Consider the following 48,742-nt stretch of genomic DNA (forward strand, 5'->3'; position numbering starts at 1 on the left):
TCCGTCGCGAGGCGATGATCCGCTTCCTGCGATAGACCGGAAACGGTGATCGTACCAACGACACCGACTCCTTCGATCCGAATCGGGAACGATCCACCGGCATCGGCATAATCAGCTGGCGAAACGGCATACATCGAGTGGTACGAGCGATGTTTACTTTCATTATACCGACGCATGTAGAGCGAGCTATAGCCATGCCGCAAGACGACGTTCGATTTCCGGCGGATCCACTCTTCCTGATCCGGTGCCGTACCGTCGAGCGCCGCGTAATATAAACGCTGCCCGTTCCGTTTGATTTCAACGGCAATCGATAAGTTCTCCTTCATCGCCCGTCCGATCAATTCATGTCCCATCCCGATCGCTTCCGTATTCGTCAGGGACGTCAAGACGAGTTCGTCCTCTTCCGCTAGCAACACCTTCAATTCTTCCATGCATCCCATTCCTTTCGTAAGAGGCGTCGTCCTTCATCACTGCTGATGCGCACCGCTTCAATCAAGCGCATCGTTTTTTCCGCGTCACGTAAATCGACAGGTACTCGTCCTCCGCGAAGTCCCTCCGCCAACTGTTCATAAAACGTCGCATAACTGCCTGGAAGTGTCGCGAGACGCTCGACTGGCTGATCGGCGATCTGGAGGTAACCGTAGGAATCTACTTCATCTTCACCGAGCTGTTCGTTCACCGGATGACCTTTCGCAAGCCGTCCTTCTTGCGGGTCCATTCCGTATTTAATGTAACTGCCGCGCGTCGCATGAAACTCAAAACGTGGCGTTGGTCCTTGGATGAAGGACGTCGAACGAAGGATGACACGACGTGTACCATAATGTAGCGTGATATGGAAACCGTCATCAACGACAGCACCGTCACGTTGCAGGTAGACGTCGCCCGTCAGTGCATCCGGTTCTCCGAACAAGGCGAGTGCTTGATCGAGTAAGTGTGAGCCGAGATCAAACAGAATACCGGCGCCACTTCCCGCTTGTTCACGCCAGCGTTCCCGAACGACCGGGCGATAGCGATCAAAGCGTGATTCGATGACTTGCCAGTCGCCGATCTCGTTCATTTCCATCAATTGTTCAAGTGTCAGGAAGTCACCGTCAAAACGACGGTTTTGATAAACGGCGACTTGAACGCCGTGTTGTTTCGCTAACGTTTGCAGCGCCAGTGCTTCTTCGATCGTCACGACGGCCGGCTTTTCGAGTAAGACGTGCTTCTTTGCTTCAATCGCTTGTTTTGCCATTTCGAAATGGAGTGCCGTTGGTGTCGTGATGATGACGAGTTCCGTGTTCTCATCCTGTAAGGCTTCAGCAAGTGTCGCGACGACCGTCGCCTTACTGAAATGTTGTGCTACCTGTTCCGGTCGACTGGAGACGACTTGTGTCACTTCAAATGCCGGTAATGCCTGTAAGAACGGAACGTGGAACGTCACCGCTGAAAAGCCGAATCCGACGAGCGTCGTTTGAATCGGGTTCATGTTGTTTCCTCCTCTGTCACGTCGAGATTGACATGATAATGATCTAGTCGTTCTTGCCACGTTGCGTCTGGAACTTGATCGGTAACGAGCACATCGATTTGTTCCCAATCACAGACCTTATGCAAAAAACGCTTATTGAATTTCGTATGGTCTGCGAGGACGATGACACGGGTCGCACTTCGAATCATCGCTTTCTTTACGACCGCTTCTTCGAGTTGTTCCGCAAAAAGTCCTTCTTCCGTCAATCCACATGCTCCAAGAAAAACACAATCGACTTGATAATTCAGTATGTCGTCTGCCGTCTTGATCCCACTCAAGCTTCGCGCATGCCGGTCGAAACGTCCTCCCGTGACGTACAGCTCAATATCCGTGCGAGCTCCGACATAGTCTGCGATGTCGAGGGAGTTCGTGATGACTTGTAGTGGATAAGGCGGAAGTGCTCGTGCCATCTCAGATACCGTCGTTGCAGCGTCGAGCAATAAGCGATCGTTCGCTTGGACGTGACGCGCTGCACGTTGTCCGATCCGTCGTTTTTCCGGTTTCTCTGTCCGTTGCTCATACGCAAGTGTTCCGCCAGCACGGACTAATCCATTCTTAACGCGAATGATCTCCCCTTCTTGTTCGAGGGCGATGACGTCACGACGTGCAGTATCCCGTGAAATCTGATACTCCTGCATCAATTGATCGAGCGAAATTTCAGGACTCGTCTTGATCCATTCCCGCATCTGTTGCAACCGTTCGATTTGCCCCATCGATTCCTGCCTCCTTTTTCTTTATTTTAAGTTTTTCCATTACAATATGCAATTTTAATGCAAATAGTTCAACAGTAATTCGGGTAAATAATAGAAGACAACTACTTTCAGAACGGAGGAATTGATATGCAAACGATGTTGATCACGGGTGCTTCTTCCGGTATCGGTCTTGCGACGGCGCGGCGATTCGCAGACGCCGGATGGTTCGTCTACGCTGGTGTCCGGAGTCCAGACGAAATGACCGTGTCATTACCGACGCTTACCTTCTTGCCGCTCGATGTGACGGATGAAACAAGCGTGAAAGCAGCCGTTCGTCAAATTGAACAAGAAGTCGATCATCTCGACGTCGTGTTCTGTAATGCCGGTCATGGTTTGCTGCGCGCACTCGGTCAAGCGACGAGTTATGAAATCAAGCAACTCTTCGAAACGAACGTCTTCGGTGTCATCCGAACGATCGAAGCTTGTCTCCCCTTACTCAAACAAGCACCGGACGGTAGTCACTTACTTGCGACTTCAAGCGTCAGTGGTCTCGTCGGTCAACCGATGAATGAACTGTATTGTGCCAGTAAGTTTGCGATCGAAGGGCTGTTCGAAAGTCTTGCGATCTACTATAAACCGTACTTCAACATCGACGTCACCCTGATTGAACCAGCCGCCGTCGAGACGAACTTTACCGCAACTGTTCTCGATCAACTTGAACGGACGGGTGGCTTACACGAAGACGACTTCAAACCGATCATCACAGCTTATTTGCAGACGTATCGGACGCGACATGCCGATCGCCAATCGGCAGAAGCTCTGGCTGAGGTGATCTTCGAGGTCGTCCATCGTGACGAACGTCCGTTACGAATCCGGACGACGGAAGCCGATGAACATTTCGTCGCCCATAAGACGCATCATGATCCGTCAGGTCTCGAAGGGATCGCCAAAATACGACGACTAACATTAAATCTCGACTGATTCCCCTTTTTTTGAAATTTCAATCCGCCTCAGCAATCTTCGCCCACTATACTGAGACTATCTACCTAAAAATTATCTAGAAGGGCGGAACGCCATGCCATCCTTGTTTCTTTTTACAATCGTCTATCTGATTCCAACCTTCATCATGTTCTACATGTCGATTGATATATTTTTACGTAATCCATCACGTCCACAACACCGACTGCTTAGCTTATTCACGTTCGCTTACGGGATGTTATTCCTCGGTGAATTTTTCCGGAATGCCTCCCCGATCGAATTTAGTCCGGCATTCGTGACCTACTGGTTCGGAAACGCTGGTCTGATCGTCTTCAGTACATCGCTCCACTTCATCTTTCGCGTCTCGAATTTGTGGAAACGAATGCCACGTTTATTGTACCCATGGATCTTCTATCTTCCGATGGGCGTCGTGCTGACGACATACGTATTCCAGACGAACGTCATCAACAGTCAGCAATTCACACAGGTCGGACAGTTCATCTACCCTGAATTCAACACACAATATCTAGTGACGATGACGGTCGGGAACATCTTCCATCTCCTTGTCATCGGTCTGCTCGTGTACGCACGGACACACTTGAAAGATGCACGTCGTGGCATCATCAGTGTCTTATTGAGTGTCGCGATTCTCGTTCTCGCGTGGGATATCGTCTTCGGCTACTGGTCGTTCTACGGCATCATGCCACCGTATGCCTATATGTATGGCGGTTTGTTCTGGGCAGGAGCACTGGCGATCGCAATGCGCCGATTCGATTATCTCGCGTCCTATCAGAAGCGTTTCGCGACGCTCTACAATTTGAATCCTTCGGCAATCCTGCTGCTCGACCGGGACGGACGAATTGAGAGTGCCAACCCAGCTGCTCATCGTCTGTTCGAGACCGATGACTTAACGGCATGTACGTTTTCGACCTACTTACCGGATAAAAAACAAGCCGATTGGTCGCTGCATTATATGACACACTTTTTATCGCAACGTAAGTTCAACGAATTCGAAACGAAGATTTTGACAGCGCGACAGCAAGAACGCTACGTCGTCATGGATGCCGATTTCGTCTTCATCGAACAGGAACTGCACGGGATGTTATTGATTCGTGATATCCAGTCCTTCAAGGAAGCGGAGCAGACGATTCGTTTCTTCGCCTATCATGATCCGTTGACGAAGATTGCGAATCGCCGGAGCTTTTACGAACGTGCGGCGCAAGAGTTACTCGAACTTGATCACGCCGCGATCATCGTCGTCGATCTCGACGGTTTCAAAGCGATCAACGATACGTACGGGCATCAAATCGGTGACGCCTTCTTGATTCATATCGCTCGTCTACTTGAACACCACGCGGAACAGAATGGATTCGCCGCCCGTGTCGGTGGCGACGAATTCTTCTTACTCTATCGTCATCCGTCTGTCGCTACGCTCCATGCCTATGCTGCGAATCTGTTGACGTACTTGCAAGACAACCCTTACCGGTTCGCTGAAGAAACCATTGAAATCCGAACGAGCATCGGACTTAGTTACTCACCCAATCATGGCGTCGATCTCGACACGCTGATTCAGCATGCTGACCAAGCGATGTACCGCGTCAAACATGCCGGAAAGAACGATTATTTCATTCATGATACGATGGACTCGACGCAACGATCCTAAAGGAGAGATTCCATGATTTCTGTACTGGCGATTTTTTCACGTTTATTCAAGGGATTGCGCCGCGCCTTTCACTTATCTTACTTTCGTGGTCTATTGATTCTCTGCCTGTTGACGCTCGTCTCCGGGACGATTTTCTATAGCACGGAAGAAAATCTATCGCTGGTGGATGCACTTTACTTTTGTATCACGACACTAAGTACGGTTGGGCATCCAACATTTGTTCCGACGACGACGCTCGGTAAGGTCTTTACGATGGCATACATCACGATTGGCTGCGGGTTGTTCTTAACACTGATTGCCACGTTATCGTATGTCCTGATTAAACAACCGGAGGATGAATAAGGGGGAATGATCCATGCGCCAAGCTGCCATCCAAAATAATTTCGATTGGTGTCGCCTCGTCTGTGAGTCAGCCGGTTGCCGGGTGACGGAAACTGATTCGACCTGGCACGCTCAAGGAAGCGTACCGAGCTATTATCCGGAACTGATGGTCCGGCTTCCCCATCAGCGAATTGGTGTCACGGATGTCTATAGCATCAAGGACTGCACGGCAAGCTATGATTTCTCGAGTGCCGGTCTCAGTCATTTATTTACAGCAGAATGGATGACCCGCCCTGCCATACTCGATCGCCGTGCCCTTCCCGTCGATTGGTCCGTCGTGACGGATCTCGATCAGTTCGCTCGCTTCCAGGCTATCCAGGCAACACCGGAGCTGCCCACAACGTTATGGCAACATCCCGCTGTCCGCTTCTTCTATTCAGAGGCGCAACAAGCAAGTTGCATCGCCTACTCGAATCAAGTGACGACCGGACTGACGTACGTCAACTCCGATTACCTCGACGAACGCTTATGGGATGATATCGCACGTTTGAGTTCAGCACATTTTCCTGGTCAATCGCTCGTCGGTTACGAGTATGGTGATCACCTGATCACGGCGCTTGAAGCCGGCTTTGACGATGTTGGTCCACTCGCGATCTGGATTCGCACCACGAATGATCACACATGAAAAAACCGAACCGATTCCCTTCCTCTTGACGAAGATGAATCGGTTCGGTTTTTTTACATCAAGCGGCTAATGAATGCCGTTGCGATCCCGAAGTAGACGAGGAGCGATAAGATATCGTTCAACGTCGTGATCAATGGTCCGGATGCAATCGCCGGGTCAATCTTTAGACGATGTAAGATGAGCGGAATGATTGTTCCAGCAAGTGTCCCAAAGATCAACGTGATGACGAGCGAGCTGCCGACGACAAGTCCTAAGACGGCACTCCCTTGCCAGACGTAGGCGATGACGGCGATCAAAATGCCACAAATGATACCAATGATTAAACCAACCCAGAGTTCTCGCAGGATTAATCGAGTCGCGACCCGCTTATCGACTTCACGCGTGATCAATCCGCGGACGACGACCGCGAGCGATTGGGTACCGGTATTTCCGGTCATACCAGCAATCATTGGCATGAAGAAGGCGAGCGCGACGACTTTTGAGAGCGTCTCTTCGAACTGACTGATGATTGATCCGGAGACGAGCCCGATGAACAGTAGCAAGACGAGCCACGGTAAGCGACGGGTCGCAGCAATCCACGGCTTCGTCTCGAAATCAATCGATTTACCGGATGCCGAGAGTTTCTCGATGTCTTCGTTTGCTTCTTCCCGTAAGACGTCAAGCGCATCATCGACCGTGATCAATCCGACGAGAATGTCGCCCTCGACGACGGGTAACGAGACGAGATCATAGCGTTCGAACAGTTGCGCGACTTCTTCCTGATCGGTCTCTGCCGCGACCCGGATCACCTTCGTCTCCATGACGTCACTGATCCGTTCCGTGTTTTCAGCTAAGATGACATCCCGGTATGAGATGACCCCAACGAGTTCACTGAGTTGATTGACGACGTAGACGTAGTTGATTGTCTCCGAGTATTCGATGTAGTCGCGCATCTTCTCGACCGTCTCACCGACCGTGAAATCCTCGCCGACCCAGATGAACCGGTTCGTCATCAAGCGCCCGGCCGTTTCCGGTGGATACGTCAAGAGATTGCGGACGATCAGTGCCTCGTCCGTCCGCATGCTACCAAGCAAACGGTCGGTCTCTTCCGGTCCCAGTTCCTCAAGTACATCCGCGACATCATCGTTTTCCATTAAATCGAGGACGTGCCCGGCACGCTCGACGTCTAAACGGCGTAAGACGGCGAGACGTTGCTCCCCTTCGAGCTCCTCGAGGACATCCGCCAATCGCTCGTGATCGAGATAGTCGAGGAGTCGTGCCTGATCGTCTTCGCCCAACTCTTCATACACTTGCGCGATATCATACGGATAGACCTCTTCGATGACTTGCTGTGCCTGCTCCCGCTTTTCCTTCGCGAGCGCATCGAGCAAGAGCCACTTCCATTGTTGTTCTGCTGTCTGACGCAATCTCCTCACCCCCTGTATTCTGCCTTTTCATCTTAGCACGAGTTGATTCGCGATCGATATCGAAAAACAGTTGACATCTGTTTCCTATGGCTTTAAAGTTTGCCTTAAGTAAACATTATTTGTAGACCGAATCTTTTTCCAGTGATTGGAGTTAAAATTTTTACTTTATTTTTTGCCCTAAGGAAACTTTCCTTCTATATACCACAAAACCAAAGGAGTGATCATTCATGTACGCCCTTGACGTTGATCGTCTCACCGTCTCTTATTTTGATACCCATGCACTCGACGGAGTATCCGTTCGTCTTCCGGTCGCTTCGTTGATTGGCATCATCGGACCGAACGGTGCTGGTAAATCCACATTCTTAAAAGCCATCCTCGGTCTGATCCCGGCTCGGATCGAGCAGTTACGCGTGCTCGACCAATCACTCGAAGACGTCCGGTCACGCGTCGCATACGTCCCGCAACGAAGTGCAATTGATTGGGACTTTCCGGTTCGTGTGCAGGACGTCGTGTTGATGGGCTGTTATCCGAAGCTCGGCTTATTCAAACGACCATCGAAAGCACAAAAAGCGTTCGCCATGGAATGTCTCGAACGGGTCGGTATGTCTGATCACGCCGAACGCCAAATCGGTGAGCTGTCAGGTGGACAGCAACAACGGGTCTTTCTAGCGCGTGCCCTTGCCCAAGAAGCAAAGCTACTATTGCTGGACGAACCGTTCGTCGGCATCGATGTTGCGAGTGAGCAGATGATCATCGAACTTTTACGGACCCTCCGAGCCGAAGGACGGACGATCGTCGTCGTCCACCATGATTTGCATAAAGCAGAGGACTACTTCGACACATTGATGCTGTTGAACAAACAATTGATCGCTGTCGGTCCACCGTCTGATATCTTGACGCCGGAATGGCTCGAACCAGCGTATGGCTTACCCCTATTCGAACGACGCAAGGAGGGACAAGGATGACGTTCATCGAGGCATTACTTCAATATGAGTTCTTACAAAAAGCGATGATCACCGCCATCATGGTCGGCATCATCTGTGGTGTGATCGGCTGTTTCATCATCCTTCGCGGGATGTCGTTGATGGGGGATGCAATCTCGCACGCCGTTTTACCTGGTGTTGCGATTTCCTACCTACTCGGGATCAACTTCCTGATCGGTGCTGTCGTGACGGGTCTCGTGACAGCGCTCGGAATCAGTTTCGTTAGCCAGAACAGTCGCATCAAGAACGATACGGCGATCGGAATCATGTTCACATCCGCCTTCGCCCTCGGGATCATCCTGATCTCGTTCTTACGTAGCAGTAGCGATCTCTATCACATTCTGTTCGGCAACGTCCTCGCGGTCCGTCCGAGCGACATGTGGATGACCGTCATCATCGGATTGATTGTCCTCGGCGGGATCTTCTTGTTCTACAAAGAGTTGCTGATCAGCTCGTTTGACCCAACGATGGCGCAAGCCTATGGACTATCGACGCGCTGGATTCATTACGGACTGATGACGTTACTGACACTCGTCACGGTCGCTTCACTCCAGACCGTCGGCATCATTCTCGTCGTCGCGATGTTGATCACACCGGCAGCGACCGCGTATTTACTGACGAACCGCCTCTCACGGATGCTGTTCCTAGCAGCAGGCTTCGGTACGTTGTCCGCCATCGTCGGACTGTATTTCAGCTTCACCTATAATCTATCTTCCGGTGCGTCGATCGTCCTCGTCGCGACGACGTTGTTCGCCCTCGTCTTCGTCTTCTCACCACGTCACGGTCTGATGCGTCACCGGAAACGAAAGGAGTCTACTGTATGAAAGTAAAACTTTTTCTGTTCGTCCTCCTCAGCACGGTCTTGCTTGCTGCTTGTTCGACACCAGCAGAAGATAACGGGAAGCTGAAGGTCGTTGCGACATATTCGATTCTCGCTGACCTCGCACGTGAGGTCGGTGGTGAATATGTCGATGTCCACAGCATGGTCAAGATCGGGGCAAACCCGCACGAGTATGATCCACTTCCAGCAGACGTACAAGCGATGGCAGATGCTGACGTCGTCTTCTACAACGGGTTGAACCTGGAAGCCGGCGGTGCGTGGTTCGATAAACTCCGGGCAACGACTGGCAAAGACGCGTCTGACGCACCAGTCTATCGTTTAAGCAAAGGCGTCGAACCGAAATACCTGACGACGAAGGGCAAAGAATCGGAGACTGATCCACATGCGTGGCTCGATATAAGCAATGGGATTCGCTACGTCGAAAACGTCAAGCAGGCATTAATCAAGGAAGATCCGAAGCACAAAGCCGACTACGAAAAAAATGCCGATGCCTATATCAAAAAATTGCAGACGCTTGATCAGGAAGCGAAAAAGCAGTTTGCCGCTATTCCGAAAGCAGAACGTCATCTCGTCACGAGCGAAGGAGCCTTCAAATACTTCGGAACTGCCTATGACGTCAAAGCGGATTATATTTGGGAGATCAACTCAGATAATCAAGGAACTCCGGCTCAAGTCCGCCGGATCGTCGATACGATCAAGGAGCAAGATATCCCTGTCCTGTTCGTCGAAACGAGCGTCGATCGGCGGAGCATCGAAACCGTCTCAAGGGAGACTAGTGTTCCGATCGGTGGTACTCTCTTCACCGACTCACTCGGTGCACCGGGTAAAGATGGCGACACTTACTACAGCATGATGCAAGCAAACATCGAGACGATCACGGAAGCACTCGCCAAGTAAGCGTCAACAAATCGTCACGCCTTCTCGATACGTCTTTCCTTATAATGAAGGCAAGACGATGAAAGAGAGGCACATTATGCAAACACGACTATATCGTTACGCCTTTCCCCTCAGTATCAGCCTGTTGCTCGCTGCATGCGGAACAGCTGATCAAACGGGTGCTCCAAAAACAGAACAGACGAATCACGGAGATCATGCTGATCATGCCAGCCACGGTGCTGGTGATCAACTCGAGAAGACCGCGGGACCAGACACGTTACCCGCTTTTCTGAACGAACAGGATGAGTCGATCCAGACGATTTACCGCTCCGTCGCTAAACATCCTGATCTCTTGAAGAAGATGCCTTGTTATTGCGGTTGCGGTGAGTCTGCTGGTCATACAAGCAACTATGACTGCTTCATCGAAGAGCAGACTGCTAGTTCCACGACCTGGACGACGCACGGCATCACGTGCGGCACGTGTCTCGATATCGCAGCACAGTCGATCGTTGCTTATCAAAAAGGTAGCTCCGTCAAGGAAATCCGGACTGCCATCGATCAAGCTTATAAAAAGACCGGTGTCACACCGACGCCAACGCCAGCACTTTAATAAACAGTCCGCCCTCCTCGCGATGAACGTAAGGAAAGGCGGACTGCTTTTTCATATTCCGTTTTTCTTTCTCATGTGGAGCGCTCTTGACTTCTAGCTCGCAAGACAAGCGGTCGACCCGACAACAGCTCATCCAGTTGATAGTACGTATGCGCCCGAATCGGTCGATCCGTTCGTGGCAGATGACGGAGCTCGTATGCCACTTCGAGTAAGTAAAATTTGTATTCCTCCCCTTCATCAAAACCGAAGCTCGCGCGACGTTCTTCGATATACGCAAGGACACGCTCCTGTTGCGAGAACGAGAGCCGCTGGACTTGTGGGGCGAGTGCCTCGTGCGGAGAGAGCACGATTTCCCGCTCCGTGCGATACAGTCGATGCATGACGCCACCACTTTGACGTAAGGCAATCAAACGCGCGGGTCGATACGGACGGGGGTGCGGGTGGGCATGGACGAGGTAACGTTCAATCGTGACTTGAGTCGGTCCTGCCGGTAGAGAGATGACGTCATACATACAAAATCGCTCCTTCTCGAAATTGATAGCTACTCTCATATGCTACCATATCTATCCAGCATTCTTTCGTTGACGACAGAAGGGGAATCCGTTTTCAAAGTTTCGCAACTGGTTTTAAGACTGAATAGGCGTGGAACAGATGGAGAGAAACGATTCCTATCTGGAAAGGATGATTGTCGATGTCGAATATGTCCGCCGTCGGTTTCCACCGACACTTACCACTGACGGAACACGAAAGTCTGATTGACCTGGAACTACCACGCCCGGAAGCAACGGGACACGATCTCTTAGTTGAGATTAAAGCCGTCTCCGTCAACCCGGTCGATACGAAAGTCCGTGCTCACGGGAAAGATGAAGACGCGCCGAAGGTCATCGGTTACGATGCAGCCGGAGTCGTCGTTGAAGTCGGCGATGATGCCTCCCTCTTCCAAGTCGGTGATGAAGTCTATTACGCCGGTGCGATTCAGCGCCCAGGGTCAAACAGTGACTTCCAACTCGTCGATGAACGGATCGTCGCCAAAAAGCCGGAACGGTTGACCTTTAGCGAAGCCGCTGCTCTCCCGTTGACGACGCTGACAGCTTACGAAGCATTGACCGATCGTCTCGGATTGACGTTTGACGCTAAGTCGAATCTCGAGAAGACGATCCTCATCATCGGAGCTGCTGGTGGTGTCGGTTCAATTGCAACACAACTCGCGAATCACGCTGGACTGACCGTCATCGGAACGGCGTCACGCGACGAGACGATTGAGTGGGCGAAGGAACACGGTGCACATCATACGATCAATCACCACGAGGCATTCCGTCCTCAGCTGGAAGCCATCGGCTCCAAATACGTCGACTATATCTTCTGTCTCAATGCGACGGACCAACATTTTGAGACGATGGTCGATGTAATTGCACCACAAGGGAAAATCTGTAGCATCGTCGAGACGGATCAAAAACTCGATTTAAGTGCGCTCCAACAAAAGAGTGCGACGTTCGTCTGGGAGTTCATGTTCACGCGTCCGCTGTTCGAGACAGAGGACATGATCCGCCAACATGAGATTCTGACGCAAGTCGCAGCATGGATCGAAGAACATACACTTGAGACGACGGTGACACAGACGTTAATCGGCATGAACGCTGACAATCTGAAAGAAGCACACCGTCTCGTCGAGAGCGGAAAAACGATTGGGAAGATTGTCGTCGAACATCATTAATGGGCATCGGAGCAGGTTGGGAGTAAAATCCCGTCCTGCTTTTTTGTCGTTCTAAGTTTTCTTTGTGAACCTGTATCTCTTACTTTGAAGATATTTTAAGCATTATGACTATATTTATTCGTCTAAAAAATGTACGATTACGGTAACAAATATTCCAACGTAATACATCTAATCGACGCTTGACTCACATAGACAAAGGAGCATCCATAATCCATATGCGAAAATGGTTCAATCAAAAGATCAGCCGACAGATCATGTCGTCGTTTTATCTCATTCTTATTACACTATCGATCTCTTCCCTGGCTGCTTATTTTTATACGAACCACCAAGTCACGGATGCGAAACAAGAGCTCGATGCGATCAGCTTGCGCGAAGATCGAGCGACAAAACTCTGGGACGATTGGCAGTCCCTTCAATACGAGATGCGCGGCTATATCGTCTTCGGTGACGATGCCGTGCTCGACGTGATTGATGAAAAGAAGGCATCACTCGAACAACAGACGGCTTGGTTTGAAAAGAATCGCTTATATAAAGCGGATCAAATCTATGCGTCTGATATCCGGTCGCTCTATAATTCTTATACCAATTTCGTCATGCCCAGCTTGATTAAATACGTCCAAGCAAAGCAATCGGGCACGATTGACGAGCGTTTCCTGCAGATGCCGAGTCTAAAAGCGATGATGCCACAAGTACCACGGGACCCGAATCGGAAATTCAAGATGAATGCCTCGAACAGTGAGACGATGCGTAAAAGTGTCAACACGATGGAGAGTACGTTCACGAACTATCGGAGTAGTCTTCGTGCGAAAGAACTCGGTGCAAAAGAACAACTTGTCACTCAGACGAAGTATGCCGAGTGGATCTGGCTCGTCAATCTGCTCGTCCTATTCCTCGTCATCTTGCTCATCGTCCGCCCGTTCATCGAACGGACGACGCGACAAATCCATCTTCTTAGCAAGGAGAGTAAACTTCTTGCAAGCGGTGAGCATACGTTACCACTCATTCCACTCAACCGTGCTGACGAGATTGGTGAATTGAGTAAATCGTTCCATCAGATGGCGACAGCTTTGATTGAAAACAAACATCAATTGATGTCAACGAACGTCAATCTCGAAGATGCCTTAAAACTGACGCAACGGAACGAGTCCCACTTGCGCCTGCGAAACCAATTGACGGAGACACTGGCATCGCGCGATAGCATCAGTGCTTATCCTTCTGTCATCCAAAAGATGGTTGAGATCACGCAGTCTGATCAAGGCGCACTGATCTTTAAAGAAGGAACAAAAGTCATCGATATCGTCTTTTATCCACAGACACCGCTCACAGTCGAGGATTGGATGCCAACGATTGAGCCGTTATTGCGTGAGTCGCGACAAGATAAACGACCGCATACACAGTTCGAGGACGAAGTCGCACGCGCTGTCACACCGGTTCTTGATCCGAGTCAAAATGAGATCATCGCCTATATCTTCTTGTCCCGCGATCAGGATCGGTTTGATCGTTACGAGCAGGAAGAACTAGCCGCCTTCGCGCGCCAGCTGGCATTGTCACTCTTGCGGATGCGGACGTTCGACGAGATTGAACGCGAGCGGGAAAAAACGGCGCGACTATTGAACTCGATCCGTGAATCGATCGTCTATATCGAACCCGAAGGTGATATTCAATTAATCAACCGACCGTTACTCGACCTGTTCGATCACCCGGTTGATGAAAGTCTCGATGAGAACGGACTGATGAACATCACTCCGTCTGTCGTTCAACTCAAGCATCGCGTCGACCAACTACCGGAATTCGAACGTTACTTGAAAAAGACGTTCGTTCAGCGTGAAATCGGTGAAGGAATCACCTTCTCGATCGATCACGAGCGACGCTTCATCAAGACGTATTCCGAGAGCATTCATTATGGTGGACAATTCCGCGGGATTCTACTCGTCTTACGTGACGTGACGAATGAAGTCGAGATTGACCGGATCAAAAACGAACTCGTCTCAACGATCTCGCACGAACTGCGGACACCACTCTCGTCGATCTATGGCTTTACTGAGCTGATGATTCAGCGTGACCTGCCACCGAAGCGACAGAAGAAGTATCTCGAAGCGGTCCATTCGGAAACAGAACGTCTTTCGCTGTTGATCAATGACTTCCTCGACCTGCAACGGATGGAAGCGAACCGCCAGGAATACGAGATGGCACCGTTCGATATCGTCGCGATGATTCGGGATTTGAAACAGTTGCATAGCCTGTCGTCTTCTTCCCACGCGATTGAAATATTCCGAAACGTCGAACCGCTGATCGTCGAAGGGGATGCGAAGAAGATTCGTCAATTGTTCAGTAACCTGATCAACAATGCGATCAAATACTCACCAGCTGGTGGAACGATCGATATCCAACTAACGCGACACGCGTCACGTGTCACCGTCGCGATTCAAGATGAGGGCATCGGGATTCCAGCTTCTGCGATGAGTAACCTGTTCCAAAAATTCTATCGTGTCGATAATTCGGACACTCGTCAAATCGGCGGTACTGGTCTCGGGCTCTCAATCTGTCGCGAAATTGCGCGTGGACATGAGGGAGAAATCCATGTCGAGTCGATCGAAGGACAAGGCTCGACGTTCACAGTCGAACTTCCGTTGACACAAAACACATGATGCATATGAAAAAGCGCCAGAATGCGAATCCGCATTCCGGCGCTTTTTGAATTAGGTAATGTTATGAGTTGAGACGGCTTGCCACTTCAACCGTCCGTTTCGCTTGATGGCGCACGGCTGGTTCGACTGATTCGACCATGTTGCCGTCTTGGTCGACAGTGACCGATGTACCATATGGATTTCCGCCCGCTGCGAACAAGACAGGATCCGAATAACCTGGTGCTGCAACGATTGCACCCCAGTGGAACATCGTCGTATAAACTGCGAGAACAGTCGCTTCCTGACCGCCATGCGGATTCTGTGCCGACGACATCGCACTGACGACTTTATTAACGAGTTTGCCTTGTGCCCACAGTCCGCCTGTCGTGTCGAGGAACTGTTGGAATTGTCCTGGGACATGACCGTAACGTGTCGGGACACTAAAGATAATCGCATCTGCCCAGTCGAGTAGATCCGGTGTCGCTTCTTCGATATCACGTGTGGCATCCGCATGCTTTTGCCACAATGGGTTCGAAGCAATCGCTTCTGCTGGGGCTGTCTCCTTGATTTTCGCAAGGCGGACTTCTGCTCCTGCCGCTTCTCCCGCTTCTTTTGCCCATGAGGCAAGTTGATGGTTCGTTCCGGTTGCGCTGTAATAGATGACCGCTAGTTTCACGTTTGACATGACTTCGCTCCTTTTTTAAAAGACAGTGACGGACGATGGACGTACACGCTTTCTATTCCCGCTTTCTGCGCAAATTAACGTCAATTGTTTGAATTCAAGAGGAAATATAGACCGATTTTTCGACTACATCATGGAACGAGCGAACATGGCTGTCCACATCTGGGCGTTCCACCATCAAACGTTTAGGGTAAAGAACGTGTGAAGACACACGTAAGGAGTACTGACCATGGCGATTCGCTACACCCTTTATCTGTTACTCGGCATGCTGAAGTTCATGCTGTTTAGTTACTTCACAAAGACCGATCTTTCGCTCCATTTAACACTCATGAACCTGGCCGGGATGCTGATCCTGTCGAGCTGGACGTTACTGATTCCGTGGAATAAACGCCGCTGGGTCTGGCTCGGTCTACTGCTCGCGCACAGTTTTCTACTGGCTTCCGACATGTGGTACTACCGTTACTTCGAGGACTTCCTCTCCGTCTCGCTCCTCTCACAGATGACGCAGATGAGTGACGTCAGTAGCGGCTTCACTGCCTTGATCGTGCCGCAAGACTTCCTCTTGTTCGCTGATAGTTTGATTTTCCTACTTCTGCTTTTCGTTTTCCGCAAGCGACCGGAAGTGACGACGAAGCAAACACGACGCCGGACGGCTGCGCTACTCGCAATCAGTGGGATCGTCTTGTCCGCTTCACTACTGACGTACCGGACGCTAACCGAAGATCGTCAACCGACGGCAACGATCTCCGATATGCGTGACTACTACCTGTTTGGTTTCTGGGGTTATCACGGATGGGATGTGTTCAAAGGCGTGACCGGACGACCCGGCGACGGACTGACGGCACAGGAGCAACAGCGCATCAATCAAAAGCAACAGACGAATCCAACAGGTCCGAAGCAGAAACCGAATATCATTTTGGTACAGCTCGAGTCATTTCAGGCTTCAGTCATCGACCAAACCATCAACGGTGAAGAAGTGACGCCGAACCTAAATCAATTGAAGAAGGAATCGCTCTACTTCTCGTCGCTCTATCACCAGACGCATGAAGGACGAACTTCGGACGCCGAGTTCATCACGAACACCTCACTTTATCCATTGAAATCAGGCTCTGTCTATACGCAATATCCGACGAATGAATTCGAGCCGCTCCCTGCATTACTTGAGAAAAACGGGTACGATACAGCAGCGATGCATGCCTACGAAAAAGGCTTCTGGAATCGTGACGATGTCTACAAGAACATCGGTTTTAAGCACTTCTTCAGCCAAAAGGATTATTCAAAAGAGAAGAAAATCGGCATGGCACTGAACGATCAACAGTTCTTCCTCGAATCGATTGATCACATGGAGACGTTACAAGAACCGTTTTTCTCGTTTTTAGTCGCGCTGACGAGTCATACACCGTATGAGATCGACAAGGAAGATCAGACGCTTGATTTGTCCGGATATAAGGATCCGATGTTGAAACGGTATTACCAGACTGTCCATTACGTCGATACCGGTGTCGGAAAGATGATCGACGAGTTGAAACAACGGGATCTCTGGGACCAGTCCCTCGTCATCTTTTATGGTGATCACGATAGTGGACTCGTCAATGAAGGAAGCGAGATGCGCAAAAAAGCGGATGTCTCGTCTCCGGTTGTTGCCTTTGAACTCGAACGCCGCATCCCGCTCTTCATCAAAAAACCCGACCAACAAACCGGTCGGGTCATGAAAGAAAATGGCGGACAGATCGATATCGCACCAACGATCATTGACTTATTGAATCTCAAAACGTCCTATATGATGGGACAATCCCTCGTCGATGATCAACCGAATCTGACGGGCTTCCGCGATGGTTCGTTCCGCTACAAGGACTATTATTATGAAGCGGATTTGACGAAAGCATCCGGTGAAGGCACCTGTTATGACGTCTCAACGGAAAAGAAAGTTGAGTTGAAGTTCTGTCGAAATCAAGTGAAGGATGTGAGTAAGCAGTTAAAGCTGTCGGATAAGATTATTGAGGAGAATGAACTGGAGTAATCAAAGGACATCTGATTTTCTTAAAATAAACGAGCCTGACTTTCTTCACTTCTGGTGGGGAGTCAGGCTTGTTTGTTTGTGTATCATTAAATTCTATATGCTTACGAATCATCTGGTAAAAGTGATGATAATGAAGTAAAAAATAAAAAAACAATCGATTTTTTTAGTTTGCATTTATCATATATGTTTTAATAATATTTTCTAATACTTTAGTACACCTTAAATTTTAGACTTTATAACAATCGGAGCAAACAAATTATACATTTTTCGTAATTTAATTTTTTAAATTCTTTAAAATTATCAATTAGCAATATTTTAGATTAAAAATACTGAAGTAGCAGTTATTGAGTTTGTTTACTAAAAACTTCAGAACTTAGTTTGATGAAATTAAAAATTTTTAGAGTGTCAAATTGAATAAAGATTTGTTTACTAAGAATTTCTTTTTCTTCTTCCGAAGCATATTTTAATAGTTTTTCTTTCCACTCCTTTTGCTTATTCATCATTCTTCTGTGATGCTTTATTAATCCTTTTTGATCACTCTCATAAGCATAAATTAATACACTTTTTTTAGAATCCTTTTTTAATCGTTCTATGATTAATTCCCACCAAAATTTATCAGATTCTCCTAGTGACATACCATAAATAATAATTAACTCACTATTTTTAATTACGCTAATTGTTCTTTCTAATCTTGTACTAAGTGCATATTGATTTGATATCGTCTTAATCATCATCATTTGTAAACTTTCGTTTGATGAAAGTTTACTATGTATTTGGGATTCATCATTCACACCTAAAAGTATTTGTTCTTGACAATAGCCATGAATATGAATCGGTGAATTTGAAGTTATCCCTGTTTGGGAATAATGTTTTTTCCAATTTTGATGAAGTAAATCAAAAATCTCAGTGTAATTGAAAATAACGTAATTAAAATTTTTAGTTATATTTCTATAATTTGAATATCTTACAGTTAATTCATGCTGATCTCTTTCATAAGTATTAATAGGATTCTTAATTGAATTTTCGAAACTATTGAGGTTTTCTTCCATCCAAAATTCTAACAAATTATTATCTATTCCCTCTTCGATATAGCTAGTAAAATAGTCAATAAATTCTTCATAATCTTTAATAAATTCTTCAATTTCCTTTTTAGTTTCGATTTTTTTCGTATAAGATCCTACTGCGATTTCAAAATCAGACCAGTCAATCTGTTCAATACTATCTTTTTTATCTTTACTACTATCTTTTAAAATTTCTTTATTAAAATAATCATTTAGTATATTCTCAATGAGTTTATTTTTTTGATTTTCATGGTTCCTATTTTTCAAGTGCTCATAAAAACTACTATAGCTAGTATTTAAACCAATATTTATATCAAAACCATTACCAATTAGAAATGTAATATTCATTCTATCCCTCCGATTAAGTTAGATTCTGTTGCATATAAAAATCATTTATAAAATATAAAAAGTAACTTTCAAATTCTAAACTAATGTTTATATAAATTAAATGCATTAACAACTAAAAAAAATTAAAGTATATATTTAAAATATTAATACCTTTTTCGTAACATTACTTCAATCTTTATATAATCCATAATAATTGGAAATTTTATCCTTTATCCATGAGTGTTCAAAAATATTATACTTTATTAAACTTTCAAATTGCTGTTCTTCAATCGAATTATTTAATAATAAGCTATAGAAACCTACATTATTAAACTTTTGAGATTCTGGAAAGCTTATATTATCAAGAATAGCTTCTCCTATTTTTACATAGTTTGGATCACATAAAACTTTTCCATTATATTCGAATTTCTCTATTCTATAAAACGCTCTTTCAACACATTCTGATTTACATATATATGGTTCACCTTCACTCATATTTTGTAAATCTTGCATGCTACCATGCTTCCATTGATTAACTATATACATAATATTGGTATTAGGTTGATAAACTTCTGTTGGATCAAATCCATCACTTAGTTTTTCCGGATCAAATAATATAGACTTTATCGAAGGCTCATAATTATTAATATCCTCAATGCGAATTTTTACTTTAGAATTGCAATCAAATAAAGTTGGTACCCCTTCTTCCATTTCATATTTATAATGATAGTCTATATTTTTATCATTTGTAGAAGAATAAAATGAACCTTTAATTTCTTCTCCAATCATTTTAAATGAAGAAAACTCTACGGTGGAGATTGCAAAAACAGGAGAAATCCCTAATTTTTCAAAAGATGATGCTCCACACCGTTTGAAAATTCCTTTCAAATCTTGCCTTACAGCTTTACCAATTTCATATAAATCACCTTTTAAAGTAGATTCATATTTGGAAGCATTATTCAAGACATTCATTTCTATATTAGGAATTTGACTTCCTGATCCGATGGCTAAACAAGTATCATTTAAAATCCTATCTATGTTGCATCCATATCCAATTTTTCCTTTTATCTGAAACGTTACATTTTTATTTGTGTCCGGATCAACAAAAACACCTATAGCACCAATAATTGGATTATTGTCGCTTTTGATTGATTCTATAGATGACTGTAGAATAGATTTTAATGGTCCGTCTTGTTCAAAGATGTTATCGATAGTTATTTTTTCTTTCACACTGTCTAAGCGTGATAACACAGTTTTCCAGTATCCTACATCACCAGCTAAAAAAAAAAGCCATATTTTCATTTATTTTTTTAAATTTATTCATAGCATCAACTTGGTGCGTAGTATCAGTGTTTGAATATGTTACTCGAAAGTCATTAATTATCACCGCTTTGTCATTAAATTTATAAATAAGTGCAATTGTCATATTTACCTCCTATTTAATCTAATCTTATTTCACATAATTCTAATTTTATATTCAGCATTAATCGATAAATATTCTATAGTTTTTCATATCAGGGTAAAGAAAAAGAACTCCTATAACTTTATAAATAGATAGGAGTTCTCTTTTTTTTACACCAAATAAACTTTAGTTATTTATCAAATTATTTAGAATGTAAATATTACTTTACATCATGCCGCCCATTCCACCCATGCCACCCATATCAGGCATTGCAGAAGCAGATCCGGCTGGTTCTGGTTTATCTGCGATGACAGCTTCTGTCGTCAAGAACATCGCTGAAACCGATGCCGCGTTTTGAAGTGCTGAACGCGTTACTTTCGCTGGATCGACGATTCCTGTCTCGATCATATCGACATACTCGTCTGTTGCCGCATTGTAGCCCATTCCTGGCGCTTCATGCTTGAGACGCTCGACGATGACTGAGCCTTCTTGACCCGCGTTTTCCGCGATTTGGCGAAGTGGTGCTTCGAGTGCACGAAGAACGATGTTGACACCTGTTGCTTCGTCGCCTGTTGAGACCGACAGAATCGATTCGACGGCTTTCGTGACGTGAATGAGAGCTGTTCCCCCACCTGCTACGATGCCTTCTTCCACTGCTGCGCGTGTCGCGTTAAGTGCATCTTCGATCCGGAGCTTGCGTTCTTTGAGTTCTGTCTCAGTTGCTGCCCCGACTTTGACGACCGCTACGCCGCCTGCGAGTTTCGCAAGACGCTCTTGTAATTTCTCACGATCGAAGTCACTTGTCGTTTCTTCGATTTGCGCACGGATCGTCCCGACACGTGCTTCGATCGAATCCCCGTGTCCGTGACCTTCGACGATTGTCGTGTTGTCTTTTGAGACGACGACTTTCGACGCGCGACCGAGTTGCGTGATTTGTGTTTCTTTCAGATCAAGACCGAGGTCTTCTGTGATCAATTCTGCACCTGTAACGATCGAGATATCCTCAAGCATCGCTTTACGGCGGTCACCGAAGCCTGGTGCTTTGACTGCTACCGCGTTGAACGTACCACGGAGTTTGTTGACGACGAGTGTCGCGAGTGCTTCGCCTTCGACGTCTTCTGCGATGATGAGAAGTGGTTTGTTTTGTTGGACGACTTGCTCGAGGACTGGAAGAATCTCTTGGATGTTTGAGATCTTTTTGTCCGTGACGAGGATGTATGGGTTCTCAAGGACCGCTTCCATCTTATCTGAATCCGTGATCATGTATGGTGACGCGTAACCACGATCGAACTGCATCCCTTCAACGACATCGAGTTCTGTCGTGAAGCCGCGTGATTCTTCGATCGTGATGACACCATCTTGACCGACACGTTCCATCGCTTCTGCGATCAACTGACCGACTTCTTCGTCCGCTGCTGAGATCGCTGCGACTTGGGCGATTGCTTCTTTACCTTCGATTGGTTTTGCGATCGTGTGCAACTCTTCGACAGCGCGACGGACCGCTTTTTCGATTCCTTTACGGATGACCATCGGGTTTGCGCCCGCTGTGACGTTTTTAAGACCTTCCCGAATCATCGCTTGTGCGAGGACTGTCGCTGTTGTCGTACCATCCCCTGCGATCTCATTCGTTTTTGAGGCAACTTCTGCGACGAGTTTTGCACCCATGTTCTCGAAGTGATCTTCGAGTTCGATTTCTTTCGCGATCGTCACACCATCATTCGTGATGAGTGGTGAACCGAACTTCCGCTCGAGGACGACGTTGCGTCCTTTTGGTCCGATCGTGACTTTGACTGCATCCGCTAATGCGTCGACCCCGCGGAGCATTGCCCGACGTGCTTCTTCACTGAATAAAATGTCTTTTGCCATGACTGAAATCCCCCTTTAGATGATTAACTGAATTACTCGGCTACTGCCAAAATATCGCTTTCGCGTAAAATTAAGTATTCATTGCCGTCGACTTTGACTTCTGAACCGGCATATTGTGCATAGATGACGTGATCTCCGACACTCACTTCAAGTGGTACACGTACGCCTTGCTCTGTCACACGGCCTGTACCGACAGCGACGACTTTACCCTCTTGTGGTTTTTCTTTCGCTGACCCAGGAAGAACGATTCCTCCGAGTGTTGTTTCTTCTTTTTTAACGACTTCGATCACGATGCGATCACCAAGTGGTTTTAACATGCGAAACATCCTCCTTGAAAATGACTGTTTTTTAGCACTCACTTTCGTTGAGTGCTAACATATTTTTATCTTATACGCTTTCTCTTCTGAATTCAAGCCTGAACCTTTATCCGTTTTCCCGAAATCGACACCTTTGAATCATCGTCAATCGTGCGCCAAGACCGTTTGTTTGTTACAATCGGGACAGTACCTTCATTACAAAGGAGTTGTGTCCTGTACGATGAAAAATCCAATCAGTCTGCCTTTCGTGATGGCGGAGAAGTGGCAAAAGCGTCACGTCATCCCGATCATCATCTATCTGATCGTCCAATTGGTTCCGGGTTCGTTCCAGTATTTCCTTCCGAAAAACGTCATTGCTGACGTCGCCGGTTGGTGGCTTGCGATTGGCTTCACGGTCGCCGTCATCGTCTCCTACTACTGCCTGCGTCCCGATTGGCAGAAGTGGAAGGCAGAGGGACGTCAAACCGATCCGATGGATACGTTGAAATGGATCGGAATCGGGATCGTGCTCTTGTATGCGCTCTTGATCGGTGTCAACTTGATCGATGCCTGGATGGCAGGTGGGATCGAGAATGTCGCGAAATCGCAAAATACGGATCAGATCATCCAAGCGATCCAAGTCATCCCACTCCTGCAAGTCATGGTCGTCCTGCTCGGACCGATCATGGAAGAGTTCTTGTTCCGGCATATCATGTTCGGCAATCTCTCCTCGAAGCTCGGTTTCTTCTTCAGCTTCATCTTGACGGGTGCCTTGTTCGGACTGATTCACCAAGACAACAAATTTTTAATCTATGTCGCGATGAGTTTTGTCTTCTCGCTCGTCTTCGTCAAGACGCGCCGGATCATTGCTCCGATCGCCATCCATGTCTTTAACAACGGAATCGTCGTACTCGCCATCTACGCGATGTCTTAATTTACGAAAGGTCGTGTTTTCATGCGTCAAAGCTCGAACTTCATGGCAGTGTTCTATGCCATATTCGGTATTCTCTTCATGTTCCTCGCCTACAACAACTCGGTCGAAGCAGGAACGGTCTTTAACTTCTGGACGATCCTGCTGACGTTGTTCGCTGCGATCGACTTCTACCGTCTCTACTTGATCTTCCGCTTCCGCGCAGCAGCAAAGAAGATGATCAAGAAGGAACAGGACAAAAAGAACGACAAGCAATAAAAAAAACGAGATTTCCGTCAGGCGGAAATCTCGTTTTTTGGTTTATTCTTTCGCTTGACCCTTGCGGTAGGAATCGATGATCGTCTTCGCCACATCGAGACTCAACCGTTCATCTAAGACCAAGTTCTTGATCATATTGACGAATTCGACATCTTCCTGCTGCACCGAATCAATCCGCTCGATCAACTGGTTCAACTTCGCCCGGACGGTCGGATAGGATACTTGATAGGCCGTTGCCATATCCTTTAATGAACCAGAGCTCAAGACGAACTTGCGGATGAACTCGAGATGCTCCTGTTCGAGTGCCAGTACCCAAGCGGGCACGTCTTGTCGTTCCATCGTGTTCCCTCACTTCTCTTACAAATCTTGAATCTCCATTCGTTCTTTTTCACGCTTTAGTTGCTTGCGGCGCGAGTCGACACCCATCTCAGCCATTGAGATCATCAAACATATACCGGCAAATGTTCCCATCCGAATCACCGATTTTCGATCCGCTGAGTGTGGTCCTGTTCCGAAATACCAGTAAATTCCGATCCCAATTATGATGGCTGGAATGATGAGGCTCCAGACTCTTCCTCGCCGTGCTAAGTAAAATTGTACGATACAGACTGTGACAATACCAATGACGATTCCTACCGTTTCCATCCTATCGCCTCTCCCCTATGATTATATCAATAATATTAACTTTATAATTAATAATATTCAACATAATTTTAACTATAATCAAAAATAAAGGATTTTATTTAAAAACAATCGACTTTAATCTATTTTCAAGGACGAAAAAAAGAAGGACTGACGATTCAGTCCTTCCTTATATTTACGATAGTCACGCACTGCGGACGTCGTCTTTTTTACCTTCTGTCGACATGAAGGTCTCGAGTTGGTCTTCGTCAAGGACACCTTCCCACTTCGCGATGACGAGTGAAGCGAGCGTGTTTCCTGTGACGTTGACGACCGAGCGCATCATATCCATGATTCGGTCAATCCCCGCGATGAAGGCAAGTCCTTCTGCCGGGATACCAACCGTACCGAGTGTCGCGAGCAAAACAACGAAGGAGACGCCAGGAACGGCAGCCATCCCTTTTGATGTCAGCATTAAGACGAAGACAAGCGTCAGCTGTGTTCCGATCGAGAGATCAATCCCGTACATCTGTGCGATGAACAAGGCTGCGAGCGCTTGATAAAGCGCAGATCCATCAAGGTTAAACGAATAACCCGTCGGTACGACGAAGCTAACGATTGATTTCGGAACACCCATCTTCTCGAGTTTTTCCATGATCCGTGGTAGTACCGTCTCAGACGACGCCGTCGAATACGTCAGCAATAACTCGTCCTTGAAGATGCGCGTGAAATCAGAAACGCGAATCCCAACCCATTTCATGATGGCACCGAAGACGATCACCATGAAGAGAAGCGCTGTGACGTATAACGTCGCAATCAGTTTAAACAATGAACCGAGCGATTCAATCCCGAACGTCGAGACCGTGACACCGATCAAGGCGAAGACACCGATCGGCGCGAATTTCATGACGATATTGACGAGATTGAACATCGCTGCTGCGACGCCTTCAAAGAAACGAACGACCGGTTGGCCCTTCTCTCCTGCAAAACCGACACCGAGTCCGAATAAGACCGAGAAGAAAATGATTGCAAGCATGTCACCGCGGACCATCGCGTCCAAGATATTCGTCGGGACGATGTTGACGATCTTGTCGACGAGTCCTGCGTCTTGTGTCGTCTCTTCCGTTTCGACATACGTCGAGATATCCGTTTTATCGAGTGTCGACATGTTGATACCAGCACCCGGTTCAACGAGATTGGCTGCGAACAGCCCCGTGAAGATCGCGATCATCGTCACGATCGTGAAGTAACCGAGCGTCTTGACGCCGAGACGTCCGAGACTTTTCGGACTACCGACTGATGAGACACCGAGAACGATCGTCGTGAAGACAATCGGAACGACGATCATTTTCATCATCCGAATAAAGATGTCACCGATTGGCTTAAGCCACTCCGCGACATGAGGATTCCCATAAAATACACCACCGACTGTGATCCCGAGAATCAAGCCGATTAAAATTTGCCAGGCAAGGCCAATTGGCTTACGTTTCGTAGTTGTCATACCCTTCCTCCTTATACATCCGTCTTACTTGTATCCTACATGTAGTGGAACATAAGTAGAATTTTGTCCTAAATACAGTACGTTGTCAAATCGTTCTGTTATAGTACAAAAATGAAATTCATACAAAAAAACGTCCAAAATCCGCTTGTTTCCAAGCATTTTGGACGTTTAAACATTATTCAAGATTGTTGATTGACGCGTTCCTCAATCAACGCCCGATTGCGTTTTTTGAAGACTTCGTTGTGTGACGAGACCATCGCCACTTTTGACGCTTCCGGTTCGATGAAGCGTTTCGCCCGGTTGACAGCGTTCGCTGCATCTTGGAAGGCACCTGAGATCAAGCGAACCTTCCCGTCGTGTGAAAGAATATCTCCGGCAGCATATAGACCCGGTACACTCGACTCGCTCGCCGCGTTCCCTGCGATATAGAAGTCATCGACCCGTGCGATATCGAGATCACACGCGTCAAGCAGTGCTGCATCCTGTTCATACCCATGATTGATGATGACTTCATCAATTGGAATCTCGACGATTTCGTCTGTTTGACAGTCGATCAATTCGACTGATGCAATTCGTTGATGATCAGGACTTGCGATCAGCTTGTGAATCGTCGTGTTGAGGAGACAGACAGCAGAACTTTTGACGAGCTGGTCGACTTGCGCCTCGTGCCCCGAGAAACAATCCCGGCGATACGTGACGTAGACTTTTTTTGCGACCGGTTCGAGCTCGTTCGCCCAGTCGATCGCAGAGTTCCCACCACCTGAGACGATGACGGTCTTTCCTTTAAAGCGTTCAATCGATTTGACCGTATAGTTCAAGTTCGACACTTCAAAGCGTTCCGCACCTTCGACTTTTAATTTTTGTGGATTGAGGATGCCGCCGCCTACCGCGACGATGACCGTCTTCGAATAATGGATCCGACCCGATTCTGCTTCTAAGACGAAGTTGCCGAAGACGTCTTTTGCGATCGAGATGATCTTTTCATTCAATTGAACAGTCGGTTGGAACGTCAGTCCTTGTTCGACGAGTTGAGCCATGAGTTTTTCACCAGTGATCGGTGGCTGTCCGCCGACGTCCCAGATCATCTTTTCCGGATAAACGTGCAATTTTCCTCCGAGTTCTGCTTGATACTCGATCAATTTCGTCTTCATGCCCCGAAGACCACTATAGAACGTCGAATATAACCCTGCAGGTCCTCCGCCGATGATCGTTACGTCGAACAACTCCTGTTCCCTCATCTCACTCACTCCTCGTCTTTGATTACGATTGATTATCATTCTCACTCCCTCATGATAACGTGAACATCTCTTGAACACAAGAAAAAATGTTGACAGCGTTTTTACAGGACTGGTATGGTTAATGAGACGATAGTGATAATCATTATCATTGAAAACGGAGAGAACAACGAAGGAGTCGTCGCGTATGGTACGTCTAGCAACAGAAGAAATCAATATCGGCTACGGTGATCGTCCCATCGTCAAAGACTTGTCCGTCCAAATTCCCGATCGACAAATCACGACAATCATTGGGGCGAACGGATGTGGCAAATCGACTTTATTGAAAGCGATGACACGGATCATTCCTCATCAATCAGGACGTGCATTGCTCGATGGTCTCGATATCGCCAAGGAAAGCACGAAGCTACTTGCCCGGAAAATGGCTATTCTGCCACAAACTCCAGAGAGCGCAAGTGGTCTGACGGTCGCAGAGCTCGTCTCATACGGTCGTTTCCCGTACCAAAAAGGATTCGGACGCTTGACGAAGCACGATTACGAGATCATCGATTGGGCACTCGAAGCAACGGATACGATGGCATTCAAACACCGTCCGGTCGATGCGCTGTCGGGTGGTCAACGTCAACGGGTCTGGATTGCAATGGCACTCGCCCAAGAGACAGATATCATCTTCCTCGATGAACCGACGACTTATCTTGATCTCGCCCACCAACTCGAGGTGCTCGAACTGCTCGAGCATCTCAACCGGACCGAAGGACGGACGATCGTCATGGTCCTGCATGATTTGAATCAAGCGGCAAGGTTCGCCGACTATATCATCGCCATGAAAAACGGCGAAGTCGTCAAAGCCGGAACGTGTGAGGAAGTCATCGCAAAAGACGTCTTACAAGAAGTATTCCATATCGATGCTGAAATCGGACGTGATCCGCGGACGAACAAGCCGATGTGTATCACCTACAACTTAATCAAGGGAGATTGAATCATGAAGAAACTACTTTTACCGGTTCTACTCATTCTCACGCTCGTCATCGCAGCGTGTGGCAATACGGAGAAAAAAGACGACGCAGCGTCTGGGTCGAAAAACGAGACGATTACGTACAAATCGGAGAACGGTGACATCAAAGTTCCGGCTAATCCAAAACGTGTCGTCGTCCTCGCTGGTTTTGCCGGCAACGTCATGGCACTCGACGTTCCTGTCGTTGGTGTCGACTCGTGGTCAAAAGCGAATCCGAAGTTCGACAAGCTCAAAGATGTCACGGAAGTATCGGAAGAGAACGTTGAAAAAATCATCGAACTCGAACCCGATTTGATCATCGGCTACTCAACAACGAAAAACCTCGATAAAATTAAAAAAATTGCTCCGACAGTCACGTACACATACGGAAAAGTCGACTACTTGACGCAACACATCGAAATCGGTAAATTGCTCAACAAAGAGCAAGAAGCACGCGACTGGGTCAAAGACTTCAAAACACGCGCTGCTGCTGCCGGTAAAGACATCAAAGCAAAAATCGGTGAAAATGCTACTGTTTCTGTCATCGAAAGCTTCGATAAACAACTCTACGTCTTCGGCGATAACTGGGGTCGTGGAACAGAGATTCTCTATCAGGAAATGAAATTGAAAATGCCGGATAAAGTCACGAAGATGGCATTAAAAGACGGATACTACGCGTTGTCACCAGAAGTCCTTCCTGAATACGCAGGCGACTACCTCGTCTTCAGTAAGAGTGCGGAAGCGGACAACTCATTCACGAAAACGGATACGTTCAAGAACATTCCAGCCGTCAAAAACGATCGTGTCTTCGAAGTCGATTCGAAGGAGTTCTACTTCAACGATCCGCTCACACTCGAACGTCAACTCGAGTTCTTCAAGAAAAGTTTCCTTGGCGCATAATGAAAAAGGGAGGGAACCTGCGGGATCCCTCCCTTTTTTTGTGGCTCACTCACTGAATCAGAAATGGAGGCGACATTCATGTCAGCTGGTCGAATTCCGTTCGGCATTAAAATCACACTCGGTCTCGTCCTCTTTTTCGGGATGTTCTGGATCGCAATGACGTTCGGTGCCGCCGATACGACGACGCGCGAAGTCTGGAACGCTTTGACGTTCGGACCGTTGAATGAAAAAGCAAAAATCGTCCAGGAAATCCGCTTGCCGCGGGAACTGGCAGCAATACTTGTTGGAGCGGCACTCGGTGTCTCAGGTGCCATCATGCAGGCCATGACACGCAATCCCCTCGCCGATCCTGGTCTACTCGGTCTGACAGCGGGTGCAAATGCGGCACTCGCACTCGTCATCGTCCTGTTCCCGAAAATTGACTACTTCGGGATCATGATCGCGTGTTTCGTCGGAGCAGCACTCGGGGCAGCACTTGTCTTTGGAATCGGCGCTTCGAAAAAAGGCGGCTTCTCTCCGCTCCGGATCGTCCTTGCCGGTTCCGCGATCTCAGCGTTTCTGTACGCGATTGCGGAAGGCATCGGGATCTACTTCAAGATTGCCCAAGATGTCTCACAATGGACGTCCGGGGGACTCGTCGGGTCGACCTGGGGACAACTGCAAGTCATCGCGCCGGTCATCGCAATTGGAATTGTGATTGCGTTCATTTTCTCGCGGCAATTGACGATTCTCAGTCTATCGGAAGAAGTCGCGCTCGGACTCGGACAGAACATCCAGCGGATCAAAGCGGTCCTCTACGTCGTCGTCATCCTGCTTGCTGGCGCTGCCGTAGCACTCGTCGGTAACATGGCATTCATCGGACTGATGATTCCGCATATCGTCCGCGCGATCGTCGGGACGGACTATCGGTTCATCCTGCCGATGACCGCGATTTTTGGTGCGACGTTCATGTTGCTTGCCGATACGATCGGGCGGACGCTGTACGCACCCTATGAAACGCCAGTCATCGCAATCGTCTCGATGCTCGGGCTACCATTCTTCCTCTTAATCGTTCGGAAAGGAGGGCGTGCTTTCTCATGATGGAATCTCGTTTACGCCGTCGCCAGCAACTGACGTTTTGGACGTTACTGGCACTATTGATCGCAACACTCGTCGTCAGCATCGGTCTTGGACCTGCTTCTCTCTCGTACGATCGTTTACTGCCGACGTTACTTGGAAACGGATCGTTCAAAGAGGAGTTCGTCCTCTATTCGCTCCGCTTACCCCGACTGCTCATCACCGTCATGGCAGGAATGGCGCTCGCCTTATCCGGTGCAATCTTACAAGGCATCACCCGCAATGAACTCGCTGATCCTGGTATCATCGGCATCAATACGGGAGCTGGCGTCGCCGTCGCCTTGTTCTTCCTGTACTTCCCAACCGATGTCGGGTCATTCATCTATCTGTTACCGATCGCTGCCTTCTTCGGTGCACTCGTCACCGCGACAGCAATCTACCTGTTCTCGTACGACCGTGTACAAGGACTCCAACCGATCCGCTTGATCTTAACGGGTGTCGGCTTCTCGATGGCACTGTCCGGAATCATGGTCATCCTGATTTCATCGACGCGTCGTGAAAAGGTCGACTTCATCGCCAAATGGCTTGCCGGTAACATCTGGGGAACAGACTGGATCTTCGTCTACTCACTCTTACCGTGGTTACTCGTCTTGATTCCGCTCACGTTCTATAAAGCGAATAAGCTCAATCTGCTTGCCTTGAATGAACCGGTCGCAATCGGTGTTGGCGTCGCGATTGAAAAAGAACGGATCCAACTCTTGTTGACAGCCGTCGCGCTTGCCGCTGCTGCCGTCTCTGTCACCGGTGGGATTTCCTTCATCGGTCTGATGGCGCCACATATCGCCCGCGCGCTCGTTGGACCACGGCATCAGTTCTTTCTGCCGATTGCCCTCTTACTCGGCGGCTGGTTGCTTGCGTTCGCTGATACGATCGGGCGCAACATCGCGGGACCAGACGGGGTACCGGCTGGGATCGTCGTCGCCTTGATTGGAGCACCGTACTTCATTTATCTACTGTTGAAGAAATAATCAAAAGATCCGCATCAATCAGCTTCTTTTTCGCTGATTGATGCGGATCTTTTGATTTTATCGTTTCCACCACGCACGTTCGATTTCCCCCATCGAGACGTACGCGGGATCGATTTGTTTAGCCAACCGGTTTAGTCGAGTGACGCTAAGACCAACTCCACCGCTCCAGACAAGTAAGAGAACGAATAAATAACCGGGAGCATTTGGAAGCGACAGCATGACGAAGGCGATCAACCATGCTACGACATAACCGATGATCGTCAGGCGAGCGACCCTTTGAACAGTCTGTCGATAGATAGTTGGTGTTAAATACGACTTCATGAGTCGTAGCCGGACGATTTCCCGAACGACTCCAATCGCGCAAAGACAAAAGAATATGACCTGACTAAAGACGGATGCAATCGCCGGCACAAACCAAGCGGGTATCGCAAAAATCAGTCCAGGAATTAAAAAGACATAGGTGACGATACGCACCGGTCGTTTCATTACATTCAGACGTGCTTGTCGCTCGAATAAGTGTTCCATTTTGATGTTCCTTTCTGTCTGACGAAGCGGGCTACTTCTCCGTCACTGATATAGTCCGGATCACGCGCTCCGTCGCGTCGGATGATCCATTCGCTGATGAAATAGAGCGGTGTTAAAATCGCAAAAATTGCCACAAGCATCTGCCAGAACGGTCCCTCGATCGTCTGGGTGATGACGATCGTCAAGATCGCGTACAGTAGAACGTGACTACCAATGCGTAGTAAAAATTGGCGACGGACCTGCGCTTTTGAGATGTATCCGTCTAAAATTTTTCGTTTTTTTAGTTGGTAGCGAAAATCGGAGCCGAGAAAAAGGGCTGGAATCGTCAAAATCAACAAGGGGATATCGGTCCACTCGATCAGGATACCAACTGTTATGAATAAGAGCACATTCCAGTACCAACGTGTGCCGAGCCACTCGACATCCCGGTACGCGAGCGCAAGTTTTTGTAGACGTTCTTCACGAGCTGTTTGCATAGCCTCTTCTCCTTTAGCGCGCTTTGTGAATTTCTTTTTCCGTGATATACGTTGGATCAATCTTTCGTGAGACGAACTCTAACGTTTTTCGACAGATCCAGTAGAACGGAATGACGACGATGACGAGACCGATCAAGAAAGATGTATTCGGGCGATCGACTGCCCAAACGATCAGACCAGCGAGTGCTCCGTATTGTAAGATACCGATCAAGACATGCACCTGATAAAGCCGTCTTGCAGAAGTCTCTGATGTATATTCCGCAACAAGCGCGAACCGCTTGCGTTGTACGAACATGTCGTAGCCAAAATACAATAACGGGACGATCATCGCGTAGATTGGTTTCTCGAGTGTGTTACTGAGCGCTAAGAATGCCGCAAGCATGACCCACATGCCGGTCTGTGTCTTTTGGTGCATCTCTTCGTACAGCTCCGCCAAGGCATCCGTTTGTGTATGTACATGTTCCATGATCATCCACCTCTCTATACTGTCATATACTTACATTTTACTAGATCGGTTTCATCTGTAGTACGATTTTCGAAAAAAAAAAGACGTCCTACCGCTTAGGGTAAGACATCTTCCATGAAGACTACGCACTGACCTGAATGATCAGATAGATGACGCTATAGGCAACGATCGCGAGCGGTATCATCGCGACACCGATCAGCCAGCCGTTTTTGTCGCGGATACCGAGATATAAGACGAGACACCCTACAATGAAGGCGATTAAGGTCGTGAACGGATTCATGGTTGTTCCCCCTCTGACTTGTTTCTGTTCTTAAAATTCCCCCTCTTCTCATCTCATAAACCCTTCAAGGCGCTTCGGCACGCAAGAAAAGCCAGACGGATTTCCGCCTGGCTTCATCTTTTGTTCCTTATTTTTTCGTGATGACGACTGTTTTCGTAACAACGTGTCCACCGAGGTCCTTCAGTTTCAAGTTGTACGTGTTTTTCCCCTTCTTGAGCGTCACTTTTTTCGTGATTGTCTTTTTGAAGGCTTTCATCTCGTACGGCTCTTTGAACGTCCGGCGGTATTCCGCGCTACCGTTGAAGTCAAAGCGTAATTCGCTGTAGTTATCGCGAAGAACGATCTTCATCTCAGCTGTTTTTGTTTTGCTTGAAACGGTTTTTGGTGCTGTGACGCGAATCGTCGGTAATTCTGTGTCGATGATGACTTGACGACTGAACGCCACACGGTTTCCTTTACCATCGTACGCTTCGACCTTGAATGACTTGACGCCATCCGTCGTGTACGTCACGTCGTGGCTGAACGCATAGTTTTGTTGAGCCGCATCGAAGCGAAGTTTGACAGATTTACCATTGATTTTGAACGATTTGATGCCTGATTCATCAGAGACGTGACCTGCGATGTTGATGACTTTTGATGTCGCAAGACCAAGTGCGACTGGTGTATCGATTTGAACGTTCGGTACCGCTTTATCGACACCTGTCGTGTTGACGTCTTTTTTCACACTGTTTCCTGCATAATCCTTCACGACGAAGGCAATCTTCGCGCGCTCTGGAAGATCCGTCAACGTGTACGCTTTTTCTGTTGCAGCAAGCGGTTGTTTCAAGACACTCTTACCATTGACGAGAATATCGTATGACGCGACACCTGTTCCTTGGTCACCTGCTGTCCAAGAGAGCGTTGATTTTGACGCATCCCATTTCACGGTTGCGGCTGGTTTTTTCGTATCGACATAGACTGGGAAGAGGTTCGACTGCCATTTTGCATTCGGATAATCGATCACGGATTTGACTTTGTAGTAGTAAAGACCATCCTTGACCGGTTTCCCGTTGATCGTTCCGTCCCAAGCAGCGCTTGTGACTGGTGTGTATCCGTCCTCTGAACCGCTATCATAGTAGTTCTTGACGACGTCCGTTTGCGTATCGAGCTTCTGAAGCGTTGCTTTGTTCCGGTCAAGAATCGAGTACTCGACTTTTTTCGCATTACGGAGGAACGAGATGATCGGGAATGCTTCATCTGCGCTACCATCGTTGTTTGGTGAGAACGAGACTTTGTTCGCGACGACATCGCCCGCAGCATTCGCACCGAGGAATTCGAAGTTATCCTTCACTTCTGTCGCTAGACCTGTCAAACCGTAGAACGTGTTGTCTTCATCGTATAATGGTGCGTCTAGAATCGGAGCTTGATCCCATTTTCCTTTGAAGCCAACGTAAGGAACCGTCAATTCTGGATTCTTACTCTTCGTATCGATCAGACGGACGAATCCTTCGACGAAGTAGCCGTTCTCAAAGACTTGTTCGAGCGGAAGTTCGTTTGCCCAGTCCGTTGTATCCTTCAGATCGACCGATACACTGACTTTCGTTGAGCTCTTCGGATTAATCGAGACCGAACTTGCTTTCTTCGAGCCAACTGCGAATGAGATCGGATATGTGCCTTTGTTTGCATCCACCGTACCGATCGTTCCCTTTTTAAAGATGCCGTTTGCTTCGAGGAAGTTTGATCCTTCTGCACCGAGATCTGATTGAACCGTTCCGGCTAACTTATATGTCACTTTTTCACTGCTGTAGTTTTTCAAATCAAGTGTGAACGTGAACTTCTCGCCGACTTCCTTCAAGGATGCCTTACCTTCACCTGACTTCGTCTCTGTGACGACGACTGGTGTCTTCATGGCAGCACGAAGATCCATCAATCCAGCTCCCTCACGACGTGGGGAGTAGAAGTTGCCTGTTTTTAGCTGCGCATTGTATTTTCCTTGATCGAGTTGTGGACGCGACGTGTTCATCAAGATGTTCTTCGCGAGTTTGACGCGTGTCGCACCGTCGACTTTGAAGTCCTTCGCGATCCGTTGCATGACGAGTGCCGTTCCACCAGCGACGTGTGGTGCCGCCATCGATGTCCCACTCATGACGCCATACTCGTTATCGTTGAGCGTCGAGTAGATTTTTCCACCTGGTGCCGTGATTTCTGGTTTGAAGTCAAGGCTTGGTGTGACACCCCATGACGTGAAGTCAGACATTTGTCCTGCGACCGGGTTATCGGCTGAGACTGCTTTTCCGTCGAACGTGACAGCGATTGCCTTGCCCTCTTTTGCTTTTGCTTCAAGATCGTTTCCGTCTGCGATGCTGAGTGTGACGAGTGGAATCGTCGGATTGTTGAGCGCCATGCTGACGTAATCCCCATGATCGACTCGACCGCGGACGATGACACCTGCTGCCCCTTGCTTCTCAGCTTCTGCTTGGATCATACCGTAGTTGAAACCACCGTTACGCACGACGAAGACGACTTTCCCTTTGACGTCTTTGCCTTCGTAGTTCGAAGCTTGACCGTCACCGACATAGACGACATCCTTCTTCTCTTTATCGAAGACAGCAATCGGATTCGGTGAATCTTGTTTTTGGTATGCCAAATAACCAGCATCCTGACCGTCGATTGTCAGCGCCATGCCTTCGAGTGTCAATTTCGTATTTTCGAGTGATGCGACTTGGAGTGCTTGGCTCGTTAAACCTGGTGCACCGACGACACCGATATCCGGGTTCGCTGTGTACGGATTACCTGCACCATGACCTGCGAATGCCGAGTTACCAGCAGAAATCGCACACAAGATACCGTTGTTCATCGCGTTGACGATTGCGCGTTGTTCTGGATCATCTGCATTGACGAACGATGCCGTCGATCCGAGACTCATGTTGATGACATCGGCTCCGAGTGCAATCGCATCATCGATCGCTTTAATGTAGATATCGCTGAATGTCGATGGCATTCCTGGATCGTTTCCGAAGACTTTCATCGCGAGGAGTTGTGTTTCCGGAGCGACCCCTTTGATACCACCGTTTGCTTCATCGCCGTTTGCTCCGACCGTACCCGCGACGTGCATCCCGTGCATCGATGCGCCCGCACCTAAATCACGGATTTCGCTATCGTGATCGGCATAGTTATAGCCGTACGGTACTTTTTCCGTGAAGTACTTTCCTTTTAAGCCTTTTGTTTCTTTCGCACTATCGACTTTCGAAGAAGTCAAATCAATCTTCGTCTCTGGGCTCAAGACCATGTCCTTATGCGATGGATCGATTCCCGTATCGATGACGGCAACGATTGTTCCTTCCCCTTTAAAACCATAGTCCTGCCATGTTTCCTTCGCATTGACCATGTCCTTGCTGTACAGCATGTCTGGCTTGGCACCTTTAGCAACTTCTGGACGCGCGTATTCATGGGCGATATGTACGCTCTTGACTCCGCTCAGTTGTTTAATGTCTTCGATGTCGCCGAACTTGACTTCACCACTGAATCCGTTGATGACGGTTGTGAAGCTTTCCTTATATGTAACGGGAATCGCCTTTTTAGCGATGGCTGACTTGACTGATTTTTGGACGTTGACGAGACGATCTTTGATCGACTCTTTTTCGGCATTGCTCAATGTGCTATACCGTTTGTTTTGAGCCTGGGCGATTTGAATCGCCGGTTTCTCCTCCATCTCGATGACGACACGGACTTTATCCGATTGTTTGTAGTTCTTCTCTTGCCCCGATTTCTTCAAAGAGAGCGCTTGCGGTTTTTGACCCGTTGCTTTGTCTTGCGACGACAGTGCACCTTGCGCACTGACTAGATTGGAAGACGTCATTAAGACGGCTGCCATAAGTGCAATCTTCTTCTTCATGCGTTCGTTTTCCCCTTTTCTGTAAAACCATAGTAGTACTACTGATAAAACAGTTAAACGAAAATTCTGTATATTTAGTTTAATGAATTTAATGGAAATAAACAATTTATATTTGCCTATTTTTTTAATTTATTTGTTTTACATGACATTTTATATTTTTAAGGAATTAAACTGGGAGTAAAATAAAAACTCCTCGAAGCCTCGAGGAGTTAGATGTTTGGTATTGGTGGAGACTATCGGGATCGAACCGACGACCTTTTGGCTGCCAGCCAAACGCTCTCCCAGCTGAGCTAAGCCCCCATGAATTATCTTTAGTATACGTATCACTAACTGCTTTATCAATATAAAAATAACGCTTTCATAAAAAAGAATTCCTTCCAAAAATCGTCGGAAGGAATTCACGATTCATTTATTCAATTCACGCATCAAATCCGCCTGTCGTTCAAGCTCTGCCTGTTGCTCGAGGATCAAGACTTTTTTGTACGTTCGCGCAGAAATCAAGATGCTGATCTCATAGAGAACGAACAATGGCACCGAGATCATCAAGTGTGACGTCACGTCCGGCGGTGCGATCAATGCCGCAACGACGAACAGCGCAAAGTACGCATATTTCCGATTCTTTCGCATGAAATATGGCGTCACGAGACCCAGACGTGTCAGGAACATCGTCACGACCGGCAATTGGAAAAGAAGACCGAACGGCATCGTCAACCGGATTAAGAAACTGAAGTAGTTCTCCACTCCGATGACTTGTTCGATTCCGAGCTCTTTCCCGAGATCCGTTGAGACTTCAAGCAAGAAGGGAAGCAACCAGAAATACGAGAAGGCTACGCCAGCCAAAAACAGAAAGAAGATGACCGGAATATACGTCAATGTCGCTTTTTGCTCCTTGTCATAAAGTCCTGGTCGGACGAATGCCCAGAGTTGATACATCCAGAACGGTGACGCTAAAATCAGCGCAATAATGAACGCAAGATTCAAATACAACATTAAAGGATCGGCGACGTTGAAGGCATTCAAACCGATACCGAGCTCTTTTAAGTCTGCTTGCAAGAAGCGGACGAGCGGTCGGACGAGCGGAAATGCGACAGCGAACAGGACGACGACGATGATAAGCGACCAGACGATCCGCTTTCGGAGTTCGTCAAGGTGCGACGTCATGCTTTGCTCTTGATCAACCGTCATGATTCAATCACTTCTCTTTCGGTTCGTCCTTTTTATCGTCGTCCATGATGCCGTTCGTGGCATTCTTGAACTCTTTCAATGTCTGACCAGCAGCACGTCCGAATTCTGGTAACTTCTTCGGTCCAAAGATGATCAACGCGACGACCGCGATTAATCCGATGCTCGCAGGTCCGATACCTAGTGTGAGCGGAATAAGGTTTTCCATTATGATTTCACTCCTTCAGCTGATTGCGAATAATGCTTCATGAAATAAACTAACGACTGCAACTCGATCGATAAATCAATGTGATGGACCCGGACGCTCGCTGGCACGTTCAACCGCGCTGGCGTAAAGTTCAGGATGCCTGTCACACCATACTCGACTAACTCATCCGCTACTGACTGCGCGAACTGGGATGGAACCGTCAAGATGGCAACATCGACCTGATTCGCTTCGATTTGTTCTTTCATGTCCGAAACATGATAGATTGGAACGTCATGCGTCGTTGTTCCGACCTTCTCTTCGTCCGCATCAAACGCAACGACTATCCGAGTACTATTATTCTTTAAAAAGTTATAATTTGCAAACGCTGTTCCGAGATGACCGACCCCGATTAAGGCAACATTCGTCACCTCATCTTGATTCAAGGTTTTGCGGAAAAACGTTAAGAGATGTTGAACGTTATATCCATACCCCTTCTTCCCTAATGCCCCAAAGTAGGAAAAATCGCGACGAATCGTTGCTGAATCAACCTTCACCGCCTCGCTTAACTCAGCAGAAGAGACGCGGAGCTTGCCTGAATTGTATAAACTTTGGATGAAGCGATAATATAGCGGCAACCGTTTTGCTGTCGCTTGTGGAATTTTTGTGTCTGGTCCATTCATCCTGCAGTTCCCCCTTCGGCCACATCCATCGTGGCACCCAAATCTTTGCAAAAAGCTTTCTACTCTCCTTGATTGTAAACCACTTCACATAGAGTCACAAATAATATATTCCGCAGGACCTCGCGCTTTTGTTCGTGATAGACTAAAAGGTGGAAGGATGGATGGAAATGATACTCTTACAAGTCAACCAACTCTCGAAATCATTCGGCGTCGAGCCGATTTTAGAAAATATCAAATTGGAAGTACAAGAGCGCGATCGGATTGCGCTCGTCGGACGAAACGGTGCCGGTAAATCGACCTTGCTCAAAATCATTGCTGGCGAACTCAGTCATGACTCGGGCGACATCATGAAAGGCAAGGATGTCAAAATCGGTTATCTCGCGCAAGACAGTGGTCTCGAATCGAACGAGACGATCTGGAACGAGATGCTGACCGTCTTTGAACATCTCCAAGAACAAGAACGGACATTGCGCCGGATGGAAATCGAAATGGGCATGGAGCATATCTTGAACGACCCGGTCGCTTACGATCGTCTCTTGAAGACATACGATCAAGCGCAACACGACTTCTCAGAAGCGGGTGGTTATCAGTTCGAAGCAAATATCCGCTCCGTTTTGCACGGCATGCGCTTTTATCCGGATGATTACTCGCGCCGGATTCAGACATTATCCGGTGGTCAACGGACACGGCTTGCCTTAGCAAAGATGCTCCTGCAAGCACCAGAGCTCCTCATTCTCGATGAGCCGACCAACCACCTCGATATCGATACGCTCGCGTGGCTCGAAAGTTACCTCGGTGGTTATCGTGGTGCCGTCCTGATCGTCTCGCACGACCGGTACTTCCTCGACCAAGTCGTCAATGTCGTCTACGAACTGTCGCGCAATGTCTGTCGTAAGTTCACGGGGAACTATACGAAGTACTTGGAGCAAAAAGCGGCCTTGTACGATCAGGAAATGAAGCAGTTTGAACAGCAGCAAGAAGAAATCGCGAAGATGCAGGACTTCATTCAACGGAACATCGCCCGGGCGACGACGACAAAACGTGCCCAAAGTGTCCGGAAACGGCTCGAAAAGGTCGACCGACTCGATCGTCCAGATGGAGATGAGCGTAGCACGGTCCTGTCCTTCCCGATTGAAAAACAGAGCGGGAATGACGTTCTTCAAGTCAATCAACTGGCGATCGGTTACGAAGAAGCTGTCTCAAAAGACATCACCTTCCGCTTGCAACGCGGTGAATCGCTGGCACTCGTCGGACCAAATGGAATCGGAAAGTCGACGCTTCTAAAAGTCCTCGTCGGTCGCTTACGCCCCCTCTTCGGTGATTTCCGTTTCGGAACCGGCGTCTCGATCGGCTATTACGATCAAGAGCAGGCGGAACTCAATGATCGGAACCGTGTCATCGATGAGATTTGGAACGAATGGCCACTGATGCGTGAACAAGAAGTCCGGTCTGTCCTCGGGCAATTCTTGTTTAGCGGTGACGATGTCTTCAAGATCGTCCATGAGTTATCCGGTGGTGAACGCGGACGTCTCGCGCTCGCGAAACTGAAACTCCGGAAGACGAACGTCCTCGTCCTCGATGAGCCGACGAACCACTTGGATCTGGATTCGAAGATGGTCCTTGAAAACGCGCTCGTCGACTACGAAGGTACGCTGCTATTCGTCTCCCACGACCGTTACTTCATTGACCGGATCGCGACCCGCGTCATCGAGATGAGTGAAGCCGGCGTGACGGAATACCTCGGTGATTATTCGTACTACACGGAGAAGAAGGCGGAGCAAGAAGAGATTGCGCGTCTTGAAGCCGAGGAAGCAAAAGCCGCAAAGGTCACGGCGTCGAAGACGATCGACAAGGAAGCACAGAAAGAAGAACGCAAGCGCCGTCAGCAGATCGAGCAACTCGAACAAGACATCGAGCGGCTCGAACAGCGTTCGGCAGAAATTGAACAATTACTCTGTGAACCGGAAGTCTTCAATGATATTCCAAAAGCGACAGCTCTTTCAGCAGAACGTGACCAAATTGATGTCGATCTACTCGAATTGATGGAACGATGGGAGAACCAACACTGATGCGGACGAAAAGCTTTTTCATTAACTTGATTCAAGGACTGCTATCCGGCATCCTTTATTTCGTACCGATGTATGCGGACTACGTGTCGACCTTCATCCGGCCGGATGCTTTTAATGCCGCGCTTCCTTTGTTCCTCCTGATTTCTTGTATGATCGGTCTCGTCATCCAGACATGGAGCGGTCTTTTCGTCAGTTTACTCTCGGGATTATGCTGTACGCTCCTGACGACACAGCTATTCGTCGAACTCAATGACCCGTTGATCCTATCGTATTACGGTAGTGTCTCACCGCTCACCGCTTTCTTGATCAGCTGTGTCGGCATTTGGGCACTCGCAATCGTCTTTTATTTGCTCGATGGCTATCAGTACAGTAAACGTCATGGTCTTGAAGCCTCTTCAAACGAAATCGATCCGCAACCTTGAAGTCCGATCGATGAATCAGATGAACGACATGAGAAAAAGGAGTGGAGATTCCGGTAGCTAGACCGGTCTCTCCACTCCTTTTCGTTTGAATCAAAACGAATCGTACGATGAATCAAGCATTCACGCTTCTATCATTTTGTCGGTCGGGCAATCGTAAACGTCTTCCCGATCGTCGCATAATCATTCCCTGCTAAACGAGCGACAGCCTTCAAGCCTGCTGCGTCAATCCGGAACGAATCGACGAGTTCATCCGCGACGTGATAACGCAGTACTTCCCCAATCAGAAGATCGGCACCTTCTAGCTCGACGTGTTGCGTCAAGCGCATCTCGAAGCGGATTTTCGCTTCCGCGATTCCGGGTACTTCGATCGCGTCACTATCGACGAGCGTCAAATCCGTCCGCTCAAGCTCACTTTCACCGTAAGCAAGTGGCGCTGCTGTCTCATTGACTGCGTCGACGATCTCTTCGCTGACGATATGGATGACATAACTTTGTTTCGCCAAGATGTTACGTGCCGTATCCTTCTGCCCCTGATCCGTCCGTTGTACGGCGATCACCAGTTGCGGCGGACTGCTTGAAGCGACCGTAAAGAAGGAAAACGGTGCGGCGTTGACCGTCCCGTCTTCTCCTTGCGTTGTCACGAAAGCAATCGGACGCGGAATGATGCTTCCGATCAGTAATTTATAATTGTCTTTTGCGCTAAGCGTTGATGCCTCGAACTTCATGAATGACCCACCTTTTTCTTCACCCGATGAGTGCAGCGAGTGAATAGTCTCCAGCACCGATCATCGCTACACCAAGCGCGATGACGATCAATGCCATGTTGTATTCGTACCCGTTCTGCGTCACCCAGTAACCATTCGCACCGTGTACTTTAACGATCGCGACAAGCATCGATCCGATGATGAGGAGTGCTGCGATCCAGAGGAATACGCCTCCTGCAAACAACAAGCCGCCGATCAATTCAGCAAGACCTGCTGTAATCGCGAGTGCCTTCCCTGGCTTCATGCCGATTGATTCGAACCAACCGCCTGTTCCAGCGATTCCGTGTCCGCCGAACCAACCAAATAATTTTTGTGTCCCGTGTGCAGCGAACGTTAAGCCGATGATTAAACGAATAATTAAAAGTCCTGTATCCATCATTTCTCTCTTCTCCTTTTACCTAATGTATTTTAGTTACTTTAAGTAACTCAATAAACAGACTATATCTTATCACTTACTAAAAGTAAATAGATTTGTTTTAGTTCTTTTTGTTACATTAAGTAAAATGATTCGATTTTTTTAGCAGAAGCGGGTATACTACAACTATAGAAAGGATGAGTGCTGATGGAAGAAGTCGCAATCCAACCGGCTCTTTGTCCCAAAGTCGAACATGCCTTTGAAATCTTAGGTAAGAAATGGACGGGTCTGATCTTACGTCACTTGTTGACGAAGACATGTCGTTTCAATGAGATTCAAGATGCCATTCCCGAATTATCAGGTCGTATGCTCACGGAACGTATGAAGGAGCTCGAAGCGGAAGGCATCGTCATCCGGACTGTCATTCCCGATCGTCCGATTAAGATTCAATACAGTTTGACCGACAAAGGGCGCCAACTCGAACCGGTCATTCGTTCCATTGAGGAATGGGCCGAACTACAAGACTAATGTATAGAAAAGCATCTTCTTCGGAAGGTGCTTTTTTATATGTCCTTTAACATTGATAATCATTATCAATTAAAGTAGAGAAGTACAGTGAAAGGAGGAAGATACATGCATATCGCGATTGGATTCGTCAGCATGTCCGGTAATACGGAAGATATCGTCTCGCTCATTCAACATGAACTCGAGCAACACGATGTCACCGTGACAATCACGGAACTAGATCAATTCGTCGGGGAGGATCTATCACGTTTTGATGGTCTATTACTCGGCTCATATACATGGGGAGACGGTGATTTACCGTATGAAGCAGAAGATTTTGTCGAGGAGCTCCGGGAACAATCCTTACAAGGGATACCGGCGGCGGCTTTTGGTTCGGGGGATCTTGATTATCCGAAGTACTGCGCAGCCGTTGATTTGATCGAAGACGCATTAAAAGAAGCTGGGGCGACCATCGTCACGGATGGCATGAAGATCGAATTTGATCCGAACACCCCGGAGAAACAGGCCGCTTGCCGCGCATTCGTGCAAACGTTTCATCGCTTTTTACAACAGGTTCATTCTTGAGTGTCGTTTGAATCCGTACTGTAAGGGAATCGTTAAAACAGACTCTATGAAAGTGAGATGAATGTTTTATGACGATTCAAGCACTCGTCTTTGACGTCTACGGTACATTATTCGATGTCCATTCCGTCAAAGAACAAGCCGAAGAACTTTACCCGGGTCACGGAGAGGCAATCAGTAAACGCTGGCGGGAGAAACAACTGGAGTACTCTTTCCTCCGACAATTGAACGGACAGTATGCGCCGTTCAGCCAAGTGACACAAGATGCCCTCCGCTATACGTTACTCGAACTGAAGCTCCATGTGACCGAGGAACAAATCACGACCTTAATGGAGACGTACTTGACGCTTGATGTATATCCTGAAGTCAGCTCCGTTCTCGAGACGATGGCGGACAAGCGTCTGGTCGTCTTCTCGAATGGTTCCCATGATATGCTCGATCCGCTCATTGAGCAGTCAGGCTTAGCCGATCGGTTCGAACATCTCGTCAGTGTCGATGATATCAAGCAGTATAAGCCAGCACCTGCATCCTATATGCATGCCTTAAACACGCTCGGTCTAAAACGCGAGGAGATCCTCTTCATGTCCTCGAACGGTTGGGATATCACCGGGGCGAAGAGTTTCGGCTTCAAAACGGCATGGATCAATCGAAATGGACTTCCGGTTGAGGAATTGAATCTCGATCCCGATCGCATCTATGATGACTTGACGGGTATCACTGAATGGCAATGAACGAACAACAGCGGACTCCTATTTAGGAATCCGCTGTTTTCATGGATTTAGTAATTAGACAAACGTGAGTAACCCTTCTTGAATAGATCGAGTTTCAGACCGCCTTCTTTTTCGATGAAGAAGAGGTATTCGTTTTGATCCGTATCCTTATAGAAGACCTTAAATAACGTCAACGTCCGTTTTTTATTGTTCTCGACAGCCGTCACCTCATGCTTTGAGATGACCTCGGCTTGGACTTGTTCTGCATCCATCTTTTGAATCATTGGTTCGAATGACTTCTTTTCTTGATCCGTCACTGGTGTTCCGGAAGCAATCATGAAATAATCATCACTCGCCTTGTTCGTTAAACCATACTTCCGATCGACGATGACGACGTTACTGAGCTTACCATTGACTGTCTGATCAAAAGCATATAACTTTTGAATCCGGGTCTTTTCCCCTTCTGCTCGTCCGATTTCGTAAAGTGGACGTTGTTTCGTATTCGTCTCGACCGCTTTTTTATCGGGTACGAGTTCTTCCTTATAGGCGACTTGGTATGCGTTGACGATTTCTCGGATCTGAAGTCCGATCGCGACGATGACCAGTACCGCTAACAATGCGATGATGACTTTTTTCATTCCATTTCCCCCAAGTTGTTCGGATTCCTTACTTTAAATCTAGCCCAGGTTCTGCGTTCATGGCAAGTGTCGAATAGCGTAACGCGCGATACGGATGAATCGCAGCCGCTCCGATCATCGCTGCATTGTCTCCACACAGGTGCATCGGCGGAATGACGAGATCGATTCCTTCCTTCGCACACGCTGCTTCGAGACCTTGGCGTAATCCTTTGTTGGCAGCGACGCCACCAGCAAGCAGTAATTGACGTCCCCCTTTATCCTTCACGGCACGGACCGCCTTCGTCACGAGTACCTCGACGACGCTCGCTTGGAAACTCGCAGCTAAATCTTCCGGGATGATCGTTTCTCCCCGTTGTTCGGCGTTATGAACGGCATTGATGACTGCTGACTTCAAACCGCTGAAGCTAAAGTCATACGAATCCTTTTCGAGCCAGACACGTGGAAAATGGAACGTATCCTGACCCGTCTGTGCCAACTGGTCGATTCGTGGACCACCCGGGTACGGCAATTTCAACGTCCGAGCAACTTTATCATAGGCTTCTCCCGCTGCATCATCCCGCGTTTCACCGATGACTTCATATACACCGTCTTCCGGCATGTAGATCAGTTCCGTATGCCCCCCTGATGCGATCAAACAGACGAGCGGGAACTCAAGCTCTTGCACGAGTCGATTCGCATAGATATGACCTGCGATGTGATGGACACCAATCAATGGTTTATCGTGCGCAAAGGCGAGTGCCTTCGCTGCGCTGACACCAACGAGTAATGCTCCGACAAGTCCAGGTCCTTCCGTGACGGCGATCGCATCGATATCGTCCATCGTGACGTTCGCTTCCGTCAAGGCGTCATCAATGACGTATGTGATCCGTTCGACGTGATGCCGTGAAGCCACTTCAGGCACGACGCCACCGAATCGTTTATGACTTTCGATTTGAGACGAGACGACGTTCGATAAGACGTCGGTTCCTCCACGGACGACGGCAGCCGCCGTTTCGTCGCAACTCGATTCGATTGCTAGAATCAATGGTTGTGTCATAGGTCTTCTCCCTCCAGCTCCAGCCAGTAGATGGCAGCATCTTCATTGTTATCTTGATAATATCGTTTTCGGACACCAACATACTGAAATCCGAGTTTTTCATATAAAGTCCGCGCTGGTGTGTTCGAGACACGTACTTCGAGCGTCATCGCCCGCAAATCAAGCGCACGACCGACGGCGATCAATGCCGTTAGCAGATCTTCTCCGAGTCCTTGTCCGCGATGCGACTGCTTGACGGCAATATTCGTAATATGTCCTTCATCCGCAATATGCCACAGACCAGCAAACCCGACGATACCATCTTGATCGGCAACGACATAATAGGCATTCGGATTTTGTGTCATTTCCGCTTCGAAGGCATCTAGCGTCCACGGTGTCGCAAACGATTCGAGTTCAACCGCATGAACACCTGCAGCGTCCTGTACGGTCATCCGACGAATGCCCTTACTCATGACGCTGTGCCTCGATCCATTTCGCCTCTGCTTCAGCTAGACGCAGGTATCGTGGTTCGAACGCGTGCGCTTCGACCGTCTGGCGTGTTGCACCGAGTAAAGCGAGTACGCCGGCACGTGGCGTCCGGAAAGCAGGAGCCGCCTTTTCAAATGGCTGAAGGATCTCTTCGAACGCATCGACGTCTCCTGTGACGAGCGTATCTGGCGGTAACGTCTTCACAAAAGAAGATATCTCGACATGCTGTTCTTCACCAATTCGTTTCCCGGCGTCGTACACTCCGACAAACCCTGCTCCACGCCGCGCATCTTGAATTGCTGCGACACGTCCCGTATGACCTGTCGAAGCCGCCATCAGTTCAAGTGTCGAGATGGCAACAAGCTCGATGCCCAGTGTATAAGCGAGTGTCTTCGCTGTCGTCGCTCCAATCCGTAATCCGGTATAAGAACCAGGACCGTCAGCAACGACGACACGTGTCAGTTGAGCCGGTGTCCATTTTGCTTCCACCATCAAGCGCTCAAGCAACGGCATGAGTTTCGTCGCATGATTCAAAGACGTGACGTAAGAAGCTTCTGCTACAATCTGTTTCCCGTCTGAAAGAGCGACCGATAATTGTTTCGTCGATGTATCAATAGCTACGATTTTCATGATTTCAATCCCTCACATAATATAATGTATCGTTCTCCGATCGGCGTCAGCTCAAAACGACGGCTATCATCACCCGTTCGTGTGATCGTGATTGCCAATCGTTCAGGTGGAAGACTCTCCGCAATCAATTCAGACCACTCGACGACGGCGACGCCTTCACCGTTCAAATATTCTTCAAGTCCGATATCATCACCGGAACCTTCCAAGCGATAGACATCCATGTGATAAAGAGGAAGACGTCCCGTATAGACTTTCATGATCGTAAAGGTAGGGCTGTTGACATGACGCGTCACACCTAACCCTTTCGCAAAGCTTTGCGTAAAGGTCGTTTTCCCAGCACCTAAATCCCCATCGAGCGTAATGACCATTCCCGCTTCAGCACGTCGTCCGAGTTCAAGGGCCAAGGCAGTCGTTTCTTCCAAGCTGTTCATTTCCAGTTCTATCATACGATGTCTCCTCCTTTAATACGTACTGTTCGTCCTTCTCTATTGTACCGAACGAAAAAGGCAAAAAAAAATACGAAACGCTGAACGTTTCGTAGTAAAGTTGAAGTTAAGTTTAAAATTGGTTGCGGGGGCCGGATTTGAACCGACGACCTTTGGGTTATGAGCCCAACGAGCTACCAGACTGCTCCACCCCGCGACGATAAACGTTTCGGATTTGATTATTTAAAAATTGGTTGCGGGGGCCGGATTTGAACCGACGACCTTTGGGTTATGAGCCCAACGAGCTACCAGACTGCTCCACCCCGCGATGATATAACGTTTCGACAGATATTAATATAACATGCGTCTTTTAAATTGGCAAGTCTTTTTGCCTTATTTCTTTTTACTAACTGTCATAATGAATATTCTTCTATACTGATACGAAAGGAGTGAGCAGATGGGATACTTATTAAATTTACGAAAGATCGTAGGCAACCGACCGTTGATCAGCGTGGGGGCCGACCGTACTCGTCATGAATTCACAACATGAACTGCTATTTCAATATCGTTCGGATACACACAGTTGGGGACTCCCCGGTGGTTCGATGGAACCAGGTGAGACACTTGAAGAAGTTGCGATGCGCGAGTTGCAGGAAGAAACCGGACTTCAAGCACGCAGCGTTCAGCTGCTAGACGTCTTCTCGGGTCCTGATTACTTCTTCCGTTATCCAAATGGCGATCAAACCTACAGTGTGATCCATCTCTTTCAAGCAAAAGACGTATCGGGTACCTTACAAATGACGGACGGAGAGAGTCTCGACTTACAGTATTTCTCCCTGAATCAATTACCAACACCTCTTGAAGCACGTGCTGCAGCGCTCTTACGCCAAGTCACGCCTCGTCTTCTTAGCACAATCCCTTCTTTTTAATCTAGATGCTTCGCTTAAACTGACGTGATGGCGGATTGACGCCCATTCGTCAGTTTTTTTATTTCTTTCTTATCTAAAAGGATTACACAAAAAGACCGACCTGCAATCTGCAGATCGGTCAAGTGCCTGGCAACGTCCTATCCTCACAGGGGGAAGCCCCCAACTACTTTCGGCGTTCAAGTGCTTAACTTCCGTGTTCGGCATGGGAACGGGTGTGACCACTTGGCTATCGTCACCAGACGACGGGCTCGCGCCCTCAAAACTGAAGTCATCAACAAGCATCTGCTAGAACAAGGCCTCGACCGATTAGTATCACTCAGCTCCACATGTCGCCATGCTTCCACCCGTGACCTATCTACCTCATCGTCTCTGAGGGGTCTTTCTTGATTACTCAAAGGGAAATCTCATCTTGGAGGGGGCTTCATGCTTAGATGCTTTCAGCATTTATCCCGTCCGCAC

At 47.9% G+C, this 48,742-nt stretch carries 52 protein-coding genes, 3 tRNA genes, 2 rRNA genes and 1 pseudogene (1 of these 58 cut by a window edge); 23 read left to right on the plus strand and 35 right to left on the minus strand.

Annotation, left to right across the window (positions count from 1 at the left end; all coding sequences use genetic code 11):
• The 3 genes in view from KNQ09_RS11340 to KNQ09_RS11350 are tightly spaced (each overlapping or abutting the next) and all read right to left on the minus strand, a layout consistent with a single transcriptional unit that may run on beyond the window.
• Positions 1 to 431, minus strand: partial view of a heme-degrading domain-containing protein gene (locus KNQ09_RS11340; RefSeq protein WP_023469567.1) — the 5' portion only. 40 nt of this gene lie to the left of the window's left edge; the window shows 431 of its 471 coding nt (coding positions 1–431); its start codon is at positions 429 to 431; its stop codon lies beyond the left edge, outside the window.
• Complete coding sequence (locus tag KNQ09_RS11345) at positions 419 to 1,468, minus strand: Gfo/Idh/MocA family oxidoreductase (RefSeq protein WP_214858480.1); 1,050 nt, start codon at positions 1,466 to 1,468, stop codon at positions 419 to 421. Before KNQ09_RS11345 ends, KNQ09_RS11340 begins: the two co-directional genes overlap by 13 nt.
• Positions 1,465 to 2,220, minus strand: a complete 756-nt coding sequence (locus KNQ09_RS11350; RefSeq protein WP_214858482.1) for a DeoR/GlpR family DNA-binding transcription regulator — start codon at positions 2,218 to 2,220, stop codon at positions 1,465 to 1,467. Before KNQ09_RS11350 ends, KNQ09_RS11345 begins: the two co-directional genes overlap by 4 nt.
• 126 nt (positions 2,221 to 2,346) lie before the next feature.
• On the opposite strand from KNQ09_RS11350, the gene KNQ09_RS11355 reads away from it, so the two are divergent.
• The 4 genes from KNQ09_RS11355 (at position 2,347) to KNQ09_RS11370 (ending at position 5,846) form a co-directional block, all read left to right on the plus strand.
• Positions 2,347 to 3,180, plus strand: a complete 834-nt coding sequence (locus KNQ09_RS11355) for an SDR family oxidoreductase (protein WP_214858484.1) — start codon at positions 2,347 to 2,349, stop codon at positions 3,178 to 3,180.
• 94 nt (positions 3,181 to 3,274) lie between these two features.
• Positions 3,275 to 4,840, plus strand: coding sequence for a sensor domain-containing diguanylate cyclase (locus KNQ09_RS11360; RefSeq protein ID WP_214858486.1), 1,566 nt, complete (start codon positions 3,275 to 3,277; stop codon positions 4,838 to 4,840).
• 12 nt (positions 4,841 to 4,852) lie between these two features.
• Positions 4,853 to 5,182 (plus strand): potassium channel family protein, encoded by a 330-nt coding sequence (locus KNQ09_RS11365; protein WP_214858487.1) that lies wholly within the window; start codon positions 4,853 to 4,855, stop codon positions 5,180 to 5,182.
• Between the two features lie 13 nt (positions 5,183 to 5,195).
• Complete coding sequence (locus KNQ09_RS11370; protein WP_214771777.1) at positions 5,196 to 5,846, plus strand: hypothetical protein; 651 nt, start codon at positions 5,196 to 5,198, stop codon at positions 5,844 to 5,846.
• A gap of 53 nt (positions 5,847 to 5,899) precedes the next feature.
• On the opposite strand, the gene mgtE is transcribed toward KNQ09_RS11370, so the two are convergent.
• A complete protein-coding gene (gene mgtE / locus KNQ09_RS11375; protein ID WP_058264504.1) occupies positions 5,900 to 7,252 on the minus strand; it encodes a magnesium transporter in 1,353 nt (450 codons plus the stop codon).
• A gap of 227 nt (positions 7,253 to 7,479) precedes the next feature.
• Here mgtE and KNQ09_RS11380 point away from each other — a divergent pair, with 227 nt between their 5' ends.
• From KNQ09_RS11380 to KNQ09_RS11395, 4 genes are all read left to right on the plus strand, one after another.
• Entirely contained in the window at positions 7,480 to 8,217 is a 738-nt protein-coding gene (locus tag KNQ09_RS11380; RefSeq protein ID WP_214858489.1) for a metal ABC transporter ATP-binding protein, read from the plus strand.
• A complete protein-coding gene (locus tag KNQ09_RS11385; RefSeq protein ID WP_214858492.1) occupies positions 8,214 to 9,059 on the plus strand; it encodes a metal ABC transporter permease in 846 nt (281 codons plus the stop codon). Before KNQ09_RS11380 ends, KNQ09_RS11385 begins: the two co-directional genes overlap by 4 nt.
• Entirely contained in the window at positions 9,056 to 9,973 is a 918-nt protein-coding gene (locus KNQ09_RS11390) for a metal ABC transporter substrate-binding protein (RefSeq protein ID WP_214858493.1), read from the plus strand. The genes KNQ09_RS11385 and KNQ09_RS11390 overlap by 4 nt, the downstream gene beginning before the upstream one ends.
• Before the next feature lie 76 nt (positions 9,974 to 10,049).
• Positions 10,050 to 10,562, plus strand: a complete 513-nt coding sequence (locus tag KNQ09_RS11395; protein WP_035395745.1) for a PCYCGC motif-containing (lipo)protein — start codon at positions 10,050 to 10,052, stop codon at positions 10,560 to 10,562.
• Between the two features lie 71 nt (positions 10,563 to 10,633).
• Here the strand turns inward: KNQ09_RS11395 and KNQ09_RS11400 are convergent, their stop codons facing one another.
• On the minus strand, positions 10,634 to 11,074 hold the full coding sequence (locus KNQ09_RS11400) for a hypothetical protein (RefSeq protein ID WP_023469579.1): 441 nt from the start codon (positions 11,072 to 11,074) through the stop codon (positions 10,634 to 10,636).
• 188 nt (positions 11,075 to 11,262) lie between these two features.
• Here KNQ09_RS11400 and KNQ09_RS11405 point away from each other — a divergent pair, with 188 nt between their 5' ends.
• Positions 11,263 to 12,276, plus strand: coding sequence for a zinc-binding alcohol dehydrogenase family protein (locus KNQ09_RS11405; RefSeq protein WP_285801440.1), 1,014 nt, complete (start codon positions 11,263 to 11,265; stop codon positions 12,274 to 12,276).
• Positions 12,277 to 12,491: 215 nt separating this feature from the next.
• Entirely contained in the window at positions 12,492 to 14,924 is a 2,433-nt protein-coding gene (locus KNQ09_RS11410) for a HAMP domain-containing sensor histidine kinase (RefSeq protein ID WP_214858499.1), read from the plus strand.
• 61 nt (positions 14,925 to 14,985) lie between these two features.
• Here KNQ09_RS11410 and wrbA read toward each other — a convergent pair whose 3' ends face one another.
• Positions 14,986 to 15,588 (minus strand): NAD(P)H:quinone oxidoreductase, encoded by a 603-nt coding sequence (gene wrbA, locus KNQ09_RS11415; protein ID WP_023469582.1) that lies wholly within the window; start codon positions 15,586 to 15,588, stop codon positions 14,986 to 14,988.
• A gap of 226 nt (positions 15,589 to 15,814) precedes the next feature.
• Here wrbA and KNQ09_RS11420 point away from each other — a divergent pair, with 226 nt between their 5' ends.
• A complete protein-coding gene (locus KNQ09_RS11420) occupies positions 15,815 to 17,605 on the plus strand; it encodes an LTA synthase family protein (RefSeq protein ID WP_214858501.1) in 1,791 nt (596 codons plus the stop codon).
• A gap of 341 nt (positions 17,606 to 17,946) precedes the next feature.
• On the opposite strand, the gene KNQ09_RS11425 is transcribed toward KNQ09_RS11420, so the two are convergent.
• From KNQ09_RS11425 to groES, 5 genes are all read right to left on the minus strand, one after another.
• Positions 17,947 to 19,014 (minus strand): AbiH family protein, encoded by a 1,068-nt coding sequence (locus KNQ09_RS11425; RefSeq protein ID WP_214858503.1) that lies wholly within the window; start codon positions 19,012 to 19,014, stop codon positions 17,947 to 17,949.
• A 168-nt stretch (positions 19,015 to 19,182) separates the two neighbouring features.
• On the minus strand, positions 19,183 to 20,295 hold the full coding sequence (locus tag KNQ09_RS11430) for a hypothetical protein (protein ID WP_214858505.1): 1,113 nt from the start codon (positions 20,293 to 20,295) through the stop codon (positions 19,183 to 19,185).
• Positions 20,264 to 20,419, minus strand: a complete 156-nt coding sequence (locus KNQ09_RS11435; protein WP_214858506.1) for a hypothetical protein — start codon at positions 20,417 to 20,419, stop codon at positions 20,264 to 20,266. Before KNQ09_RS11435 ends, KNQ09_RS11430 begins: the two co-directional genes overlap by 32 nt.
• Before the next feature lie 201 nt (positions 20,420 to 20,620).
• Positions 20,621 to 22,261 (minus strand): chaperonin GroEL, encoded by a 1,641-nt coding sequence (gene groL, locus KNQ09_RS11440; RefSeq protein ID WP_214858508.1) that lies wholly within the window; start codon positions 22,259 to 22,261, stop codon positions 20,621 to 20,623.
• A 32-nt stretch (positions 22,262 to 22,293) separates the two neighbouring features.
• A complete protein-coding gene (gene groES / locus KNQ09_RS11445; RefSeq protein ID WP_023469587.1) occupies positions 22,294 to 22,578 on the minus strand; it encodes a co-chaperone GroES in 285 nt (94 codons plus the stop codon).
• 220 nt (positions 22,579 to 22,798) lie between these two features.
• Between groES and KNQ09_RS11450 the strand changes: the two genes are divergently transcribed.
• Positions 22,799 to 23,491, plus strand: coding sequence for a CPBP family intramembrane glutamic endopeptidase (locus KNQ09_RS11450; protein ID WP_064299199.1), 693 nt, complete (start codon positions 22,799 to 22,801; stop codon positions 23,489 to 23,491).
• 42 nt (positions 23,492 to 23,533) lie between these two features.
• Positions 23,534 to 23,746, plus strand: a complete 213-nt coding sequence (locus KNQ09_RS11455; RefSeq protein ID WP_230088481.1) for a DUF4305 domain-containing protein — start codon at positions 23,534 to 23,536, stop codon at positions 23,744 to 23,746.
• A gap of 42 nt (positions 23,747 to 23,788) precedes the next feature.
• Here KNQ09_RS11455 and KNQ09_RS11460 read toward each other — a convergent pair whose 3' ends face one another.
• From KNQ09_RS11460 to KNQ09_RS11475, 4 genes are all read right to left on the minus strand, one after another.
• Positions 23,789 to 24,085 carry a DUF2089 family protein gene (locus tag KNQ09_RS11460; RefSeq protein WP_023469590.1) on the minus strand — a complete coding sequence of 99 codons (297 nt, stop codon included), beginning with the start codon at positions 24,083 to 24,085 and terminating at the stop codon, positions 23,789 to 23,791.
• An 18-nt stretch (positions 24,086 to 24,103) separates the two neighbouring features.
• Positions 24,104 to 24,391: a hypothetical protein gene (locus KNQ09_RS11465; RefSeq protein ID WP_214858509.1), complete on the minus strand. Its 288-nt coding sequence runs from the start codon at positions 24,389 to 24,391 to the stop codon at positions 24,104 to 24,106.
• A gap of 181 nt (positions 24,392 to 24,572) precedes the next feature.
• Positions 24,573 to 25,868: a cation:dicarboxylate symporter family transporter gene (locus KNQ09_RS11470; protein WP_047394356.1), complete on the minus strand. Its 1,296-nt coding sequence runs from the start codon at positions 25,866 to 25,868 to the stop codon at positions 24,573 to 24,575.
• 179 nt (positions 25,869 to 26,047) lie between these two features.
• Positions 26,048 to 27,106 carry an NAD(P)/FAD-dependent oxidoreductase gene (locus tag KNQ09_RS11475; RefSeq protein WP_214858510.1) on the minus strand — a complete coding sequence of 353 codons (1,059 nt, stop codon included), beginning with the start codon at positions 27,104 to 27,106 and terminating at the stop codon, positions 26,048 to 26,050.
• A 184-nt stretch (positions 27,107 to 27,290) separates the two neighbouring features.
• On the opposite strand from KNQ09_RS11475, the gene KNQ09_RS11480 reads away from it, so the two are divergent.
• The 4 genes from KNQ09_RS11480 (at position 27,291) to KNQ09_RS11495 (ending at position 31,081) form a co-directional block, all read left to right on the plus strand.
• Entirely contained in the window at positions 27,291 to 28,082 is a 792-nt protein-coding gene (locus tag KNQ09_RS11480) for an ABC transporter ATP-binding protein (protein ID WP_023469594.1), read from the plus strand.
• A 3-nt stretch (positions 28,083 to 28,085) separates the two neighbouring features.
• Positions 28,086 to 28,997 carry an iron-hydroxamate ABC transporter substrate-binding protein gene (locus KNQ09_RS11485; RefSeq protein WP_214858512.1) on the plus strand — a complete coding sequence of 304 codons (912 nt, stop codon included), beginning with the start codon at positions 28,086 to 28,088 and terminating at the stop codon, positions 28,995 to 28,997.
• A gap of 78 nt (positions 28,998 to 29,075) precedes the next feature.
• The gene (locus tag KNQ09_RS11490; protein WP_055969403.1) at positions 29,076 to 30,077 is read left to right on the plus strand and encodes a FecCD family ABC transporter permease; all 1,002 of its coding nucleotides are present in this window, start codon (positions 29,076 to 29,078) and stop codon (positions 30,075 to 30,077) included.
• Positions 30,074 to 31,081, plus strand: coding sequence for a FecCD family ABC transporter permease (locus KNQ09_RS11495; protein ID WP_023469597.1), 1,008 nt, complete (start codon positions 30,074 to 30,076; stop codon positions 31,079 to 31,081). The genes KNQ09_RS11490 and KNQ09_RS11495 overlap by 4 nt, the downstream gene beginning before the upstream one ends.
• 57 nt (positions 31,082 to 31,138) lie before the next feature.
• Here KNQ09_RS11495 and KNQ09_RS11500 read toward each other — a convergent pair whose 3' ends face one another.
• The 9 genes from KNQ09_RS11500 to KNQ09_RS11540 all read right to left on the minus strand — a co-directional run bounded on the left by KNQ09_RS11500 (position 31,139) and on the right by KNQ09_RS11540 (position 38,751).
• Positions 31,139 to 31,606 (minus strand): hypothetical protein, encoded by a 468-nt coding sequence (locus KNQ09_RS11500; RefSeq protein WP_214858513.1) that lies wholly within the window; start codon positions 31,604 to 31,606, stop codon positions 31,139 to 31,141.
• Complete coding sequence (locus KNQ09_RS11505) at positions 31,573 to 32,082, minus strand: hypothetical protein (RefSeq protein WP_214858515.1); 510 nt, start codon at positions 32,080 to 32,082, stop codon at positions 31,573 to 31,575. Before KNQ09_RS11505 ends, KNQ09_RS11500 begins: the two co-directional genes overlap by 34 nt.
• Before the next feature lie 13 nt (positions 32,083 to 32,095).
• Positions 32,096 to 32,548 carry a hypothetical protein gene (locus KNQ09_RS11510; RefSeq protein ID WP_214858516.1) on the minus strand — a complete coding sequence of 151 codons (453 nt, stop codon included), beginning with the start codon at positions 32,546 to 32,548 and terminating at the stop codon, positions 32,096 to 32,098.
• 121 nt (positions 32,549 to 32,669) lie between these two features.
• Positions 32,670 to 32,828 carry a hypothetical protein gene (locus KNQ09_RS11515; protein ID WP_014971497.1) on the minus strand — a complete coding sequence of 53 codons (159 nt, stop codon included), beginning with the start codon at positions 32,826 to 32,828 and terminating at the stop codon, positions 32,670 to 32,672.
• A 127-nt stretch (positions 32,829 to 32,955) separates the two neighbouring features.
• A complete protein-coding gene (locus KNQ09_RS11520) occupies positions 32,956 to 36,702 on the minus strand; it encodes a S8 family serine peptidase (RefSeq protein WP_214858517.1) in 3,747 nt (1,248 codons plus the stop codon).
• A gap of 224 nt (positions 36,703 to 36,926) precedes the next feature.
• Positions 36,927 to 37,002: transfer RNA gene (locus KNQ09_RS11525), tRNA-Ala, on the minus strand.
• A gap of 105 nt (positions 37,003 to 37,107) precedes the next feature.
• Positions 37,108 to 37,887, minus strand: a complete 780-nt coding sequence (gene tatC / locus KNQ09_RS11530; protein ID WP_029342824.1) for a twin-arginine translocase subunit TatC — start codon at positions 37,885 to 37,887, stop codon at positions 37,108 to 37,110.
• A 7-nt stretch (positions 37,888 to 37,894) separates the two neighbouring features.
• Positions 37,895 to 38,092, minus strand: coding sequence for a twin-arginine translocase TatA/TatE family subunit (locus KNQ09_RS11535; RefSeq protein WP_029342825.1), 198 nt, complete (start codon positions 38,090 to 38,092; stop codon positions 37,895 to 37,897).
• Positions 38,092 to 38,751: a redox-sensing transcriptional repressor Rex gene (locus KNQ09_RS11540; protein WP_023469604.1), complete on the minus strand. Its 660-nt coding sequence runs from the start codon at positions 38,749 to 38,751 to the stop codon at positions 38,092 to 38,094. Before KNQ09_RS11540 ends, KNQ09_RS11535 begins: the two co-directional genes overlap by 1 nt.
• 167 nt (positions 38,752 to 38,918) lie before the next feature.
• On the opposite strand from KNQ09_RS11540, the gene KNQ09_RS11545 reads away from it, so the two are divergent.
• Together KNQ09_RS11545 and KNQ09_RS11550 are read left to right on the plus strand one after the other, a co-directional pair.
• Positions 38,919 to 40,820 carry an ATP-binding cassette domain-containing protein gene (locus KNQ09_RS11545; protein ID WP_029342826.1) on the plus strand — a complete coding sequence of 634 codons (1,902 nt, stop codon included), beginning with the start codon at positions 38,919 to 38,921 and terminating at the stop codon, positions 40,818 to 40,820.
• Entirely contained in the window at positions 40,802 to 41,242 is a 441-nt protein-coding gene (locus KNQ09_RS11550; protein WP_167507594.1) for a hypothetical protein, read from the plus strand. Before KNQ09_RS11545 ends, KNQ09_RS11550 begins: the two co-directional genes overlap by 19 nt.
• A 131-nt stretch (positions 41,243 to 41,373) precedes the next feature.
• Here the strand turns inward: KNQ09_RS11550 and KNQ09_RS11555 are convergent, their stop codons facing one another.
• Together KNQ09_RS11555 and KNQ09_RS11560 are read right to left on the minus strand one after the other, a co-directional pair.
• Positions 41,374 to 41,967, minus strand: coding sequence for a flavin reductase family protein (locus tag KNQ09_RS11555; RefSeq protein WP_064299192.1), 594 nt, complete (start codon positions 41,965 to 41,967; stop codon positions 41,374 to 41,376).
• A gap of 19 nt (positions 41,968 to 41,986) precedes the next feature.
• Positions 41,987 to 42,385, minus strand: coding sequence for a DoxX family protein (locus KNQ09_RS11560; protein ID WP_023469608.1), 399 nt, complete (start codon positions 42,383 to 42,385; stop codon positions 41,987 to 41,989).
• Positions 42,386 to 42,568: 183 nt separating this feature from the next.
• Between KNQ09_RS11560 and KNQ09_RS11565 the strand changes: the two genes are divergently transcribed.
• From KNQ09_RS11565 to KNQ09_RS11575, 3 genes are all read left to right on the plus strand, one after another.
• A complete protein-coding gene (locus KNQ09_RS11565; protein ID WP_023469609.1) occupies positions 42,569 to 42,889 on the plus strand; it encodes a winged helix-turn-helix transcriptional regulator in 321 nt (106 codons plus the stop codon).
• 105 nt (positions 42,890 to 42,994) lie between these two features.
• Positions 42,995 to 43,450, plus strand: a complete 456-nt coding sequence (locus KNQ09_RS11570; RefSeq protein WP_214858518.1) for a flavodoxin — start codon at positions 42,995 to 42,997, stop codon at positions 43,448 to 43,450.
• A 68-nt stretch (positions 43,451 to 43,518) separates the two neighbouring features.
• Positions 43,519 to 44,178 carry a haloacid dehalogenase type II gene (locus KNQ09_RS11575; protein ID WP_214858520.1) on the plus strand — a complete coding sequence of 220 codons (660 nt, stop codon included), beginning with the start codon at positions 43,519 to 43,521 and terminating at the stop codon, positions 44,176 to 44,178.
• Positions 44,179 to 44,225: 47 nt separating this feature from the next.
• Here the strand turns inward: KNQ09_RS11575 and KNQ09_RS11580 are convergent, their stop codons facing one another.
• From KNQ09_RS11580 to KNQ09_RS11610, 7 genes are all read right to left on the minus strand, one after another.
• Positions 44,226 to 44,795: a hypothetical protein gene (locus KNQ09_RS11580; protein ID WP_058704191.1), complete on the minus strand. Its 570-nt coding sequence runs from the start codon at positions 44,793 to 44,795 to the stop codon at positions 44,226 to 44,228.
• Positions 44,796 to 44,823: 28 nt separating this feature from the next.
• On the minus strand, positions 44,824 to 45,831 hold the full coding sequence (gene tsaD, locus KNQ09_RS11585; RefSeq protein ID WP_214858521.1) for a tRNA (adenosine(37)-N6)-threonylcarbamoyltransferase complex transferase subunit TsaD: 1,008 nt from the start codon (positions 45,829 to 45,831) through the stop codon (positions 44,824 to 44,826).
• Positions 45,828 to 46,283, minus strand: a complete 456-nt coding sequence (gene rimI, locus KNQ09_RS11590; RefSeq protein WP_023469614.1) for a ribosomal protein S18-alanine N-acetyltransferase — start codon at positions 46,281 to 46,283, stop codon at positions 45,828 to 45,830. Before rimI ends, tsaD begins: the two co-directional genes overlap by 4 nt.
• Positions 46,276 to 46,929, minus strand: coding sequence for a tRNA (adenosine(37)-N6)-threonylcarbamoyltransferase complex dimerization subunit type 1 TsaB (gene tsaB / locus KNQ09_RS11595; protein WP_214858522.1), 654 nt, complete (start codon positions 46,927 to 46,929; stop codon positions 46,276 to 46,278). Before tsaB ends, rimI begins: the two co-directional genes overlap by 8 nt.
• Positions 46,926 to 47,375 (minus strand): tRNA (adenosine(37)-N6)-threonylcarbamoyltransferase complex ATPase subunit type 1 TsaE, encoded by a 450-nt coding sequence (tsaE, locus tag KNQ09_RS11600; protein WP_214858524.1) that lies wholly within the window; start codon positions 47,373 to 47,375, stop codon positions 46,926 to 46,928. The genes tsaB and tsaE overlap by 4 nt, the downstream gene beginning before the upstream one ends.
• A 119-nt stretch (positions 47,376 to 47,494) precedes the next feature.
• A tRNA-Met gene (locus KNQ09_RS11605) sits at positions 47,495 to 47,571 on the minus strand.
• A gap of 34 nt (positions 47,572 to 47,605) precedes the next feature.
• Positions 47,606 to 47,682: transfer RNA gene (locus KNQ09_RS11610), tRNA-Met, on the minus strand.
• Between the two features lie 129 nt (positions 47,683 to 47,811).
• Between KNQ09_RS11610 and KNQ09_RS11615 the strand changes: the two are divergent.
• Positions 47,812 to 48,283 (plus strand): annotated as a pseudogene (locus KNQ09_RS11615) (NUDIX hydrolase).
• A 124-nt stretch (positions 48,284 to 48,407) separates the two neighbouring features.
• On the opposite strand, the gene rrf reads toward KNQ09_RS11615, so the two are convergent.
• A 5S ribosomal RNA gene (gene rrf, locus KNQ09_RS11620) occupies positions 48,408 to 48,523 on the minus strand.
• Between the two features lie 46 nt (positions 48,524 to 48,569).
• Positions 48,570 to 48,742: ribosomal RNA gene (locus KNQ09_RS11625) — 23S ribosomal RNA — on the minus strand; the annotation flags it as partial.

The sequence above is a fragment of the Exiguobacterium sp. s191 genome (genome assembly GCF_018618955.1).
Taxonomy (GTDB): domain Bacteria; phylum Bacillota; class Bacilli; order Exiguobacteriales; family Exiguobacteriaceae; genus Exiguobacterium_A; species Exiguobacterium_A abrahamii.

Bases quoted from the DNA above. Each gene is read 5' to 3' on its own strand.
- KNQ09_RS11500 (WP_214858513.1), bottom strand. From the start codon at position 31,606: ATGGAACACTTATTCGAGCGACAAGCACGTCTGAATGTAATGAAACGA.
- KNQ09_RS11350 (WP_214858482.1), bottom strand. From the start codon at position 2,220: ATGGGGCAAATCGAACGGTTGCAACAGATGCGGGAATGGATCAAGACG.
- KNQ09_RS11505 (WP_214858515.1), bottom strand. From the start codon at position 32,082: ATGCAAACAGCTCGTGAAGAACGTCTACAAAAACTTGCGCTCGCGTAC.
- KNQ09_RS11580 (WP_058704191.1), bottom strand. From the start codon at position 44,795: ATGAAAAAAGTCATCATCGCATTGTTAGCGGTACTGGTCATCGTCGCG.
- KNQ09_RS11540 (WP_023469604.1), bottom strand. From the start codon at position 38,751: ATGAATGGACCAGACACAAAAATTCCACAAGCGACAGCAAAACGGTTG.
- KNQ09_RS11360 (WP_214858486.1), top strand. From the start codon at position 3,275: ATGCCATCCTTGTTTCTTTTTACAATCGTCTATCTGATTCCAACCTTC.
- KNQ09_RS11365 (WP_214858487.1), top strand. From the start codon at position 4,853: ATGATTTCTGTACTGGCGATTTTTTCACGTTTATTCAAGGGATTGCGC.
- KNQ09_RS11495 (WP_023469597.1), top strand. From the start codon at position 30,074: ATGATGGAATCTCGTTTACGCCGTCGCCAGCAACTGACGTTTTGGACG.
- KNQ09_RS11450 (WP_064299199.1), top strand. From the start codon at position 22,799: ATGAAAAATCCAATCAGTCTGCCTTTCGTGATGGCGGAGAAGTGGCAA.
- KNQ09_RS11395 (WP_035395745.1), top strand. From the start codon at position 10,050: ATGCAAACACGACTATATCGTTACGCCTTTCCCCTCAGTATCAGCCTG.
- rimI (WP_023469614.1), bottom strand. From the start codon at position 46,283: ATGAGTAAGGGCATTCGTCGGATGACCGTACAGGACGCTGCAGGTGTT.
- KNQ09_RS11410 (WP_214858499.1), top strand. From the start codon at position 12,492: ATGCGAAAATGGTTCAATCAAAAGATCAGCCGACAGATCATGTCGTCG.
- KNQ09_RS11390 (WP_214858493.1), top strand. From the start codon at position 9,056: ATGAAAGTAAAACTTTTTCTGTTCGTCCTCCTCAGCACGGTCTTGCTT.
- KNQ09_RS11560 (WP_023469608.1), bottom strand. From the start codon at position 42,385: ATGATGGATACAGGACTTTTAATTATTCGTTTAATCATCGGCTTAACG.
- KNQ09_RS11400 (WP_023469579.1), bottom strand. From the start codon at position 11,074: ATGTATGACGTCATCTCTCTACCGGCAGGACCGACTCAAGTCACGATT.
- tsaE (WP_214858524.1), bottom strand. From the start codon at position 47,375: ATGATAGAACTGGAAATGAACAGCTTGGAAGAAACGACTGCCTTGGCC.
- KNQ09_RS11425 (WP_214858503.1), bottom strand. From the start codon at position 19,014: ATGAATATTACATTTCTAATTGGTAATGGTTTTGATATAAATATTGGT.
- KNQ09_RS11370 (WP_214771777.1), top strand. From the start codon at position 5,196: ATGCGCCAAGCTGCCATCCAAAATAATTTCGATTGGTGTCGCCTCGTC.
- groL (WP_214858508.1), bottom strand. From the start codon at position 22,261: ATGGCAAAAGACATTTTATTCAGTGAAGAAGCACGTCGGGCAATGCTC.
- groES (WP_023469587.1), bottom strand. From the start codon at position 22,578: ATGTTAAAACCACTTGGTGATCGCATCGTGATCGAAGTCGTTAAAAAA.
- KNQ09_RS11355 (WP_214858484.1), top strand. From the start codon at position 2,347: ATGCAAACGATGTTGATCACGGGTGCTTCTTCCGGTATCGGTCTTGCG.
- KNQ09_RS11465 (WP_214858509.1), bottom strand. From the start codon at position 24,391: ATGGAAACGGTAGGAATCGTCATTGGTATTGTCACAGTCTGTATCGTA.
- KNQ09_RS11475 (WP_214858510.1), bottom strand. From the start codon at position 27,106: ATGAGGGAACAGGAGTTGTTCGACGTAACGATCATCGGCGGAGGACCT.
- KNQ09_RS11380 (WP_214858489.1), top strand. From the start codon at position 7,480: ATGTACGCCCTTGACGTTGATCGTCTCACCGTCTCTTATTTTGATACC.
- tatC (WP_029342824.1), bottom strand. From the start codon at position 37,887: ATGACGGTTGATCAAGAGCAAAGCATGACGTCGCACCTTGACGAACTC.
- KNQ09_RS11520 (WP_214858517.1), bottom strand. From the start codon at position 36,702: ATGAAGAAGAAGATTGCACTTATGGCAGCCGTCTTAATGACGTCTTCC.
- KNQ09_RS11470 (WP_047394356.1), bottom strand. From the start codon at position 25,868: ATGACAACTACGAAACGTAAGCCAATTGGCCTTGCCTGGCAAATTTTA.
- KNQ09_RS11420 (WP_214858501.1), top strand. From the start codon at position 15,815: ATGGCGATTCGCTACACCCTTTATCTGTTACTCGGCATGCTGAAGTTC.
- KNQ09_RS11565 (WP_023469609.1), top strand. From the start codon at position 42,569: ATGGAAGAAGTCGCAATCCAACCGGCTCTTTGTCCCAAAGTCGAACAT.
- KNQ09_RS11550 (WP_167507594.1), top strand. From the start codon at position 40,802: ATGGGAGAACCAACACTGATGCGGACGAAAAGCTTTTTCATTAACTTG.
- KNQ09_RS11405 (WP_285801440.1), top strand. From the start codon at position 11,263: ATGTCCGCCGTCGGTTTCCACCGACACTTACCACTGACGGAACACGAA.
- KNQ09_RS11570 (WP_214858518.1), top strand. From the start codon at position 42,995: ATGCATATCGCGATTGGATTCGTCAGCATGTCCGGTAATACGGAAGAT.
- KNQ09_RS11430 (WP_214858505.1), bottom strand. From the start codon at position 20,295: ATGAAAATATGGCTTTTTTTTTTAGCTGGTGATGTAGGATACTGGAAA.
- KNQ09_RS11515 (WP_014971497.1), bottom strand. From the start codon at position 32,828: ATGAATCCGTTCACGACCTTAATCGCCTTCATTGTAGGGTGTCTCGTC.
- KNQ09_RS11545 (WP_029342826.1), top strand. From the start codon at position 38,919: ATGATACTCTTACAAGTCAACCAACTCTCGAAATCATTCGGCGTCGAG.
- KNQ09_RS11510 (WP_214858516.1), bottom strand. From the start codon at position 32,548: ATGGAACATGTACATACACAAACGGATGCCTTGGCGGAGCTGTACGAA.
- KNQ09_RS11345 (WP_214858480.1), bottom strand. From the start codon at position 1,468: ATGAACCCGATTCAAACGACGCTCGTCGGATTCGGCTTTTCAGCGGTG.
- KNQ09_RS11485 (WP_214858512.1), top strand. From the start codon at position 28,086: ATGAAGAAACTACTTTTACCGGTTCTACTCATTCTCACGCTCGTCATC.
- KNQ09_RS11555 (WP_064299192.1), bottom strand. From the start codon at position 41,967: ATGAAGTTCGAGGCATCAACGCTTAGCGCAAAAGACAATTATAAATTA.
- tsaD (WP_214858521.1), bottom strand. From the start codon at position 45,831: ATGACACAACCATTGATTCTAGCAATCGAATCGAGTTGCGACGAAACG.
- tsaB (WP_214858522.1), bottom strand. From the start codon at position 46,929: ATGAAAATCGTAGCTATTGATACATCGACGAAACAATTATCGGTCGCT.
- KNQ09_RS11535 (WP_029342825.1), bottom strand. From the start codon at position 38,092: ATGGAAAACCTTATTCCGCTCACACTAGGTATCGGACCTGCGAGCATC.
- KNQ09_RS11455 (WP_230088481.1), top strand. From the start codon at position 23,534: ATGGCAGTGTTCTATGCCATATTCGGTATTCTCTTCATGTTCCTCGCC.
- wrbA (WP_023469582.1), bottom strand. From the start codon at position 15,588: ATGTCAAACGTGAAACTAGCGGTCATCTATTACAGCGCAACCGGAACG.
- KNQ09_RS11460 (WP_023469590.1), bottom strand. From the start codon at position 24,085: ATGGAACGACAAGACGTGCCCGCTTGGGTACTGGCACTCGAACAGGAG.
- KNQ09_RS11575 (WP_214858520.1), top strand. From the start codon at position 43,519: ATGACGATTCAAGCACTCGTCTTTGACGTCTACGGTACATTATTCGAT.
- KNQ09_RS11385 (WP_214858492.1), top strand. From the start codon at position 8,214: ATGACGTTCATCGAGGCATTACTTCAATATGAGTTCTTACAAAAAGCG.
- KNQ09_RS11480 (WP_023469594.1), top strand. From the start codon at position 27,291: ATGGTACGTCTAGCAACAGAAGAAATCAATATCGGCTACGGTGATCGT.
- KNQ09_RS11435 (WP_214858506.1), bottom strand. From the start codon at position 20,419: ATGACAATTGCACTTATTTATAAATTTAATGACAAAGCGGTGATAATT.
- KNQ09_RS11490 (WP_055969403.1), top strand. From the start codon at position 29,076: ATGTCAGCTGGTCGAATTCCGTTCGGCATTAAAATCACACTCGGTCTC.